At 38.2% G+C, this 57671-nt stretch carries 55 protein-coding genes and 1 pseudogene (2 of these 56 running past the window's edge); 49 read left to right on the forward strand and 7 right to left on the reverse strand.

Going from position 1 to position 57671, the window contains the following annotated elements; genetic code table 11:
• Nucleotides 1-130, reverse strand: partial view of a nuclease-related domain-containing protein gene (locus tag J7E67_RS08625; protein WP_214731384.1) — the 5' end (the start) only. Its footprint begins 782 nt before the window's first position; only the first 130 of its 912 coding nucleotides appear in the window; it begins with the start codon at nt 128-130; its stop codon lies off the left edge, out of view.
• 265 nt (nt 131-395) lie between these two features.
• Here J7E67_RS08625 and J7E67_RS08630 point away from each other — a divergent pair, with 265 nt between their 5' ends.
• Nucleotides 396-2915 (forward strand): GH39 family glycosyl hydrolase, encoded by a 2520-nt coding sequence (locus tag J7E67_RS08630; RefSeq protein ID WP_214731386.1) that lies wholly within the window; start codon nt 396-398, stop codon nt 2913-2915.
• 75 nt (nt 2916-2990) lie between these two features.
• Here J7E67_RS08630 and J7E67_RS08635 read toward each other — a convergent pair whose 3' ends face one another.
• Nucleotides 2991-3383, reverse strand: coding sequence for a C-glycoside deglycosidase beta subunit domain-containing protein (locus J7E67_RS08635; RefSeq protein ID WP_214731388.1), 393 nt, complete (start codon nt 3381-3383; stop codon nt 2991-2993).
• 1 nt (nt 3384) lies between these two features.
• Entirely contained in the window at nt 3385-4407 is a 1023-nt protein-coding gene (locus J7E67_RS08640) for a sugar phosphate isomerase/epimerase family protein (RefSeq protein ID WP_214731389.1), read from the reverse strand.
• Between the two features lie 364 nt (nt 4408-4771).
• Between J7E67_RS08640 and J7E67_RS08645 the strand changes: the two genes are divergently transcribed.
• The 33 genes and pseudogenes from J7E67_RS08645 (at nt 4772) to J7E67_RS08800 (ending at nt 37512) form a co-directional block, all read left to right on the forward strand.
• Nucleotides 4772-5560, forward strand: a complete 789-nt coding sequence (locus J7E67_RS08645) for a sugar phosphate isomerase/epimerase family protein (protein WP_214731390.1) — start codon at nt 4772-4774, stop codon at nt 5558-5560.
• Nucleotides 5561-5579: 19 nt separating this feature from the next.
• Nucleotides 5580-6674 (forward strand): Gfo/Idh/MocA family protein, encoded by a 1095-nt coding sequence (locus J7E67_RS08650; protein ID WP_214731391.1) that lies wholly within the window; start codon nt 5580-5582, stop codon nt 6672-6674.
• Nucleotides 6675-6686: 12 nt separating this feature from the next.
• Nucleotides 6687-6830: a sporulation histidine kinase inhibitor Sda gene (locus J7E67_RS08655; protein WP_214731392.1), complete on the forward strand. Its 144-nt coding sequence runs from the start codon at nt 6687-6689 to the stop codon at nt 6828-6830.
• A gap of 78 nt (nt 6831-6908) precedes the next feature.
• Nucleotides 6909-7133: a fibronectin type III-like domain-contianing protein gene (locus tag J7E67_RS32275; protein WP_214731480.1), complete on the forward strand. Its 225-nt coding sequence runs from the start codon at nt 6909-6911 to the stop codon at nt 7131-7133.
• Between the two features lie 436 nt (nt 7134-7569).
• On the forward strand, nt 7570-8967 hold the full coding sequence (locus J7E67_RS08665; RefSeq protein ID WP_214731393.1) for an MFS transporter: 1398 nt from the start codon (nt 7570-7572) through the stop codon (nt 8965-8967).
• A 69-nt stretch (nt 8968-9036) separates the two neighbouring features.
• Complete coding sequence (locus tag J7E67_RS08670; protein WP_214731394.1) at nt 9037-11718, forward strand: sugar-binding domain-containing protein; 2682 nt, start codon at nt 9037-9039, stop codon at nt 11716-11718.
• Nucleotides 11719-11980: 262 nt separating this feature from the next.
• The gene (locus tag J7E67_RS08675) at nt 11981-12886 is read left to right on the forward strand and encodes a sugar phosphate isomerase/epimerase family protein (RefSeq protein ID WP_214731396.1); all 906 of its coding nucleotides are present in this window, start codon (nt 11981-11983) and stop codon (nt 12884-12886) included.
• 65 nt (nt 12887-12951) lie between these two features.
• Nucleotides 12952-14079 (forward strand): Gfo/Idh/MocA family protein, encoded by a 1128-nt coding sequence (locus J7E67_RS08680; protein WP_214731398.1) that lies wholly within the window; start codon nt 12952-12954, stop codon nt 14077-14079.
• Nucleotides 14080-14090: 11 nt separating this feature from the next.
• Nucleotides 14091-14531 (forward strand): C-glycoside deglycosidase beta subunit domain-containing protein, encoded by a 441-nt coding sequence (locus J7E67_RS08685; protein WP_214731400.1) that lies wholly within the window; start codon nt 14091-14093, stop codon nt 14529-14531.
• A 20-nt stretch (nt 14532-14551) separates the two neighbouring features.
• The gene (locus J7E67_RS08690) at nt 14552-15523 is read left to right on the forward strand and encodes a sugar phosphate isomerase/epimerase family protein (RefSeq protein ID WP_214731402.1); all 972 of its coding nucleotides are present in this window, start codon (nt 14552-14554) and stop codon (nt 15521-15523) included.
• 54 nt (nt 15524-15577) lie between these two features.
• On the forward strand, nt 15578-16546 hold the full coding sequence (locus J7E67_RS08695; protein WP_214731404.1) for an ROK family glucokinase: 969 nt from the start codon (nt 15578-15580) through the stop codon (nt 16544-16546).
• A 45-nt stretch (nt 16547-16591) separates the two neighbouring features.
• Nucleotides 16592-17485 carry a sugar phosphate isomerase/epimerase family protein gene (locus tag J7E67_RS08700; RefSeq protein ID WP_214731406.1) on the forward strand — a complete coding sequence of 298 codons (894 nt, stop codon included), beginning with the start codon at nt 16592-16594 and terminating at the stop codon, nt 17483-17485.
• Between the two features lie 12 nt (nt 17486-17497).
• On the forward strand, nt 17498-17899 hold the full coding sequence (locus J7E67_RS08705; protein ID WP_214731408.1) for a C-glycoside deglycosidase beta subunit domain-containing protein: 402 nt from the start codon (nt 17498-17500) through the stop codon (nt 17897-17899).
• A 91-nt stretch (nt 17900-17990) separates the two neighbouring features.
• The gene (locus J7E67_RS08710; RefSeq protein ID WP_251026655.1) at nt 17991-19637 is read left to right on the forward strand and encodes a glycoside hydrolase family 43 protein; all 1647 of its coding nucleotides are present in this window, start codon (nt 17991-17993) and stop codon (nt 19635-19637) included.
• Nucleotides 19638-19723: 86 nt separating this feature from the next.
• Nucleotides 19724-21211, forward strand: a complete 1488-nt coding sequence (locus J7E67_RS08715) for a glycoside hydrolase family 140 protein (protein WP_214731410.1) — start codon at nt 19724-19726, stop codon at nt 21209-21211.
• 198 nt (nt 21212-21409) lie between these two features.
• Nucleotides 21410-22654 carry an MFS transporter gene (locus J7E67_RS08720; RefSeq protein ID WP_214731412.1) on the forward strand — a complete coding sequence of 415 codons (1245 nt, stop codon included), beginning with the start codon at nt 21410-21412 and terminating at the stop codon, nt 22652-22654.
• Nucleotides 22655-22797: 143 nt separating this feature from the next.
• Complete coding sequence (locus tag J7E67_RS08725) at nt 22798-23739, forward strand: AraC family transcriptional regulator (protein ID WP_214731414.1); 942 nt, start codon at nt 22798-22800, stop codon at nt 23737-23739.
• A gap of 115 nt (nt 23740-23854) precedes the next feature.
• A complete protein-coding gene (locus tag J7E67_RS08730; RefSeq protein ID WP_214731416.1) occupies nt 23855-24805 on the forward strand; it encodes a VOC family protein in 951 nt (316 codons plus the stop codon).
• A 26-nt stretch (nt 24806-24831) separates the two neighbouring features.
• Nucleotides 24832-25938: an alpha/beta hydrolase family protein gene (locus J7E67_RS08735; RefSeq protein ID WP_214731418.1), complete on the forward strand. Its 1107-nt coding sequence runs from the start codon at nt 24832-24834 to the stop codon at nt 25936-25938.
• 14 nt (nt 25939-25952) lie between these two features.
• Nucleotides 25953-26864, forward strand: coding sequence for a fumarylacetoacetate hydrolase family protein (locus J7E67_RS08740; protein WP_214731420.1), 912 nt, complete (start codon nt 25953-25955; stop codon nt 26862-26864).
• Nucleotides 26865-26887: 23 nt separating this feature from the next.
• Nucleotides 26888-27643, forward strand: a complete 756-nt coding sequence (locus J7E67_RS08745; protein ID WP_214731421.1) for a cyclase family protein — start codon at nt 26888-26890, stop codon at nt 27641-27643.
• A 21-nt stretch (nt 27644-27664) separates the two neighbouring features.
• Complete coding sequence (locus J7E67_RS08750; RefSeq protein ID WP_214731423.1) at nt 27665-28822, forward strand: FAD-dependent monooxygenase; 1158 nt, start codon at nt 27665-27667, stop codon at nt 28820-28822.
• A 69-nt stretch (nt 28823-28891) separates the two neighbouring features.
• Nucleotides 28892-29035, forward strand: coding sequence for a hypothetical protein (locus tag J7E67_RS08755; RefSeq protein WP_214731425.1), 144 nt, complete (start codon nt 28892-28894; stop codon nt 29033-29035).
• Between the two features lie 4 nt (nt 29036-29039).
• The gene (locus tag J7E67_RS32280; protein WP_374223922.1) at nt 29040-29090 is read left to right on the forward strand and encodes a hypothetical protein; all 51 of its coding nucleotides are present in this window, start codon (nt 29040-29042) and stop codon (nt 29088-29090) included.
• A 392-nt stretch (nt 29091-29482) separates the two neighbouring features.
• The gene (locus tag J7E67_RS08760) at nt 29483-30352 is read left to right on the forward strand and encodes an ABC transporter permease (protein ID WP_214731482.1); all 870 of its coding nucleotides are present in this window, start codon (nt 29483-29485) and stop codon (nt 30350-30352) included.
• A 17-nt stretch (nt 30353-30369) separates the two neighbouring features.
• A pseudogene (locus J7E67_RS08765) lies at nt 30370-31244 on the forward strand (carbohydrate ABC transporter permease).
• 175 nt (nt 31245-31419) lie between these two features.
• Nucleotides 31420-32418, forward strand: coding sequence for a LacI family DNA-binding transcriptional regulator (locus tag J7E67_RS08770; protein WP_214731428.1), 999 nt, complete (start codon nt 31420-31422; stop codon nt 32416-32418).
• A gap of 407 nt (nt 32419-32825) precedes the next feature.
• Entirely contained in the window at nt 32826-34349 is a 1524-nt protein-coding gene (locus tag J7E67_RS08775; RefSeq protein WP_214731430.1) for an ABC transporter substrate-binding protein, read from the forward strand.
• 137 nt (nt 34350-34486) lie between these two features.
• Nucleotides 34487-35620: a Gfo/Idh/MocA family protein gene (locus tag J7E67_RS08780; RefSeq protein WP_214731432.1), complete on the forward strand. Its 1134-nt coding sequence runs from the start codon at nt 34487-34489 to the stop codon at nt 35618-35620.
• 134 nt (nt 35621-35754) lie between these two features.
• Nucleotides 35755-36162 (forward strand): C-glycoside deglycosidase beta subunit domain-containing protein, encoded by a 408-nt coding sequence (locus J7E67_RS08785; protein WP_214731434.1) that lies wholly within the window; start codon nt 35755-35757, stop codon nt 36160-36162.
• A 17-nt stretch (nt 36163-36179) separates the two neighbouring features.
• Complete coding sequence (locus J7E67_RS08790; RefSeq protein ID WP_214731436.1) at nt 36180-37169, forward strand: sugar phosphate isomerase/epimerase family protein; 990 nt, start codon at nt 36180-36182, stop codon at nt 37167-37169.
• 42 nt (nt 37170-37211) lie between these two features.
• Nucleotides 37212-37373, forward strand: coding sequence for a hypothetical protein (locus J7E67_RS31210; RefSeq protein ID WP_251026656.1), 162 nt, complete (start codon nt 37212-37214; stop codon nt 37371-37373).
• Nucleotides 37339-37512 (forward strand): hypothetical protein, encoded by a 174-nt coding sequence (locus tag J7E67_RS08800; protein WP_214731438.1) that lies wholly within the window; start codon nt 37339-37341, stop codon nt 37510-37512. Before J7E67_RS31210 ends, J7E67_RS08800 begins: the two co-directional genes overlap by 35 nt.
• Nucleotides 37513-37679: 167 nt before the next feature.
• Here J7E67_RS08800 and J7E67_RS08805 read toward each other — a convergent pair whose 3' ends face one another.
• Entirely contained in the window at nt 37680-38018 is a 339-nt protein-coding gene (locus tag J7E67_RS08805; RefSeq protein ID WP_214716435.1) for a replicative helicase loader/inhibitor, read from the reverse strand.
• A gap of 394 nt (nt 38019-38412) precedes the next feature.
• Between J7E67_RS08805 and pdxR the strand changes: the two genes are divergently transcribed.
• Together pdxR and J7E67_RS08815 are read left to right on the forward strand one after the other, a co-directional pair.
• Complete coding sequence (gene pdxR, locus J7E67_RS08810) at nt 38413-39843, forward strand: MocR-like pyridoxine biosynthesis transcription factor PdxR (RefSeq protein WP_214731439.1); 1431 nt, start codon at nt 38413-38415, stop codon at nt 39841-39843.
• A gap of 254 nt (nt 39844-40097) precedes the next feature.
• The gene (locus tag J7E67_RS08815; RefSeq protein ID WP_098932227.1) at nt 40098-40367 is read left to right on the forward strand and encodes a hypothetical protein; all 270 of its coding nucleotides are present in this window, start codon (nt 40098-40100) and stop codon (nt 40365-40367) included.
• Between the two features lie 159 nt (nt 40368-40526).
• On the opposite strand, the gene J7E67_RS08820 is transcribed toward J7E67_RS08815, so the two are convergent.
• On the reverse strand, nt 40527-41462 hold the full coding sequence (locus J7E67_RS08820) for an amidohydrolase family protein (RefSeq protein ID WP_214731440.1): 936 nt from the start codon (nt 41460-41462) through the stop codon (nt 40527-40529).
• Nucleotides 41463-41501: 39 nt separating this feature from the next.
• Complete coding sequence (locus J7E67_RS08825) at nt 41502-42278, reverse strand: IclR family transcriptional regulator (RefSeq protein ID WP_214731441.1); 777 nt, start codon at nt 42276-42278, stop codon at nt 41502-41504.
• Nucleotides 42279-42512: 234 nt separating this feature from the next.
• Here J7E67_RS08825 and J7E67_RS08830 point away from each other — a divergent pair, with 234 nt between their 5' ends.
• The 6 genes from J7E67_RS08830 (at nt 42513) to pobA (ending at nt 47981) form a co-directional block, all read left to right on the forward strand.
• A complete protein-coding gene (locus J7E67_RS08830) occupies nt 42513-43976 on the forward strand; it encodes an aldehyde dehydrogenase (protein WP_214731442.1) in 1464 nt (487 codons plus the stop codon).
• A 17-nt stretch (nt 43977-43993) separates the two neighbouring features.
• A complete protein-coding gene (locus J7E67_RS08835) occupies nt 43994-44770 on the forward strand; it encodes a 2-keto-4-pentenoate hydratase (protein ID WP_214731443.1) in 777 nt (258 codons plus the stop codon).
• 23 nt (nt 44771-44793) lie between these two features.
• Nucleotides 44794-45576: a 2-keto-4-pentenoate hydratase gene (locus J7E67_RS08840; protein ID WP_214731444.1), complete on the forward strand. Its 783-nt coding sequence runs from the start codon at nt 44794-44796 to the stop codon at nt 45574-45576.
• Nucleotides 45577-45600: 24 nt separating this feature from the next.
• Nucleotides 45601-45783 (forward strand): 4-oxalocrotonate tautomerase, encoded by a 183-nt coding sequence (locus J7E67_RS08845; RefSeq protein WP_214716441.1) that lies wholly within the window; start codon nt 45601-45603, stop codon nt 45781-45783.
• 98 nt (nt 45784-45881) lie between these two features.
• Nucleotides 45882-46730, forward strand: a complete 849-nt coding sequence (locus tag J7E67_RS08850) for a DODA-type extradiol aromatic ring-opening family dioxygenase (RefSeq protein ID WP_214731446.1) — start codon at nt 45882-45884, stop codon at nt 46728-46730.
• Nucleotides 46731-46766: 36 nt separating this feature from the next.
• Nucleotides 46767-47981, forward strand: a complete 1215-nt coding sequence (gene pobA, locus J7E67_RS08855) for a 4-hydroxybenzoate 3-monooxygenase (protein ID WP_214731448.1) — start codon at nt 46767-46769, stop codon at nt 47979-47981.
• Nucleotides 47982-48107: 126 nt separating this feature from the next.
• Here pobA and J7E67_RS08860 read toward each other — a convergent pair whose 3' ends face one another.
• On the reverse strand, nt 48108-49928 hold the full coding sequence (locus J7E67_RS08860; RefSeq protein WP_214731450.1) for a helix-turn-helix domain-containing protein: 1821 nt from the start codon (nt 49926-49928) through the stop codon (nt 48108-48110).
• A 245-nt stretch (nt 49929-50173) separates the two neighbouring features.
• On the opposite strand from J7E67_RS08860, the gene J7E67_RS08865 reads away from it, so the two are divergent.
• The 7 genes from J7E67_RS08865 to J7E67_RS08895 form a co-directional block, all read left to right on the forward strand.
• Nucleotides 50174-51313, forward strand: a complete 1140-nt coding sequence (locus J7E67_RS08865; RefSeq protein WP_214731451.1) for an acyl-CoA dehydrogenase — start codon at nt 50174-50176, stop codon at nt 51311-51313.
• A gap of 142 nt (nt 51314-51455) precedes the next feature.
• A complete protein-coding gene (locus J7E67_RS08870; protein WP_214731452.1) occupies nt 51456-53423 on the forward strand; it encodes an acetate--CoA ligase in 1968 nt (655 codons plus the stop codon).
• Nucleotides 53424-53635: 212 nt separating this feature from the next.
• Entirely contained in the window at nt 53636-54997 is a 1362-nt protein-coding gene (locus J7E67_RS08875; protein ID WP_214731453.1) for an acetyl-CoA carboxylase biotin carboxylase subunit, read from the forward strand.
• 11 nt (nt 54998-55008) lie between these two features.
• Nucleotides 55009-55221 (forward strand): acetyl-CoA carboxylase biotin carboxyl carrier protein subunit, encoded by a 213-nt coding sequence (locus tag J7E67_RS08880; protein WP_088086689.1) that lies wholly within the window; start codon nt 55009-55011, stop codon nt 55219-55221.
• A 32-nt stretch (nt 55222-55253) separates the two neighbouring features.
• The gene (locus J7E67_RS08885; protein WP_214716453.1) at nt 55254-56180 is read left to right on the forward strand and encodes a hydroxymethylglutaryl-CoA lyase; all 927 of its coding nucleotides are present in this window, start codon (nt 55254-55256) and stop codon (nt 56178-56180) included.
• Between the two features lie 13 nt (nt 56181-56193).
• A complete protein-coding gene (locus tag J7E67_RS08890; protein ID WP_214716455.1) occupies nt 56194-56976 on the forward strand; it encodes an enoyl-CoA hydratase in 783 nt (260 codons plus the stop codon).
• 40 nt (nt 56977-57016) lie between these two features.
• Nucleotides 57017-57671 carry the start of an acyl-CoA carboxylase subunit beta gene (locus J7E67_RS08895; protein ID WP_214731483.1) on the forward strand. Its footprint extends 878 nt past the window's final position, so only the first 655 of its 1533 coding nucleotides appear in the window; it begins with the start codon at nt 57017-57019; its stop codon lies off the right edge, out of view.

Genomic DNA, 57671 nt, shown 5'->3' on the forward strand with positions numbered 1-57671 from the left:
TGACTTCTCCTTCATAACCCTTCTTAAGGGTGAAAAAGTGCTGCTTGTCCTTTTCTGATAACATCATCCGTGTATGTAACACTCTCAAAATCTTTAATTCCTTTGATTCAATACGAGGTTTAAAAGCCATTTGCAACAACCTTTCTTCCTATTCTATTCAAATCTTATTTTATAAAAAAATAAGGGCTAGGGAACTATTAAGACGTGTATATTTGGTTAACATTACCTACATTTTTTCCCTTCATTGATATAGGTTTCTTAAGCCCTTCGTCGGTATGGTTGAAATATTAAATTTTTAAAGAAGATTAGGATAAGTTGTCGAATTATAAATTATGAATATGTTATATTAAGAAATAGTAGTTTGAAAAGTACAGCTTTTTATGGAGGGGATGGAATTGGGTGGTACACATACTTTCCAATCATCAATAGATTCGAAATTAGTAACTATTTCAGTTATGAGCTACAAAAGTAACCTGGAACATGCCCATAGAGAAATTGAATTGATTTATATCATAAAGGGTAATTTACAGGTAAAAGTTAACAATAAGATCATTCAAATGAAAAGTGCTGATTTTGTATTGGTGAATTCTAATGAATTTCATTCTTTCCAGTCTGAAGAAGATAATTTATTTGTTGTTTTCCATTTTAATTACTTTGAGTTAAGTTCCCTGCTTGCTCAAAAAAATTTACTATTCACTTGTAATTCAATTGAACATGCTAGTTTATCGGATCAGGAGTTAAGAATAGTTATCGAAGATTTATTAACAGTTCATATGAAGGTAAACAATTTTTCGCAAGTCGAATTCTTAGAAAAAACATATAAATTCATTTCAACTCTTAGTATCAATTATTTGAAGAATGTAAATCAATTGCCACTAAATTCGTCTATCAAAGGTCAAAATGATAGATTGACTGAAATCATTGATTATATTCAAAGTAATTATCGAGAGCCTTTATCATTAGAGGAAGTTGCGAGCATACATTACCTCTCGATTCCCTATTTGTCCAAATTTTTTAAAAAACAAACAGGTAAAACGTTTTCTCAATACTTGAATGAAATTCGTCTAGCACATGCTGTTAACGAATTGGTAAACTCTAATAAACCAATTACACGCATTGCATTAGATAACGGATTTCCGAATTTATCGGCATTTAATAGAGTTTTTAATGAAAGTTATCAATTAAAACCAGTAGAATATAGAAAACAAATGTCAGATATAACAGAGAAAGAAGAGGCCCCTTCTGACGGTATCAGTAATCAAGAAATGAATGAAGCACTATCTGAGCTGCGCCATTATCTAAAGAGTAACCAAGACAAAAGTATTCAAGCACTCCCCACAAAAACTACGGAAACCGAAATTGTTGAAATTGGAAAAACCGATGCTTTTACAAAGTATTGGAATAAGTTACTTAATATAGGTTATGCAAGAGATTTATTGAATTCGGATATGCAAGAGCAAATTAACCTTCTGCAATCTGAAATCGGCTTTACCTATGCCCGATTTTGGGGGGTGTTTAGTGATGATATGTTGTTGGAAGACCGCTCTGGGGGAACCATCACTTACAATTTCTCGAATACCAACAAATTGTTGGATTTCCTGGTTAAAAATAAATTAAAACCCTTCATTGAAATTGGTCCTAAACCTAAAATCATTCAAAAAGCCATTGGAGAGACCCTTGTGGTCCAAACGGTAAGTGAAAGGAATCTAGAGGAATGGAAAAATCTGGTAACCGCATTTTTGCTACAATGCATTGAACGCTATGGCATTGAAGAAGTCGAGACCTGGTACTTCGAAATGTGGAGACCGCATACGGATGTATTTAGTAATAATCAGCAAGAAGGAGACTACTTCTTAGATAAATTTAAGAATAATCAATGTCAGGGTCCCAGTCAATTTGAAGAGTATTTTAATATATTCAGCGGATTTAAAAAGATTACGCAAGAACTTGTTCCTGGAGCAAAGGTTGGCGGATGTGGGTTAAGCATGGATTTAGAAGGAGACAAACTCGATTTGTTACTGCAACATTGGAGACGAGAAGAAATTCAGCCTGACTTTTTGTCCATTTATCTTTATCCAATAGAAATCGACCGGGATAAATACCGGGTTCCCATTAAAAATTTGCATTCGACCAATCCAGATTATGTACTAAACAAGCTAAATGAAGTAAGAAAATCTTTAAAGAAGGCGGGATTTGATCATTTAGAACTTAATGTGACTGAATGGAATATCAGCATCTCCAATCGTAACTTTCTTAATGATAGCTGCTTTAAAGCATCTTATATGTCAAAAAATATTATTGAGAATTTGAATCAAAATCAAGTGAACATGTTGGGATACTGGTTGTGCTCTGATATATTCAGTGATTTTAGAGATTCTAAAAATCTTTTGCATGGCGGTGCTGGTTTGGTGACGAAAAATGGCGTAAAAAAACCGAGTTACCATGCTTTGGTCCTGTTAAAACAATTAGGAGAACTGTTAGTAGCAAAGGGTGACAATTATATCGTCACAAAAAAATCAGGTGAGCGCTACCAAGTACTATGTTTTAACTATAAACATTTCAATTACTCTTATTACCTGCATCCTGAGGGAAGTACAGGTATTCACGAACAATACGATATTTTTGAGAACAATGAGCCTTTAAATCTTACATTGGAAATACAAGGTATTGCCAATGGGAAATTTCGTGTAAAAGAACTAAAACTGAATCGCGAGCATGGCAGTGTGCTAGATGAATGGTTGAAATTTGGTACTGTGGACGACATGAAATCGGATGAAGTGGATTACCTAAAGCAAATCTGTGTTCCTTATATGAAAGTTGAGCATAAACTTGTTGAGAATCATTCCATCATATTGAATGGAGAACTCCAACCTCATGAGGTTAGGTTATTTGAATTTAATTTGTTGTTTGGCTAAAGGTAATATTTTTACAATAGAAAGAGGGTAAAAATCGTTTATAGATTTTTACCCTCTATTTATTGTAGTTATTTATTAAGCTATCTCAACAGTCCTTACCTTTCTTCCGGCTAATGGAACAGGTATATAGGCAGTACGCACGATTACATCTAATGCAACCTCGTGACTTCCCTTGGTTAACCCGCCCTCTTTGAGTACTCGAACTGTTAGCGGTTCTCCATACTCCCATTTGTAGGATGTAACGGTTTCCATTTCATCTAAAGTAAACCAATCTACTTCATCCACTGAGCAGACAATATTCCCGCGTGCCACTTTTTCGCCGTCAACTTCAACACCAAATTCATTTACCATCGATAGCGGAATGCCCCTATAATAGGTAATATTGGTCTTCAATTCAAAGCCGGTAATGGTACCTGCGTCCTCTATATTTTTACAAGTATTTTCGAGGAAAACATTATTATCAAACATATCAGTAAACCTCCTGTCCTTCTAATTCTTTAATGGCGTTTCGAATAAGCGCTTGGTGTGCTAAAACCTGTTCTTTTTCCTCCATTGGGTTTCCAGGGAGCACCCAGCGGTTTCCTTCATATTCCGTGGACACATAACCATCGTATCCTTTCTCATGTAGATATTGCAGGATTCCCTTATAATCAATCGAATACTCTTCGCCATTTTCTGTCATTTCAAACAACTTAAAGTGGAAATGTTTAATATAAGGCATATATTCATCTAAAACACTGTATGGCTCATTTTCATATCCATCCGAGAAATGAGCGAAGAAGTGGTCAGCTTCTGATTTTAATAGTTGTTTCATTTCATCTGGGAATCCGCCATTTTCCAGGTATACTTTTCTAGGATCTTTCCCATGCTCAAAGATATCATTGACATAATCAATCACTCCCTGGTTTGTACCTAAATGCTGCTTGCAATAATTAGCCATTACTCTTGGTAACCTGCGGCAGAAGATTCCCGTATCAATCACTAGTCCTACATAAGGAGAATTCATTCTCTTCATTTCTTTGATAAAATCTTGCGTTTTCTTAACATCAAAACTCAAACCTGCATGTATTTCTAAAGCTAAGGTAACATTATATTTTTCAGCATATGGCAATAATGGTTCAATGATAAAAGCGGGTACCATAGAAACCAATCTAATTAACCTTATCCCTAACCGATTTGCTAGCTTAATTTCCTCAACTAGTAAATCAACACATTCTTTTTTAGTTAATTCTCGATTCTTGTATAGGTTTGTATTTAAGAAGACATCCGCAATGACTGGCTTCATTTTATAAGTAGATACTAGTCGATCCCATTCTGCTAAAGTTTCTTCCGAAGGATGGGGGGCGTTATGCATCATCTGATCCGGAATAATCTCAATTCCTTCCACTGAATTCTCTGCCAAAAATTTAAAGATATCCTCCAAGCTCATACGCTTATTTAAATATTCATCTTGTAAGCTATACAAACTTACGCATGTTTTTATTTTGCTCATTATAAAATCTCCCTCCGTTTATTATTTTCTTAATTTGATGTCGCTTACATATGTATCATAACCTGTGTTTCCCCGCATTCCTTTTCATTAATTATCTTTGTAGATATATATTTTGGTCTGATTTTTCGCTTCTCTCCATTAATCATAAAAGAGGTTAAAAATTGCAGGTGAATTTTTAACCTCATTATTCTTTTGAATTAAATGGAAATTAAAAAATGTATCAAAATCTATAATAATTTGGTTAACAGGTGAGAAGAAGTAAATAAACGTAATGATTAAAATAAAATGTGTAAGTGTAACTCAAATACGAAACAGATATATAGATTGGAAGTCCAAAAAATTAATAGGAGAAGAGGTTTTATAAATGATGCAACTTGGAATAATAGCAGCACCAACTGAGGAAAGTTTTCAACGTGCCAAGCAAAAAGGACTGGATTTTATAGAGGTCTGTGTGAATGAAGGGCAAGATGTGGATGCCTTTTATCGTAATCGAGGAAATTTACAAAGATGGAAAAATGAATACGGTGTCACGGTCGAGTCGCTTGGCAGATGGAAATCATTACGTATTGATGAAAAAGGAAGAGTCATAGAAGAAGAAATAGAGAGATGCTACAGATTAATTGATGTCGCTAGTGAATTAGGATGCACGAATTTTGTAAGTGGCTGTAATTATGTCGAGGAATTATCTTTATATGAAAACTGTTCCGCGGCTATAAACTTTTTCTCACTGCTAATTGATTACGCTAAACCAAAAGGGGTAAAAATCTCGACTTACAACTGTCGAAAGGTAAACTTTGTCCATAATCCTGAAGTTTGGAAAATTGTTCATGGCCATTTAAAAGACTTAGGGATTAAATTCGACCCATCTCACAGCAGATATTTTGGCGGGGATTACTTACAGGAAACCTTAGATTGGGGATACCGTTTTAACCATGTTCATTTAAAGGGGTCTATGATCATCAATGGTCAGAGAGTGGATGATCCACCTGCAGGGCTGGATCAAACTGATTGGAAAACCTTTATTTCGTTATTAAGAGTGAAAGGGTATTCCGGCGGTCTAAGTATTGAACCACATTCACCAGTTTGGACGGGAGATCTAGGCGAAAAAGGAATAGATTTTACAATCGAATACATGAAAAAACTTGTATTTTAAGTATAAAGGAGAGGGTAAAATGATTAATCGCAAATTAAGATATGGGTTAATTGGTGCTGGCAGTAATGCGGAGAGAAAACATTTAAATAATTATATCAATCTCCCTAATGTTGAATTAATCTCCATATGTGATGTAAATATAGAAAATGCTAACAGATTAGCCAAAAAATATCATATTAATAAAGTTTATAGCAATTATGAAGATATGCTAAATACAGAAAATTTGGATCTTGTAAGTGTCTGTACACCGAACTATCTGCACGCTGAAATTTCAATTTATTCCTTATTACAGGGAGTGAATGTTCATTGTGAGAAACCACTGGCAGTTAATGCATTCGAAGCCAAAAAAATAGTAGAGGCTAAAAATAAATCCGGAAAAATGTTAATGGTGGGTCTTAATAACCGATTTACAAATGAAGCTGTTTTCTTAAAGAAATATATCGATGAGGGATTCTTGGGAGAAATATATTCAGCAAAGGCCGGATGGACTAGACGAAGTGGAATACCGGGAAGAGGCACTTGGTTTACTAATAAAGATTTTGCTGGCGGGGGCGTGATGATTGATTTAGGTGTTCATTATCTGGATTTAGTATTGTACCTCATGGGTATGCCAGAACCGAGATATGTGACCGGGGCCACATACAATAATTTTGATCAAACGACAACACGTAATCGGAACGGTTATAAGGGAAATCCAAATGGAATCTTTAATGTTGAGGATTCCGCAGTGGGTTTTATTGGTCTTAAAAACGGAGCCACTGTTAATTTTGAATTTAGCTGGGCATCCAATATTGAAAAAGACAAACAATTTGTAGAATTACTAGGAACTAAAGGCGGAGTTTCTCTTATTAATGGTGAGTTAAAGATTCATTCTGAATTATTGGATACCTGTGTTGATATTTCTCCGATTCTGACTCCCAATATTAAATTAATGAATGAATTTGAACATTTTACAAATAGTATTCTATCAGGTGGTCTATTAATGGCTCCTGCAGAGCATGGTGTTTACATGATGGAAATTATTGATCATTTTTATCAAGCGGCTAAACGGAAAGAACCGGTTTTTTTCGAAAAAGACAAAAATAAAATTCTATTACTTTCTTCGTCATTTTGAGGTGTATATTAAATGGAAAAATTACCGGATTATATCTTGATTGAATCTTATTATAAAGCAAAAGAATTAAAGCTTCACCCAGATTTTATCAGAATTCTTAAAACTGAACTGTACCAACGTTCTTTACTTCAAATTGACAGAATTTATCAAAATTAAATGTTCGTATATTTTAAAGTATCCTATACTGTTGAAAAAATTAAAAATCTATCTAATTAGTAGAAGAAACTTTCAGATATTGTTGCAAGCAGCGTAAGACCAGTTAAGGAGTTAAAAGGATTCAAAAAAGTAGGGCTCCTGCCAGGGGAGTGTAAAACAATTAGTTTCGGGATTGAGATCAATCAACTTGGTTTCCATAATGAGGCCATGGAATATATTATTGAACCTGGTTTGTTTAAAGTATACGTTGGTCCAAATTCGAAAGAAGGGCTTGAGGGAGAATTTACAGTAGTAGAATATTAATGATTGGATTTGATGATTAAAATAGTTTCATCTAATCTTTAAACAATTAGTTATCATATAGACGCAACTATCTAACTTATGTTATATGGTTGTGTTTTTTATTGTAATCATAAAATACCATTTAACCATTTAATTAAATTATTATTCATCTTAGTAAGTTAATTATGTGATAAAATAGCTAGAAAACGATTCAAATTTGACTACTTCTGGGTAATAGTTTCTGAATTTTGGAATAATAGATTAAAAATTACAACTAAATTATTATCCTTAATAAAATGAAAGCCCTTTAAAACTTAAAGAGGTTAAAATATAAGGGTTATAGGTTTAATAATATGAAGGCGTTTGCATAGTGGGTAAGTTAATATAATTTTAACAGTAGCTACTGTAAAGAAGAGATACACAATTTGGGGTCAGTACTTTTAATAGGAGGAGAAATATGGCAAATGTCGTCGTTCAGAAAACCAATGAAATAGTAGCTTCGCAAAATACTGAAAAGCTTAGTTTTTTAACAAAATTAAGCTATGGTTTTGGAGAGTTTTCTGCTAGTGTTGTATGGAGCTTAGCTTCATCCTATTTACTATTTTTCTATACTGATGTTTTTGGTATTGCTGGCGGTGTAACTGCTATCATTTTACTTGTAGCACGGGTGTGGGATTGTTTTGTAGATCCAATACTTGGCTTAATAATGGAACGAACCAAAAGCAAACACGGACGTTTTAGACCATATATTCTTTATGGTGCATTAGCACTTGGTGCGCTAAATATCTTAACTTTTTACACTCCAGATCTTTCATCTACAGGCAAGGTTGTTTACGCTGCCATAACCTACTTATTACTAGGTACAGTTCATTCAGTGGTTAATGTTCCATATGGTGCACTGGCAACAGTTATGACAAGGGATACGAATGAAAGAACTAATTTGAACGTTTTTAGAGGAGTTTTTGGGCAATTAGCCGGTATTCTTACTGGTGCCGCTGTAATGCCTTTAATTACCCTATTAGGGAAGGGAAATCAACAAAATGGTTTTTTCTATGCAGCAATTGTGTTATCGCTAGTTTCTGCACCACTACTATACTTAACCTTTAGAAACTGTAAGGAAGTAATCACACCTGCAAAAGAAGAAAGACCTTCAATTAAGGAATCTTTAAAATCTGTTGGATCCAATAAACCAGTATTGTTAATTTTAATAAGTCTTTTCATCGTGTTGCTTGGCGTTTTTGGAAGAATTGGCACTATTGTTTATTACGCTATCTATGTATTAAATCGACCTGATTTAGTAGCGGTATTATTTACGATATTATCGGTTTGTGGCGCTATTGGGGCATTTGGTGTTTCTTTTATCGCAAAATTCTTTGAAAAGAAGACTATTTTGATTGCTGGATCAATCATTATGGGACTTGGCTGGTGCGGATTGTACTTAACACCTGTTACAAATTTAACCATGGTATTTATTTTGTCAGCGATTTCATGTGTTCCACTTGGTTTTAGTGGCCTTATGGTGTTCAGTATGGTTGGTGACGCTATTGATGAAAGTCAATTGAAGACAGGGGTGCGTGCAGATGGTGCGATCTATTCCTTTACAAGTCTAGTAACCAAAATTGCAAGCGCTTCAGTAGGAGCCTTGAGTGCAGCTATTCTAGGAGCAATTGGCTATGTTGCGAATACAAAGCAAACCCCGGAAGTAGTAGACGGAATAAACATGTTAGTGAATTTAGGACCTGGTATATTATTAATTATAGGAACCCTTCCTTTGTTTTTCTATCACATCACTAAGGCAAGAGCTATGGAGAATACACAAGAACTTCTAAAGAGACAAAATGGATTAACAATGTAAAAATTTTATGGAGCTTATAAGTTACGCAAATATGTGTAGCTTATAAGCTATTTTAATAGGAGGTACATCATGGAAGGGATCGTAGAAGATTTAATCAGTCAGAATAACGAAAATTATATTCTTCCTTTTCTTTGGATGAGAGGGGAAGAGGAACATGTTATTAGAGAAGAAATTGCTAGAATCTATGAATGTGGAATCAGAGGTATTTGTGTAGAAGCGAGGCCGCATCCTGATTTCGCAGGTCCTGGCTGGTGGCATGACTTGGACATTGTAATGGAAGAGGCAAAGCAGAAAGGAATGCGTATCTGGGTGTTAGATGATGCTCATTTTCCAACTGGATATGCCAATGGATTAATTGAGAAAAAATACCCGAACCGAAAGAAAACCTATATTAACTACAATACACTTGATATCTTAGGTGCCCAAAATGAGGTAACGGTACATATTACCCCTATGTTAAAACCAAAGAGTTCCTGGTTGGATATAGGTAAACCAATAGACAAGGAAGAACAAAAAAATAATAAGTTAATTAGTGTCGTAGCAGCCAAGTTAGTAACAGACGGGATTATTTATGAAGAGTTAATCGATCTAACTGACAGAGTTGAGGGTGATTTCTTAACATGCAGTTTGCCTGGTGGATCCTGGAGACTTTATGTTGTTTATGAAACAAAGACAGATGGCGGCAACCCGAAATATATTAACATGATCGATAAAGAGTCCGTCAGTTCGCAACTTGAAGCTGTTTATGAACCCCATTTTGAGCATTACAAAGACGAATTTGGGAAGACGTTTGCTGGGTTCTTTTCTGATGAACCGGCATTCGGAAATGTAAATGGGTTTGATTTCAATGAATCGATTGGAAGGAAAGACATGCCATTACCTTGGAGTGAAGAGGCAAAATATATGCTTTTGGAAGCTCTTGGTGAGAATTGGCGCTTGTTCCTGCCTTATTTATGGAATAGTTCTGAAGAAATGATTCAATGTGTCCATACCCGGTATACCTATATGGATATCGTTACTCGTCTATATGAAAAGAATTTTAGCAATCAATTAGGTAAATGGTGTGAGGAACACAATGTTGAATACATTGGTCACGTAATTGAGGACAATGATCAGCATAGCCGTTTAGGAAGCGGTTCTGGGCATTTCTTTAGAGCACTGTCAGGCCAGCATATGTCGGGAATTGATGTGATTGGCGGTCAAGTGATTTTTGGCGGCGCTGGTTTAGAGAGAAGGGGAGTTTTCAAAGGAGATGGAGAATTCTATCATTATACATTAGGAAAGCTAGGTTCTTCCTATGGTCATCTCGATCCGAAGAAAAAAGGGAGAACCATGTGTGAATTATTTGGAGCCTATGGGTGGAAGCTTGGGGTAAGGGATATGAAGTATATCTTGGATCACTTGATTGTCCGTGGAATCAATTACCTCGTTCCCCACGCCTTTTCGATGCGAGAATACCCTGATTTCGACTGTCCGCCGCATTTCTATGCACGAGGACATAATCCGCAGTTCAAACATTTTGCCCATCTCATGCGCTATGCCAACCGCTTATGTCATATTTTTAATGGCGGTGCCCATGTTGCCCCTGTAGCTGTGTTATATCATGGTGAGAGCGAATGGACCGGGGACTATATGAAAATGCAAAAACCGGCTAGAGTCTTAACCGAAAATCAGATTGACTTTGATTTTGTTTCGACTGATATGTTGAGTGACCTGAATTCCTATAATGGCAAAGTAGAGAATAATCGGTTAAAGATTAATGGTGAAGAATTTATATGTTTAATCATTCCATATAGTCAATATATTACCAAAGAGTTGGCTTCTTTTATTAAGAATTCAGACGGTTTGGAGATCATATTCATAGATGAGCGGCCAGAAGGAATCTCTAATGTGTTAGACCAACAGGAAGCTGCCGAACTTTTAGGGGAAATTGAAGAATGTAAGGTGGTACGATTAAGCGATTTGGCTAATGATTTCAGTGCCAGAGGAATTTACGATATTCAATTAAAGAAACCGTTTAAGGAATTAACTTATTATCATTATGTAAAAGAGAATAAAAACATTTTCATGTTTCAGAATGAATCCGCTCATGAGACCTTTAGCGGAGAAATTGAATTAGCCATTGGTGAGGCTGCCATCATTTATAACGGTCTTGAAAATACATTTGAAAATATACCAGTTAAAAATGAAAATGGAAAAGATATTATTTATCTAGAGCTAAAGCCATATGAATCGTGTGTAGTAGTTGCTAGTTCTGAGGAACAGGCTGGCAAGTTCGAAAAGTATATTCCATATTCAATTAAACTTGCTAATTGTAAGAATAGCATCGATTTATCATCAGACTGGAATTATTCTCTGGTCAAGAACATAGACTATCCGAACTTTGGCGAAGTAAAGAAAATGGAGGAACTCTTACCTATATCAAAAGAAGATCCGACTTTTACTGGTATCATAAGGTACGATAAAACATTCGAAGTAGCGGAAACACCAAAACAAGGGATATTAGCTTTTGGATATATTTATGAAGCAGTCGAATTGTGGATCAACGATGAATATGTAGGGATGAAAGTTTGTCCGCCGTATATATTTGAGATTGGAAAGTATTTAAGGAAAGGTACCAATACCATTCGTGTGGAAGTGGCAACAACCTTGGATAGATATCGGCTTAATCACCCTGAACCACCCTTTATTGTGTGGCATGATCCAATCGATCCAACAGGAATGTTTGGGAAGATAACTTTATCGGTGTAATAACCATTTGAATGAAAAGGTGTGATACACAGCGTATCGCACCTTTTTTATGCATTTAATTATTTTTTAAAAGAGGTTAAAAATAACACTATAATTTTTAATCTATTATTTAAATTAGATAAGGAGACATAGAAAAAAGACGAAAATCTATACCTGATTAGGATAATAAAAGAAAGGGAATAAGTTCTTCGACAGGTTAAGATATATATGTAAGCGGAATCAATAAATAAAACGTAATAGAAACATAGGAGGATCGGACACAATGAAACTTGGCTTCAACAGCGCCATTTTAAATGAATGTACCTTTGAAGAAGTAATTGACTATGCAGCTGAAAACGGATTTTCATGTGTGGAGATATGTGCATGGCCGAAAGGGAAAGCGGCTCGGAAATATGCCGGTGTTACCCATATTGATGTCGATAACTTAGATGTGGATTACATCAAAAATTATACCGAAGCAAAGGGAATCAAAATTTCCGCTATTGCTTATTATCCCAATGCTCTAGATGAGGATTCAGAAAAAAGTGATTACTATGTAGCCCACATTAAAAAATGTATTGAGGCAGCTAACAAACTTGAGATTAACATGGTAACTACTTTTATTGGTAGAAACCAAAAGAAAACAGTCGAAGAAAATTTGGAGATTATGACTACGGTTTGGAAGCCTATCGTAGAATACGCAGAAGAGCTTGGAGTGAAAATTGCCATTGAAAACTGCCCGATGTTATTCACAACGGATGAGTGGCCAGGCGGACAAAACCTAATGACAACACCAGCCATCTTTCGACGTGCATTTGAATTAATCCCAAATAAAAATTTTGGGTTAAATTTCGATCCATCCCATTTTGTTTGGCAACAAATGGATTATATCAAGCCGCTATATGAGTTCCAAGAGCGGATTCTCCACATTCACTTCAAAGATATCAAGGTGTATAAAGACCGACTAAATGATGTTGGAATCATGGCAACACCGCTCGAATACATCTCGCCTAAATTACCAGGTCTGGGGGATGTCAATTGGGGCCAATATGTATCTGCCTTAACAGATATCGGTTATCGAGGATATGCAGTCATTGAAGTAGAAGACAAGGCATTCGAAGATTCACTAAAATCGAAAAAAGATTCTATTAAAATTAGTAAAAACTATTTAAGTCAGTTTTTTGCTTAAATAGCTTATCAATTTATAAATCTAATAAATCATTTATTAAAGAGGAAAAAGGAGAAAGATAAATTATGGGTAAATTAAAGATTGGTATTATTGGCTGTGGTGGTATTGCAAATCAAAAGCATTTTCCTGCATTATCCCAATTTAAGGATATTAGTGAAATGGTTGCATTTTGCGATATTAAAATTGACCGTGCTGAAAAAGCAGCGAAAGAATATGGAACACCAGATGCGAAAGTCTACGAAGACTATCGTGAACTATTGAAGGATGAATCGATAGACATCATTCAGGTTTTAACTCCGAATGTAAGCCATAGCCCAATTACCGTTGCCTCCTTTGAAGCAGGTAAACATGTTATGTGTGAAAAACCAATGGCACACACTACAGAAGCTGCTCAAAAAATGATCGATGCTTGGAAAAAATCCGGCAAGAAATTCACAATTGGTTATCAGAACCGCTTCCGTCCAGAAGTACAATCTCTTTATAAATCATGTGAAAAAGACGAGCTTGGAGATATTTATTTTGCCAAAGCCCATGCCCTTCGCCGCCGTGCCGTTCCAACTTGGGGAGTGTTTCCTGATAAATCCCAACAAGGCGGCGGCCCACTAATTGATATTGGTACACATGCTCTCGACATCACCCTATGGATGATGGATAATTACAAACCAGTTTCTGTAACAGGTTCTGTCTTTAATAAATTAGGTCATTTACCGGAAGCTGTTGAAGGAAATATGTTTGGTCCATGGGATCCAGAAACATATGAAGTGGAAGATTCTGCGTTTGGTTACATCAAAATGGAGAACGGAGCAACCATTTTCCTTGAATCGTCATGGGCACTTAACGTTTTAGATGCCAAAGAGGCGGCTACTACCCTTTGCGGAACAAAGGCAGGAGCACAAATCAATTCCGGGATGGGCTATCATACCAATGAGTTAGTTTATAATACAGCACGCAATGGTATGTTAACAGAAGAGAAAAACTCCGCAGGTGGTGCGATTGCTTTCTTTGAAGGCGGATCAAATAAACCAGAAGTACTAGAAGCAAAACAATGGTTAGAGGCTGTTAAATATGATAAAGAACCTCTTGTAAAACCAGAACAAGCATTTGTCGTAACGAAAGTTTTAGATGCAATTTATAAATCTGCAGAAACAGGTAAGGAAATTGTTTTTGAAGAAGAGACCGTTTTAAACAAATAGGAGGTGCAAACATGGCATTTAGTATGAAGCTGCCATTCGTCGATGTTGTTTGTGAAGATAGTTTACAAAACACATTTGTGAATGGGAAAAAGCTGGGATATGAATTTCAAATCCGTTTAAGTAACTATCGTGGACACTATTTATCGTGTATTGAAGAGTTTGCCGTTACCGTTGATGGTAATGAAGTTAATTCAGATGATTTAAGTTTTTGTCTTAATGGCAAGGAGTTTACTTTAGGACAATTGCCAAGTCTAATTTCAGAGTTTTGGAGTTTAATAGAACCAGCTACCATTAAAGTATTTGCGCCAGGAGGTTTAACTGAGGGAACGCATGAGATCGATGTGAAATTAATGTTACGGATCCCATATATGGCGGTCCCTGGCAGTAAGAAGGCACATGACTACGCTAAGTTAGATTCTTGTGGTAGCAAAACATTAGTTGTGAGAGATTAAGAGAGAGGGGGGAACGGCAAATGAGTAATATTAAATTAGGTGTTTCTTTATATAGCTTTACAGATGAATATGTCAAAGGCAAATTTACGTTAGAAGATTGCATTCGTACAGCAGCTGAATATGGAGCAGAAGGATTTGAATTGGTAGGCACCCAAATGCTGCCATCTTATCCATTCGTAAATGACAAAGTATTAGCTGAATTTAAAGCGATGACGAATCATTATGGGATTGAATTTGTATCCTACGGAGCAAATGCAGACCGCGGGGTGAGATCCGATCGCGATTTGACGGAAGACGAATTGCTGCAATCCGCAATTATTGATTTGAAAACGGCCAATAAATTGGGCTGTAAGATCATGCGCGCCCAATACCTTTTATCGCCGGCAGCATTCGGCAAATTAGCACCTTATGCTGAAGCTTATGGCATTAAGGTTGGGGTTGAAGTTCATAATCCTGAGACGCCAACCTCGCCAAATATTCAAAAATATGTGGAAGTAATTGAGAAAACAGGATCCAAATATCTTGGCTTTGTAACTGATTTTGGAACTTTTGCAACTCGTCCTAATAAACCACATTGGGATGAGGCTCTTGCTAATGGAGCACCTCTTGAATTGCTGGAAATGGCTGCACAATTACGTTATGATGGTGTGCCAAGAGATGAAGTAAGACAAAGGTTGCTTGAGGCTGGCGCCAAGGGTCCTGTAATGGGGGCTTTTCAGGGAATGTATGGTTTCGTTACTTTCTATAACGAACCAGATTTGGAAGGATTAAAGAAAATCATGCCATACAATATCCATTTCCATGGAAAATTCCATTATATAGATGAGAATTTGGAGGAAGCTAGTATCCCATATCAGGACATTTTACTGATTATCCAAAACTCTGATTTTGATGGATATATTGTCTCAGAATATGAAGATCATTTATCTGGTAGAGCGTTAGAAATGACGAAACGTCATTTACAAATGGAAAGAAAAATACTAGGAAAATAATTTGTGAGAATACAGGTGAATTTCACCTGTATTCTTTACTAAGGCGGGAGAAAAGTGAAAAAATTAATTGGTATTGATTTAGGAGGTACAACCGTAAAATTTGCGATTTTGACTGAAGAGGGAGAGATTCAACAAAAGTGGAGCATTGAGACAGATATCCAAAATGAGGGAAAGAATATCGTCCCAAATATAATTGAATCTATTAATCATCGTCTAAATTTATATGGACTTTCAGCAGATGAATTCCTGGGAATTGGAATGGGTTCTCCTGGAACCGTTGATCGCGAAAGAGGGACTGTTATCGGCGCATATAATTTAAATTGGAGCACCTTGCAGCCGGTCAGAAACCAGATTGAAGAAGGAACGGGCATTTCATTTTACATTAATAATGATGCCAATGTTGCTGCATTAGGTGAGCGCTGGAAGGGTGCTGGAGAAGATGGTGCCGATGTTGTTTTTGTTACACTTGGGACAGGTGTTGGCGGCGGGATTATTGCAGATGGTAATTTAATTCATGGGAAAGTAGGCGCCGCAGGAGAAATTGGCCATATTATCGTTGAGCCAAACGGCTATCAATGCACGTGTGGAAATGAAGGCTGTCTAGAAACTGTCGCTAGTGCAACAGGTGTTGTTCGTCTAGCTAGGGATATGTCTGAGAGATTTTCTGGTGAATCAGAATTGAAATGGTTAATCGATGATGGACAAGAAGTGACTGCCAAGACAGTTTTTGACCAGGCAAAACGCGGAGATAAATTGGCTGCTATTGTTGTAGATAAGTTTTATTACTATTTGGGACTGGCCTGCGGCAATATTGCAAACATATTGAACCCTGAAACCATTGTTATTGGCGGGGGAGTTTCAGCTGCGGGAGATATGCTCTTAAAAGGGGTGGAAGAATATTTCCATAAGTTTGCCTTTCCAACTGTAAGAACAAGTACCAAATTAAAACTTGCCCAATTAGGGAATGATGCAGGCGTAATCGGGGCAGCATCATTAGTTAAAAAATCTATCAATCTATTATAGATTAATTTTTTATTTCTAAAAAAATGAAAAGGAGAGAAAGCGAAAATGAGTAATCATGCGGGGAATAATGAGAAACCAAAACGAGGAGTTTCTCTATACAGTTATGCTGGTGAATATGGAGTTACGATGAGTTTGGAAGACATGTTTGCAGAAATGCATAATATGGGTGCAAGAGGATTAGAAATCTTAGCAAACTCACATATAGAAGGCTATCCGAATCCCAGCCAAGAATGGCTAGAGAATTGGGACAGGTTGATTGAAAAATATGACATCTTTCCTGTTGAATACGGACATTGGATAGATTCCCGCCTCTATCAGGGAAGGCATCTTACCTCTGAGGAATCGTATGAGATGTTAGTCCGCGATTTCAAACTTGCCAACAGACTCGGATTTACCGTTCTTCGAACAAAATTAGGTGTAATCGATGATGATCTTACTCCAGTAGAAAACTGGAGAGAGTTTATTAAAATGGCCCTGCCGATGGCAGAAAAATATAATGTGCGCATGTGTCCAGAGATTCATGCCCCTACTCTTTTGAAATCCAAGATGGTGGATGACTATGTGGAGTTTATTGAACAGACTGGAACAAAGCATTTTGGACTGAACATCGATTTTGGTGTATTTACGACACAATCTTTACCAGCCAGTGAATGGGGAGAAAATGAATTTATCATGCCTGAGAGCGAGCACAGCCTGGTAGACGATATTATCCCACTATTACCATATGTATATTGCTGTCATGCAAAGTTTGTCAGGATGTCAGATGATTTCCAAGAGATGACGATTCCATACGAAAAGATTATTAATACTCTGATAGAGCACAATTGGGATGGCTATATGGTAAGTGAGTATGAAGGACCAAAGAAAGATGTGACCGGCTATGCTGTTGAACAGGTTCGGAAACACCACGTCATGATGAAAAGAATTTTGGGAGAATAGGAGAGAATCGATATGTTAGAAAAACCTTGTATTCAATCGAGAGGATTTAAAAATGTAGAAAGTAATGGAAAGATCATAGGCTTTCAGGTTAACATCAGATCCCTATATTATAGAGGACTTTGGCTTTCACAATTGCGCCCTGCAACGGTTACAGTAAATGAGGAAACTTTTTCAGGAGATCAGATTACCTGGACTATCAATGGTGCTGCTTATACACAAGCTGATATGGCTGAACTCGGAGATGTTCACTGGGGCCTTTTAGAACCTGCCACTCTTACTGTTGCAAAGGAAGGCGGTCTGGAATCAGGGAGCCATGAAATTGAAGTTAACTATACGTATAGCTGCTCTTATTTTCCCCCAGTCGTGGATACTATTCTTGGCGGAACACATAAGAGAACTCTGATTTTAGTTTGATTTTATAAGGGTAATATAAATAGGTTTTCACTTTATTATTTAAATTTTGAATACGCTCACTATTTAGAAGGAATGTTGAGGTGATTTTTTTTTGAAGAAAAAACGGTTAAAAAATCCAATTTTACCAGGCTTTTATCCCGATCCTTCCATCTGCCGGGTAGGTGATGATTTTTACATGATTACGTCAAGTTTTTCCCTATTCCCGGGAGTTCCGATTTTTCATAGCACGGACCTTGCTCATTGGGAGCAGATTGGGCACATACTCGACCGAAAGTCACAACTGCATACGACAGCAGATCATATGACTGCCGGAATCATGGCTCCAACGCTTCGATATCACAACGGTATTTATTACATGATTACCACAAATGTCAGTGATAAATGGAATTTTATTGTGACTGCTACGGATCCCCGTGGGCCTTGGTCAGATCCGTATTGGCTAGAGAACTGTCCTGGTATTGATTCATCTTTATTTTTCGACGACGATGGGAAGGCATACATCACTGGTACCAGAGAAGATATCAATGATGATGAGACACATAAAAGTCAAGCGATCTGGATCAGTGAATTCGATTTGGTCAATATGAGCATTGTCGGCGAGAAGCGGACGATATGGGGGGGAGCCTTGAGAAATTGCGCTTCTCCTGAAGCTCCTCATCTTTACAAGAAGGATGGCTATTATTACTTGATGATTGCAGAGGGTGGTACGGAACAATTCCATGCAGTTACGATAGCACGCAGCAGAAATATTTTTGATTATTATGAGGGTTATGCGGGAAATCCGATTTTGACGCATCGCCATCTGGGGAAACAATATCCAATCAGTAATGTAGGTCACGCTGATTTCGTGGAATTGAAAAACGGAGAATGGTATGCAGTTATGCTTGGCTCCCGCCTAATTGAGGGCTATCATAAGAACCTTGGCAGGGAAACCTTTATCGCCCCAGTCGTTTGGGAGGAAGGATGGCCGGTCATAAGCCCTGGTACGGGGAAAGTGGAATGGAGCTATCCTGCACCTGAATTGCCGGCCTATACACCAAACCCAATTCCAATCAGGGACGATTTTGATGGAGAAAAGCTTGGCGTGGATTGGGCATTCTTCGGGACACCTTATGATGTTTTCTATTTGCTTTCAGACAGCAAGTTGACTTTGAGATTGCTGCCGCGTTCCATGAGCCCTGAGCTGCGCAAAATTGACTTGTCTGCAGCCAATACGGACAAGGATGTTCCGAGTCTAAGCTTTATCGGACGCAGACAACTGCATGCTAGCTTTCGGGTCTCTGTTAGAATGTGCATTGATGCATTATCGGAGAATGAGACGGCAGGGATTGTCGTAATGCAGGCGTCTAATCATCAATTCCGGTTCGAGCGGTCGATGGAGAAAGGGAAGCAAATCCTGAGGTTAATCCAGTGTACCAGCGAATTAACCGGATACCCGCACCAACCGCACTTTAAAGGTGTTACGACTGAAACCGAGCTTGCAAATACTGAGGTGGTTGGAGGAGACATTATTCTTAGTATTATCGCAGAAGGACAGGCCTATAGCTTTTATTACGGCAAAGTGGATGGGAGCCTCGCCTTACTTTATGAGAACGCCGACGCGAGAAAAATAAATCCCGAGATTGTTGGTGGCATGGTGGGGACTATACTGGGCATGTTTGCCAGTTCTAATGGCCAGGAGAGCAAAAATAGTGCTGATTTTGATTGGTTTGAATATAACGGAATCGAACGTAATTAAGGTTCATTGATTTTTATAATAAATTTAAACTCTTTACACTTAAATTCCTACTTAATATTAGAATTCTTTTATGAAGAGGAGAAAAAATGGATAGATTAAAAATTTCGGAGAATGGTAGATATTTTACACATGACGATGGCAGACCCTTTATCTGGTTGGCAGATACGGTTTGGACGTTAGCCCAAAGATTAAAATGGGACGATGTGGAATACTTGATGCAGAAACGGAAATCCCAAGGATTTACAGTACTTCAGATTGTGGCACTAGACCCGGAGCAGGATAAGGAAATGAGAAATCCTGCTGGTGATAAGGCTCTATTAAATGATAATCTGAGCACGCCAAATGAAAAATATTTTCAGTATTTAGACTGGATCTTGGACAAGGCGGAGGAATACGGATTTTATGTACTGTTTCTTCCTGTATGGGGAGAGCTTGTTGTCGGCCATAACTGGATGGGAGAATTTTCTGAAAAAATCGTCAATGAAGATAACGCATATGACTTTGGGAAATGGATCGGAAAGCGCTATAAGGATAGAGCAAATATCATTTGGTGCTTGGGTGGTGATCGGCAGCCTATTCATCTCGGAGTGGATTACAAGGATGTTTGGCGGAAGATGGCTGAAGGTATTGCAATAGGGATTCTTAATAAGGACTTAAAACATAACGTCAAAGACCCCGATTGGCAAAAGCTCCTGATGACGTATCATACATGCCACGAAGCGGAGACTGGGGAATGTTCGACCATGTCATATTGGACGGATGATGATGCGTGGATATCATTTATTATGATTCAATCAGGTCATGGGTTAAAACTTAAAAATTATGAATTAGTGAAAACAGATTATGATAGAGAAAATACCATGCCGGTATTTGATGGAGAACCCGCCTATGAACAAATGCCAACCACTTGGCCAACTCCTTCAGATTTCCATGGTGAGTGGATGGTAAGGAAACGTGCCTATTGGAGTTTGTTTGCCGGTTCTTTTGGTCATACATATGGCCATTCGTCTGTTTGGTGTATGATCTCAGAAAAAGAAAGGGACAGTTTTAGGAAATATTCCTGGTTCGAAGCATTGGACAGACCTGGCGCATGGCAGATAAAGATCCTGCATGATTTTCTGGAATCAAGAGATTTAAGTAAGTGTATACCATGCGAGGAAATCCTGATAGAACAGAGTGAAAAATCGGAAGATATCCTAGATGAACATATTCATGCATGTGTAGAAAAGGATGGAAAATTTGCTTGCATCTATTTTTCATCAGGTGGAGAAGAAACAATAGATTTAAGTGGGTTAAAAAGAGATTCCTTACAAATGTGGTGGTTTAATCCTAGAGATGGACAATGCTATTCACAAGAGAATGTGACCTCGGAAGAAGCAATTAGTTTAGCAGAACAATTAAAAAGGGATAAACGGGGTGATTTTTTTAAAATAATAACCCCAACCCGCGGAAGAGAGCAGGATTGGGTATGTGTCATTGAGAACAAAGAGAATGATGCAACAAAGCCCGGTAAAGCGCGGAGTTATGGAGAAATGCCTGTACCACCGGAGGTTAAGAAAGTTTTTACATGGTAACATACGAAAAATCAGGAATCTTCATAAGAGATTAAAAATCATAGTTAGATTTTGAATCTCTTTATTTTTTTGAAAATGTTTAAAAAATAAGGATAAGAATTGCACTACTAAGACAATAAAAAAGTGAAATCAAATAGTGATATGATGATGTAAGATTAAATAGTTACCTTTTTTAGTTTTTAGAATAGGAGAAAGTGAATGCGTAGGTTTAATTTATTAAAAGTAAAAAAGAATATGCCATTTCTTATACTTATGGTAAACACATTTATTGCTTTGGTTGGGGTTGGGTTAGCGATCCCTGTTCTTCCTAAATTTATTTTAGAATTTGGTGCCAGTGGTAAAGACCAAGGTTACCTCATAGCTGCAACCGGGCTGACTCAGTTTCTATTCTCTCCTTTAGGTGGGAAGCTATCGGATCAATATGGGCGGAAAAAGATTACAATTATTGGGTTAGCGATTATTATGGTGTCTCAATTTATGTTTAGTGTAGGTACCGATCTATGGCTTCTCTATCTATCACGTTTCATTGGGGGAATCGGTGTTGGATTGCTTATCCCTGCGACTATGGCTTATGTGGCAGACGTTACGACAATCGAAAATCGCGGGAAAGGGATGGGATACCTCGGCGCTGCCATTTCACTAGGTTTTGTTATTGGCCCAGGGATTGGTGGATTTCTTGCAGAGTTTGGATTACGTGTTCCGTTTTTTGCTTCTGCCCTTGTTGCAGGTATGGCATTGGTCGTTTCTCTCTTGTTTTTACCGGAGCCTTTATCAAAAGAACAACAACATTCCGCAAGAAACTCCTCGGTGAAGGGAGATGGACTGCTTTATGACATTCAACGGTCTTTTAAGGTGTCCTACTTTATTCTTTTACTGCTTGTTTTTACCATGACATTTGGATTGGCAAACTTCGAAACGATCTTTGGATTATATGTTAGCGAAAAGCACGATTATACTCCTAAAGATATTTCCATTATCATGACTGTGAGCGCACTTGTTGGAGTTTTGATTCAGGCTGTATTGGTAGATCGGCTCCTTCGTCGTTTTAATGAGATTAAGGTAATCAATACTTGTTTCTTCCTTTCTGCAGTATCCATGGCACTGGTATTAGTGTCTGGCCATTTTGTGTTCATGCTCATCATTAATATCTTTTTCATCTTATTTACTTCGATTCTTCGCCCAGCGATTAATACATTGTTATCAAAAATGGCAGGCAGCGAACAAGGTTTCGCTGCGGGCATGAACAATGCCTATAGCAGTTTAGGAAATATTATCGGGCCTTCTTTAGCCGGAATTTTATTTGATGTTTCCTTTAATATTCCTTTTTTATTTGGGGCATTTATTTTACTAGGCAGCATCGTTATGTGTGTCGCTTGGAATCAAAAAGCACGAAGGAAATCAGACTTTGTTTCGATTTTAAGTGGGCAGAAAGAAACTTCATAGAATTTTTACTATCATAACTATACACATGAGTTTAGGAAGGTTCGGCATAGGAATATTAACCGCAAAGTTTTGTCTAAAACTGGCGGTTTTTTTAAAATTATCTTTTAAATCTTTTTGTTAAAAGTAGGGAGGCGGAGATAGGTATGAAATATCCTTACGAGAGTGTAGTAATTAATAAAGAAATACCAATGTTTTTGTTGATGAATAGTGTGAAATATGTAGCGATGCATTGGCACGACCGGATCGAAATTTTATTTGTCTTGAGAGGACAAATTCATGTATATGTCGGTAGAGAGGAATATTTTTTGCACGAAAGTGACTTATTGCTTATTAATAGTAATGAGGTTCACGGAGTGGAATCAAGTGAGGATAATAAGCTATTAGTGCTTCAAATCCCTATTTCCTTTATTAATAAATGGTACAAAGACATTGAAAAGGAAACATTCATTTGTCAATCCTTTCAACATGAGGAACAAGCTAGTTTTAATATTATTCGATCGTTAATGGCTCAATTAATGATAATCCTAAGAACGCAAGGTAAAGGATTTGAAATAAAAATTCAATCTTTGCTTTTAGACATCATATACAATCTTATTACCAAATTTAGAGTGAAAAATAATGAGCAAATAAACAGAAACAGCAGAAAAGATATCGAACGTCTGACTAGAATCACGAGCTATATTCAACAGAATTTTATGCATCCACTAACATTGAACGAGATTGCAGAAAATGAACAATTAACGGTCCCTTATTTATCCAGGTATTTTCAGGAGCATATGGGACAAACCTTCGTAAAGTATTTAAACGGTATTCGTTTGGAACATGCAGTTAGATCTATGCTAGATACGGAATTGTCGATTATTCAAATTGCAATGGAATCCGGTTTTTCTAATTTAAATACGTTTCACAAACTGTTTAAAGAAACCTTTCACACTACACCCAATCAGTATCGAAAAAAACATTCCTATCACTCTAGCCACATTCGTCATAAGCAAAGTGGCATTAAAGGTTATGAATATAGTGAACAAGATAGCTTGAACGAATTATACAAGTATTTAATATTTTCTGAAAAAGATAAAAATTGATATTGTTTATCATAAAAAAATGAACGTTTTCAAAACGATTCCTCTCTATAATTGTCTTTAAATAAACCGTTTACATGAAGATGTGTTTATAAAATCACTATATTTGGAGGAATCAATGATGTATAAAAATCCACACTTTTTTTCCCATCTTGCTCATGTTGAATTAATCAGTCCTAAATTAGAAGAATCAGCTAATTTCTTTAAAGATATCATCGGTTTAGAAGAGGCAGGCAGAAAAGGAAATTCGGTTTATTTTCGTGCATGGGGTGAGCACTACCATCACAGCTTGAAAATAACAGAAGGAAAAGAACCAGGTCTTGGCCATATTGGCTGGCGTGCTGATAGTCCAGCTGCGCTGGAAGAAGCAGCTGCCCAAATTGAAAAAATGGGACGAGGAATAGGCTGGATCGAGGGAGATCTCGGTCATGGACGGGCCTATCAATTTACATCACCAGATGGCCATTTAGAGGAGATCTTCTGGGATGTTGACCTATATCATGCACCTGATGAGCTTCGCAGCAAATGGAAAAACCGACCGCAAAAAAATCCAGGGCGCGGTATTTCTCCCCGCCGGATTGATCATATCACTCTCTTTAGTAATGATGTGACAAAAGACCGCGAATTTTACCAAAATATCGGTTTCCGTTATAACGAAGGAATCTTTTTGGATGCCAATGATCCAGGAAGTCCGGAAATTGGTGCCTGGTTATCGGTTACCAATCTCTCTCATGATATCGCCTTTTTAAAGGGGCATAGTGGTAAACCAGGCGGATTCAATCATGTTTGTTATGCCGTAGAGAGCAGAGAAGAGGTTTTATTGGCAGCAGACCATATTCTTGAGAGTGGATATGAATTGGCAATGGGTGGTCCGACACGTCATGCTCTTGCAGAAGGCTTTTTCTTTTACGTCGATGAGCCAGGTGGCAATCGCTTTGAATTATATGCGGGAGCTCATCTAGTTTTTGCACCTGATTTTGGACCGTACAGATGGAGTCTTTCTGAGAATCCAAATGATGCATGGGGCAGAGAAATGCCTTGGGATGCAACAGGAAAGGTTATTAAATAAGCATACAATGAGGAGTTGTTTTTAAAATGTGGCATTTCTTTCCAGAAAATTATATGTGGTCTTATCAGATTGTCAGAATGATAAGCCAGTCCTATTTTGGCGGTGGTGAAGTAAACGAAATCCTCGATGCAGCCAGCCGTATGAAGCTAGGAGATTACGAGAGTTTTCATCAGGAATGGATCAGACTTGGGAATAAATCATTAACTATCGCAAATGATGCTATGGACAAAAGCTATAAAGAAACGGCAAAATCAGGTTATTTACGGGCAGCAAACTATTATCGTACGGCAGAGTTTTTTCTTCAGCCTGATGATGAGAGAAAACTTCCGACTTATTTAAAAGGAGTAGAAGCTTTTAGAAAGGGAGGCGAGCTGCTAGCCTCTCCTCCAAAGGCTGTCAATATTCCATTTGAACATGCTTACTTGCCTGGTTATTACTTTGAGGCACCAGGTCAAAACAAGGGGCCTTTAATGGTGATGTTTGGTGGTTTAGACTCGACAGCAGAAGAATTGTACTATGGACCAGCCCAACTGTTAAATCAACGAGGGATTTCCCTTCTAGCACTGGACGGTCCTGGCCAAGGGGGGGCTTTACGGCTTCACCGCATTCATTCACGCCATGATTATAACACTGCAGGAACAGCGGCGTACGAGTGGGCGGTTGAAAATCTGAATGTAGATCCTGAACGCATTGGGGTTATGGCAGTATCAATGGGGGGCTACATGGCTGCAAGATGTGCCGCCTTCGAACCAAGGTTTAAAGCATGTGCGATTTGGGGAGCCGTTTATGATTACAATGATGTCTGGTCGAAGCGGCCGGACAACCACCCCCTTGCAAAAATTTTGCAGCATATCTTTGGGGTAGAAGATATGCCAGCTGCAAGAGCAAAACTTCAACATTATAACTTGCGTGGAGTTGCGGAAAAAATTCAAATGCCAACTTATATTGTCCATGGAGAAGATGACCGCCAAAATACCGTTGACAATGCCTATAACGTCTATAACGATCTAACTTGCCCGCGATGGCTTAAAATCATTCCGACAAGCAGTCCTGGTTCTTCCCATTGTCAAGTGGATAATATCACGGAGACTTATGAGATGTATGACTGGTTAAAAGAACAGTTAATGAGGTAGAAACAGGAGGAGTGATGATGAAGTTCGTAACTTTTTATAATCCGGACGGCCATATGCGTGCCGGTTTGCTGGATCGGGATAGAGTGATAGATATGAATCTCACTTCCAAAGGTGTTTTACCTGATAATATGGAAGATTTTATAAAAAACAATGAAAAATATATGTCAACTATAAAAAAACTAATGGATATAACGGATCTTCCTTCATTTTCACTCGAGGAAATCCGATTGACTGCACCACTGCCGAAACCTGCAAGTTTCCGAGATTTTGTTGCCTTTGAAACACATGTCAAAAATGCCACAAAACGCTCGGGGGATACCGTCGCTCGAGAATGGTATGAAATGCCGATCTTTTATTTTTCGAATCCTAATGCGATGAAGGGGCCCGGGGAAGATGTGAAACGCCCTTCAAAATGTATGCGGCTGGATTATGAGCTCGAGCTCGCATGTGTTATTGGAAAGGAAGGTAAAAATATAAAGTCTCACGAGGCCGAGGACTATATTTTTGGCTATACCATCTTAAATGACTGGTCTGCCCGGGATATCCAAATGAAAGAAATGAAAGTTCTCTTGGGTCCTGCAAAAGGAAAAGACTTTGCTACCTCGATTGGACCCTATCTAGTAACAAAAGATGAACTAGAGTCTTATAGAGTTGGCGACCTATTCGACTTGGAGATGACTGCTGCGGTAAATAGTGAAATTCTTTCTCGCGGAAACTTCAAAGATATTTATTACAGTTTCGGTGAGATGATTGAGCGGGCCTCGGAGGAAGTTATCTTATATCCGGGAGATATCATCGGCTCGGGAACTGTTGGTTTTGGCTGCATTATGGAGATCGGCCCCGAGGTTCATCGCTGGCTAGAGCCGGGGGATGAAGTAGAACTAGAGATAACGGGGCTCGGTTCACTTAAAAATAGAATTGTTTAAGAAGCATGAACGGAGAGGAATCTATGTCTAGAATTATTGACCTGAGTGTTTCAATTGAAGAGGATATAAAAGATCCTCTTCCATTTTCGATTCGTTATGAATCACATGAAGAAGGTGCTGAATTCGGAGCAAAGCTGGTGGGTGTTACTCCAGAAGATTTTCCTGAGAGAAAGGGGCTTGCCGGAGAGTTTCTTACGTTAACTAGTCATGCCGGAACTCACGTTGACGCACCGTGGCATTACTGGCCAACTTCTGAAGGAAAACCAGCCCGGACCATTGATGAAATGCCGCTTGAGTGGTTCTTTAATGATGGTGTTGTCCTTGATTTTACTGACAAGCCTGCTGGTTATGCGGTAACCATATCAGATCTACAGGAAAAACTAAAAGCAATGGAATACCAGTTAAAGCCATTTGATATCGTGATGGTCCGCTGTGATGCAGATAAAAAGCGATACGAGCCTAACTATAGTGAAATTCATGTTGGTGTTTCAGCAGAAGCTACCCTATGGCTGATCGATCAAGGTATTAAAGTGATGGGGACGGACGGCTGGGGCTGGGATACGCCATTGTCCTTTCAGGCAGCCGATTATAAGCAAAATCCACGTTCAGGTGTCCTCTGGGCAGCCCATTTTGCCGGAAAAGAAAAAGAGTACTGCCAAATTGAAAAATTGGCCAATCTCGGTCAACTTCCACCCTATGGGTTTAAAGTGTCTGTTTTTCCAGTGAAAATTAAAGGCGGGAGTGCAGGATGGACCCGTGCTGTTGCCATTATTGATTAAAGGAAATGAGGGGGTTTTTAAATGACCAATCAGTATGTTAAAAAAGTACTCATTGTTGGTGGAGGTATTAGTGGATTAACAGCAGCCGTTGCCCTTCATAAAATCGGGATTGAAGCGGAGATTGTTGAGAAGGAACTGGAGTGGAATGTTTACGGCGTCGGTATTATTCAACCTCCTAATGCACTTAGAGCACTCAATGAAATTGGATTAGCGGATGAATGTGTGAAGCAGGGGTTTGGTCATCCGGGTTTCGATTATTATACAGGGCAAGGCGATTTCATGTTTCATGGAGACTCTCCCACCATTAAAGGATACCCAGGGGTAAATGGAATCTCGAGACGGAAATTGCATGATATCCTATACACTGCAGTTGAAACGATTGGAACAAAGATTTATATGGGTTCAACTGTCAATAAGATAGAAAATGTTAAAAATGGGGTGTATGTAGAACTTAGCAATGGAATTTCTGCTTTCTATGATATGGTAATCGGAGCAGATGGAAGCCATTCAAAGGTACGAAAATTAATGTTTGGAGATATCGTCCAAAACTATAGTGGGCAAGGGGTCTGGCGCTATACTCTTCCAAAGCCTAAAGAGATGGACAGAGGACTTTTTTATTATGGGCAAACGGCAAAAGCAGGATTGGTTCCTATGTCTGATGAAAGCATGTATCTGCTTGTAACGACGCAAGAACCAGGTAATCCTCGTTTTCCTAATGATCAATTAGCGGTATTGCTACAGGAAAGGCTTACTGAATTTGGAGGAGCTATTGCAGAAGCGGCAAGTCTTGTGACTGACTCTTCTAAGGTTGTCTATCGCCCGATATTTACTCATTTCTTATCAAACCCTTGGTACAAAGGAAATGTCTTACTTGTCGGGGATGCTGCCCATGGTACAGCACCACATCTTGGTCAGGGTGCTTCGATCGCGATCGAAGATGTCATTGTATTAGCAGATCTTTTGAAGCTTAATTTTGAAGCCCAAGAAACTTTAAGACTATTTATGGAGAAACGGTATGAACGATGTAAACTCATATGTGAAAATTCCGATCAGTTAGTGGAATGGGAGTTACTTACATGGAATGGCCAAATGAAAAGCAACGTAAATGTCGGCAAGTATGTTTACGAAACACTCGAAAAAATGAATGAACCATTTTTATCCGAGATAAACACTATTTAATTATGTATGCGGTTACAATTGAAAGTTAAAAGATTCATAGAATTTATCCGAAGAAATAGTAAGGGAGCTATGCTAAAAACAATTAAGGAAAACGAGAAAGGTATTACACCACTTGTTCCTTTTCAATCTGGAGCACAGCCAACTGTTGTATATAATTGGTACGACCCGTTAGGCGACACTTTGGGAGTTCTTCCTAGCTGCCGGCATCGATAAGATTATTGCAGAAAAACAAAAACAATTGGATGAATGGGCCAAAACACAAAAATAACATCGGGGGCTATTCATTTATCTACTTTCTTTATATATATAATGAGATTAAAAATCCCAGTTTGATTTTTAATCTCTTTTTTTAATAAAGCATATTTTTGAAAAAAATATTTTCAATATATTTTCAGTAACTAAATATATTAAAACCATTACCAGCATTAAATAGATTTATGAAAATAAAATGAAAAACACTGAAAATTAATATTGAGTTTCTGAAAATAATTAGGTATATTTAGATTAAATTACAGAAAGCGTTTACATATAATCGGATAAGGGGGAAATAAGGTGTCAGAAGTTACTGTAAAGAATGTGGAAGCAGGCGTTCAAACGATACCTGCAAAAAAGGTAAACACCAGGCTCATCAAATTTAAAAGGGCTTTACCGCTTTTAATCATGATGCTGCCGGGGTTAATTTACTTGCTGATCAACAATTATTTGCCAATGTTTGGACTTATCATTGCTTTTAAGGATATTAACTATGCAAAAGGGATACTAGCCAGTGATTGGATTGGATTTAAAAACTTTGAATACTTGTTTAGTACTAGAGATGCATTTATCATTACCCGAAATACGATCCTCTATAATGGAGGATTTATTATCATAAATACAATACTGGCAATTGGTGTAGCCATTATGCTTAATGAAATTAAAAATAAGCTGGCCAAAAGCTTTTACCAAAGTGTCATCTTATTGCCATTCCTAATCTCGATGGTTATTGTCAGTTATTTGGGATTTGCTTTTCTAAGTGAAGATGTAGGCTATCTCAACAAAACCTTATTACCGATGCTTGGGCTTGATGATGTTTCTTGGTATTCAGAAGCTAAATACTGGCCTTATATTTTAACCTTCATTAATTTGTGGAAGGGTGTCGGGTTCTTGTGTGTCATTTACTTGGCCGCTATTATCGGGATTGATCAAGAGTACTATGAAGCAGCCACTTTAGATGGAGCAAATAAATGGCAGCAAATCATTCATATAACAATTCCTTCCATTATGCCAGTTATTATCATGATGACATTATTGGCAATTGGACGTATTTTCTACTCCGATTTCGGTTTGTTCTATCAAGTGCCAATGAATTCAGGAGCCATCTATGACACAACAAATGTTATTGATACCTATGTTTACCGTGGTTTAATGCAGCTTGGGGATATTGGAATGTCAGCAGCAGCCGGTTTATATCAATCCGTTGTCGGTTTTGTTCTTGTATTAGTATCAAATTATCTCGTGCGCAGAAAAAGTAAAGATAATGCATTATTCTAAGATGGAGGTAGCGCAGAATGTATAAAGCTGATCGAATTACACAATGGATATCCCATATCGTTTTAATCATATTGGCGGCGTGCAGCATTATTCCGTTCATTATTCTTTTATCTTCTTCATTTTCAAGTGAAGCATCCATATTGAAGGAAGGATATTCATTTATTCCCAGGGAGATAAGCTTTGATGCTTATAAGTACCTGCTAATAAACTCAGCTAGTATTCTACGTGCTTATGGAATCACCGTTTTTGTTACAGTATTTGGCACCTTTGTAAGCCTGGTGATGACTGCTCTTTTGGCATATGGACTTTCACGTCGCGATTTACCTTACAGAAATGTGTTTTCTTTACGTTATTGTTCAACGGAGGTCTTGTTCCAACTTATCTCGTGTATACGCAGGTATTTGATATAAAAAATACCATTTGGGCATTAATCGTCCCCGGTTTACTTATGAATGGATTTAATGTTTTATTAATGAGAACATTCTTTATGACTTCGATACCAGAACCAGTCATTGAATCAGCACGGATGGATGGTGCAGGTGAATTTAGAACCTTCTTTTCTATCATTTTGCCACTTTCACTGCCTATCCTGGCTACAATTGGGCTGCTTCAAACGATTTTTTATTGGAATGATTGGTTTAATGGTCTTATCTATATCACAGATCCTTCATTATTTAGTATTCAAAACATATTAAACAGGATGCTTTCGGACATTCAATTTTTAGCAAGCAGCAATTTAGGTACTAATACCAGTGCGGCGGCTGCGCAAATCCCTACCACAGCAGTAAGGATGGCCATTGCGGTGATTGGTTTTCTGCCAATACTTATTGCCTATCCATTTTTCCAAAAATACTTGGTAAAAGGAATTGCACTAGGCTCTGTTAAAGGTTGATTTATTACATTTTTCACCATTTAGGGCCATTCAAAAATGGCCCTATTTTTATTTTTATTACATGGTGTCGATTTATATAAAATATTGAAATTGAAGACTTCAAAGTGTTATGGTACTATTATTTAATATAATAACTGAAAATAGTTCGGGTATTTACAGAAAAACAGGTGATAAAATGGTAACAGTTGTAGATGTTGCAAAAAAAGCAGGAGTATCTGTTGCAACGGTGTCTCGTGTTTTAAACAGTAATTACATGGTGACAAAAGAGAAAAGAGATAAAGTTTTAAAAGCTATTGCAGAGCTTGGTTATGTACCTAAAACGACAGTTCGAAATGAAAAAGGCACTGAAAAAAAAGTAATTGTTGTGGTTGCCGCGGCAATTATTCATGAAATTATTGCAGGAATTCAAGATTTTGGTGAACAACATGACTATGAAATTATCATCAGCTATCACGCTAGTCAAACTAAAAGTTCCCAACCTTGGAGTTTCTTAACGAAAGAGCAATTAGGCGGGCTAATTATTTTAAATATGTTATTCGATGACCAAGAACTTCTAGAAATAAGTGAGAAGGTTCCGGTTGTTCAATGCAGTCAGTATTCTTCCATACCCAATGCATTCACAGTGACAGTAGATGATGAAAATGCTACTTATCATGCTGTTACTCATTTAATTGAGACAGGAAAAAGAAATATTGCATTTGTTGGTCTTGGAAGCGAGGACGGAGACGTCTATATATCCCCAAATTTTTCGAAAAATCGATATATAGGTTATCGTAGAGCATTGGAAGACAATGGTATCGAATTTAATCCGGACTTAGTTAAGTATGGTGACTATAGTTATGAAAGCGGTGCCCAAACTGCAAAAGAACTATTAGAACAACAAATTCCACTAGATGGGGTTTTTTGTGTAACAGATAATATGGCTGTAGCCTGTTTAAATACTTTTAAAGAAGCCGGTTATCGTATTCCTGAGGATATTGCAGTATGTGGATTTGATAATCAGGAAATTTCTGAAATGACTAATCCCAAGCTCACTACAGTGGACCAACCTTTTTATGAAATTGGGTATGAATCGATGAGAATGCTTGAAAGTATTATAAAAGGGGAAATTTCTACAGGTAGAAGAGTGTTAATTGAACATAAGCTTATTAAACGCGGATCAACAGTATCATAATCAATCAAACAATTAATTAAATATTTTAAAACCTGGGTAATGGTCATCTTATCCGGGTTTTTTTTATGTGTTAAAAGAAAAAATGGTTAGATATTTTCCTGTAAATAAAAGAAAACTACTGTGAAATTAAATGAAAATATTATAATTTTTTATGAAAATAATGAAAATGATGTATTGTTTTTCTGAAAATTAAGTGCTATATTTTATATGTAAAGTTTCATAAAGCGCTTTCAGAAAGTGTTTGCGTGAAAAATTATCCTTCAAACCTGTCAGTAGTGATTAATCCTGTAATTTTTAAAACTACTAGTTTTAAAGGAAGGTATTTTAGGAGGTGAGGTGATAAATTGGGAGTTGACTGTAGTTTTGAGATGTTCAAAAGAAAAAAATAATCATTTATGGGGGAAAAAATGAAAAAGAATTACGCCTTCTTATCTTTAGTTATTTCTATCTTTATCCTTCTAACTGCCTGTAGTAACACTACCACGAGCTCAGATGAAAACAAAAAAGATCAAACAGATAACAAAAATAGTGAAACTACCGAATTAACCATGGCCTTTTTGGCATTTGGTCCTCCGCCAAAAGATCTGGAATTAGTTCAAAACGAAATTAATAAATTGACGAAAGAAAAAATTAACGCAACAGTTAAATTATTACCTATTAATGCCAGCCAGTATACACAACAAACGAATCTAATGCTATCAAGTAAGGAAAAGTTAGATTTACTCATTACAGGTAACATTCCTGGTTTTCTCGATTATTCTGGACAATCTGTAAGGGGACAGCTTCATCCCTTAGATGAATTAATTGAAAAACATGGAGAAGGTATTGCTAATGCTCTTGGCTCACAATTTATCGGCGTTAGCAAAATCGGCGGAAAAACTTACGGTATTCCAACAGTGCGTGATTTGGCTGGCGATCGCAGTCTAATCATGAGAAAAGATTTAGTAGATAAATATAACATCGATATTAGTAAAATAAAATCTCTGGATGACGTAGAAGCGGTTTTAAAGACAATTAAGGAGAATGAACCAAACGTTTCCCCATTAATGCCGGGACAAGTAGGGACTGCAACAGTTGTTGATGGAGTAAATCTTCCAGATGGGGATTTATTAGGCGATGGTGTAGGAGTCCTACTAGATTCATCCAAGTTAGAGGTTAGTAATTATTATAAATCCGATGAATATTCAGAATTATTAAAGATTGCAAGAAAGTGGTACAAAGCTGGGTATATACTACCAGGTGCAGCGACAAATAAAGAATCCGCTGAATCGCTTATGAAGGCGAAGAAAATATTCTCATTCATCCAGAGCTCTAAGCCAGGAATTGAAGGCCAAGTATCAAAGGGTGTTGGAGCGGAAGTAGTAAGTGTACCTTTAACTCCAGTAACAACCAACACTCAAAAAGTAACTGGGTTTATGTGGGCTGTCCCTCAACATGCTGAAAATCCTGAAAAATCTGTTGAGTTTCTTAATTTATTGTACTCCGATAAGGATTTAGTTAATTTGATTGACTGGGGAATTGAAGGAAAACATTATGTCAAAGCTGATGATGGACTGATTGATTATCCAGCCGATTTCGATGCTAATTCTACTGGATATGCGTTAAATTCAGGCTTTCAATTCGGTAATCAATTTTTATCCTATGTTTGGAAAGGAGATTCTCCAGATATTTGGAAAGAAATGGATTCATTTAATAAAACCGCAAAAGCATCCCAAGCGCTTGGGTTCTTATTTGACTCATCACCAGTTAAAACAGAAGTGGCTGCCGTATCAAACGTTACAAACCAGTTTAAGGGTGCCTTAGAAAATGGTATGGTTGATCCCAAAACGGAATTGCCGAAATTCGAAGAAAAACTAAAAGCTGCCGGAATTGATAAGATTATTCAAGAAAAGCAAAAGCAACTTGATAAATGGGCAAAAGAAAATAAATAACATATTTTCGGACCCCAATCAATTCATGCCAAGATTTTTGAGGAAATAAAAAGGTAAATACAACTGATGAAATATTAAGATTCTAGTAATTTACTAGCTTGATATATTGACCCAATTATTAGTAGGAGGAAGTAAAAATGGCAAAGAAATTAAAGATCGGAATTATTGGTTGTGGAGGAATTGCAAATCAAAAACATTTTCCAGCATTGTCTCTATATAAGGATACATGTGAAATGGTTGCCTTTTGTGACATTGTGATTGAACGTGCAGAAAAAGCTGCGAAAGAATACGGAACAACAGATGCTAAAGTATACGTAGATTATCGTGAGCTACTGAAAGATGAATCCATCGATATCGTTCATGTTCTTACTCCGAATGTAAGCCATAGTCCTATTACCGTTGCATCTTTTCAAGCTGGTAAACATGTTATGTGTGAAAAGCCAATGGCCCACAATACGGAAGCTGCTGAAAAAATGATGGAAGCTTGGAAAAAGTCAGGTAAGAAATTTACCATCGCTTATCAAAATCGTTTCCGTGAAGAAGTGCAATCACTTCATAAAGCATGTGAAAAAGAAGAGCTAGGCGATGTTTACTTTGCCAAAGCACATGCAGTTCGCCGTCGTGCGGTCCCTACTTGGGGAGTATTTCCTGATAAATCTCAACAAGGCGGGGGTCCATTAATTGATATCGGAACTCATGCACTTGATCTGACATTATGGATGATGAATAACTATAAGCCAGTTTCTGTAACTGGTTCAGTCTATCATAAATTAGGTCATTTACCAGAAGCTACAGAAGGGAATATGTTTGGCCCTTGGGAGCCAGAAACATTTGAAGTCGAAGATTCAGCATTTGGTTATATCAAAATGGAGAACGGAGCAACAATTTTCCTAGAATCATCTTGGGCACTAAATGTTTTAGAATCGAAAGAAGCGGCAATGACCCTTTGTGGTACAAAAGCAGGAGCTCAAATCAATGCGGGTATGAGCTATAGAAACAATGAATTAATTTATAACTCGGCTCACAATGATATGTTAGTCGAAGAGAGAAATTCATCATCAGGAAACATTGCTTTCTTTGAAGGAAGCACTAAATCACCAGCAGCGTTAGAGGCAAAGCAGTGGTTAGATGCAGTAAGGAACGATAAAGAACCATTGGTTAAACCGGAAGAAGCATTTGTTGTGACCAAAATTTTAGATGCGATTTATCAATCAGCAGAAACAGGGGAAACGGTAAAAATAAAGTCAGATGAATTCGTTACAATTGGATAAATACGCTGGAAAAATCCCTATAGTATAGAACTCGCCATCCTATAGGGATTCCTTTAACATTCAAAAACACTGTATATTTCGCATTTACTGGAGCAATTAGTCTACATAAATCAATTATTTAAGGAGTGATATCCGTGTTTGAACAATATTTAGTTTGTGAGGATGGATTTAGAAATGTAGTGAAAGAAGGAGAGATAGTAGGATTTGAAGTAAAATTACGAATCCCATATTACCGAGGTCTTGCACTTTCGATGATTAATAGTATTGATATAGAAGTGAATGGGATTCCTTTTGCTCACGAAGATATGGTGTTTTCTGTAGAAACTGGCAGCTTTCCATATAGTGAATTGTCCACAGTGATTAATAACCGGTGGGAAATGGGCGAAAAGGCTGCATTGTTCGTAAAAAAAACAGGTGGATTAACAGAAGGAATACATGAAGTACATGCTGTCGTAAATCTAAGAATCTCTTATCTTCCTTGGCCAAATATCGGGGATGATACCAAACATATTACCCTTGAGGAAAATAAAATTTTAGCATAAAAAAGGAGGCAAGAAAGATGATTCGTCAACATAACATCAAACGTGGAGTATCACTCTATAGTTATCAGGAAGAATTTTATACAAGAAAATTAACTCTAGAGCAATGTATAGCTGAAGCTTCAAAAACAGGGGCAACTGGTATCGAATTAATACCTGAACAAATGCTAAAAGGATTCCCTAAACTTACCGATGAATTCGTAGATCAATGGTTTGGGTGGATGGATAAGTACGGAACAGAACCAGTTGCTTACGATGCCTTTTTAGATACAAAATTATTTCCTAATCGTTTATTAACTTTAGATGAATCGGTCGATATGATGGTTCGGGATTTAAAGATTGCCAATAAACTAGGATTTAAAGTTTTACGCACATTAGTTTCAACACCATTAGAGGTAGTGAAACAGAGTCTTCCTTACGCTGAAGAGTACGGTGTGAAAATTGCGTTGGAAGTTCACGCTCCATTTACATTTGGCACTCCTTGGTTCGAGGAACGAATGGAATATATTATTAGTAGTGGTACAAAATGGTTTGGAATCATGCCTGATCTAGGAATTTTTGTTAAAAGGATGGCACCGGTAATGGAGCAGCGATATGTTCGTGATGGAGGAACACCGGAAATTCTCAAACTTGTAAGTGATAACTACGCAAACCGTGTAGACAAACATGAGACTCTAGAAGCTGTGAAGAAAATGAAGGATGCAAATGAAATTGATATTAATTATGCAGAGTTGGCCACTCATTTTGTTTATACTGATCCTAATATCTTAAAAGATTATATACCGTATATCATGCATGTTCATGGTAAATACTATGAAATAACGGAAAACTATCAAGAACCAAGTATTCCTTATAAAGATATCATTAATGTATTAATTGAGGGCGGCTATGAAGGGTATATTGATAGTGAATACGAAGGTAATCGACACATTCAAGATTTCATGGAAGTTGATAGTGTAGAGCAAGTGAGACGTCACCAGGTATTACTTAAAAACTTTCTTGGACAATAAGGTTAATCCTAAATCCATAGGAATTTAGAAGATTCCTTCCTTATGAAGAAATTTCAAGAGGACGCCGAAGAAGTAGGAATAGACCAACCAGATGAGGATATTCCAGTTATTTATTTATCAGTCAAGCTGGAAGCTAGTTTAGAAGAGACGTATAAATGGGGTCAGGAAAGTGCTAAGGTATTTTTGTATGTATCAACTACGTAATCGATATCCTGAGCTGCTTGTCTATAATATGCGGACGGATAATGCCTTTATGTACGGGAAACCGCAAAGAGAGCATTATTCAACGTGGCAGACCATTAATCAAGGTTCAAGGACGAAATCCGATGGTAGTGGAGGATAAAAGCTTTTGATAGACGGTTAGGTTAGATGGACATAGTATTTCCCGTCTTCTCGTAAGATTCGAACACTATAGGCTCTTCCACTTGACAGCTTGGTAAGAATCGTCATGATGTGTTTTTCGGGGAATTGAACAACGAAAGATAAACGCCTAATAGGATGCCTTCTGCTTCAAACAGATTTTCTTGCTGAATATTCGGCAAGCCATTCAGGTAATGTATTTCGTTGGTGAGGTTTGCGTTCGTGTTCAATTCTCTCCCGTCCTATCCTCATCCATTTTTGTAATGTTTCTGGAAAATCATTTTCTTCAAAAGGGAATACAGCAATATCAGCAATCGCAGGTGGAAAAGGACTTTTTCGAATGTGGTTTTTCACCTTCGCCATTACCTTTTCATAATCCATTTCAGAACAAAATTGGAACCATTGCTGGACCGTCTCGTCCTTAAAAATGCAGTTGGGATAAACCGATTCAATAAGTATTAAAAGTTTGACTACCTCTTCCTTGGTCAATGCGATTCCTCCTCTAACATAATTTTCCCTTCATGAATCAGCCGTCCAACCGGTCAGACATGGATTCCTTTTTTGACTTTTTAGGCTGTTTGCCGTTTTTCTCTGCTTCTAGTATTGACTTGATGGCCTTTTCGCAATACAACGCACTGTTAATATTCCCATTCTGATTCTTCATGCGGTATTTACAAGAAATTCTCAGTTTCTTTCAATGGCTTGTTCATCTTTTGCACTCGTAGAAGTTATAATAAAAGTGGATGGTTAAATTTATGATAATTTGGATGGTAATTAATTATTATGAACATTAGGTTTTTTTAAAAGTTCATAACAAACGATTAATAATATTAATAAAGAAACATAATAGTTAGACTAAATTACCTAATAAGGACTGAAATATATGGATTGGAAACCAGATCGCCAAGCCAAAAAAGCTATATATAAACAACTTGCTGATTATATCGAAAATGGAATTGCAGATGGTACTTTTCCTCCAGATAAACCATTACCTTCTGAAAGAAATTTAGCTAAGGACCTTAACATAAATAGAAGTACAGTTGTTGCGGCATATGATGAATTGGAGTCAAATGGACTAATACAAAGGAATAGAGGAAGCGGGACGACCATAAGTAAAGATATCTGGGGAATTACCAAGAAACGTATACCGAACTGGAACAGGTATATTGAAGCAGGATCGTTTTTACCTAACTTGCCTATAACACAGAGGATAAGAAAGGAAGCAGTAGAACAGAAGTTAATCAATCTAGCTAGCGGCGAACTGTCAGAGGATCTTTTTCCGCTGAAATACTTAAGTGAGATTACTTCTTCTAGATCGTTTATAGGAAGCTTAGGTTATGATCATCCGCAAGGAAACGCAATATTAAGAGAAACGATTGCAAAGCATGTTAAGCAATATAGAAAAATTGAAACAAATCCTTCATCCATATTAATTACATCTGGGGCACAACAAGCATTACATTTAGTGGTTCAATGCCTATTAAAACAGGGAGATGCAGTTGCATTGGAAGATCCCTCTTATAACTATAATCTTCCGATTTTTAAATCAGCAGGACTAAGACCTTATTTCATACCTGTAAACCAAGATGGAATCAACCCGGATGACTTACTTTCATTACATAAAAAGCATCGAATCCGAATGATATTTTTGAATCCTGCTTTTCAAAATCCAACAGGAGCTTTACTTCAGGAAAAGCAACGGAAAGCAATCTTAGAAATTTCTTCAGAACATGGTATACCCGTGGTTGAGGATGATCCTTATAGTTTAACCTCGTTTACAGGGGAAAAGATTTCTACTCTAAAATCAATGGATATTAACGGAAATGTCTTATATATTAGCTCTTTAACAAAGATCGTTGCTTCTGGATTAAGAATTGGTTGGATTATAGGCCCCACACCTGTTATTGAGAGATTATCCGATGCGAAGCAGCAAATTGATTTTGGTCATGCAAGTTTTACTCAGTGGATCGCAAATGATTTTTTAGAATCGGAAAATTTCCATTCTCATATCGAAAATTTAAACAAACAATTAGAAAAGAGAAGAGATCAAATTATTACTAGTCTTATATTTTATTTAAAGGATAAAGTTGATTTCTCCATCCCTCAGGGAGGAATTCATATTTGGTGCAGGATAAAAAAAGAGATTAATGAAATGCAATTACTGGAGGAATCAATCAGCAGAGGAGTTATTTATGTCCCAGGTTACACGATGGGGTCCAAAAAAGGTTTTGTTCGTTTTACATTTGCTAGGGAAAATGAAGAATTAATACATGAAGGAATTAAAAGGTTTGCGGAGGCACTAGGGTCTATTTAATACTTAAAGTTTGAAAGGATCATGTTCATAGTATTACCATAACATTCATTTCGGCAAATCCATTTCAGTTATGTTATAATACTATCAAATCAATGATAAGCGCTCGAATTTTAATTTTTTTCTTAATATATTTCTAGCAAAGATATTTTGAAATTCACTTTTCAATTAATACCCAAGCAGCTAATAGTCATTTCCTCACAAGAAACAACGGTATAAGAGCGGTAATCAAATAATTTTATCAAGGAGTGAATTAAATGGTTATTCGAAGTAAAGCCGATGTTGAGTTCTTTTGTGAGAGGTTTGGTGATTTGGCCATCTGGGATGGTTCGAAGCACTACATTGCCCTACAAGATGATCAAAACAACGGCACTGTTACATTTATGCGATATCCTGATGGCACGCTTACTGCTCATAGGAAGTATCAAACTTTTTGGGATATAAATGAGCTTCCGGTTGATAATAAAGATATATGGCGGTATAGAAAAGTGCTAAACAGTTACTTGAAAAATTTCAATAATTATTAAAGGCGACTTCATTTTGTGGAGTCGCTTTCTTCGGTTTCGAGTTACGAGAGGTACAAAGAATTAACCAAAATTAAAAAGTCATAAATAAAAAAAGAGAGTTCGGGAGAAAAAAATTTCCGAACTCTTTTTTTCTATGAAATACGTTTATTATCTATATTATTATTCTAGTAAAGTTTTTACGCCTTCGTGATATTTTTCATCAGGCGGCCATACTGAAAGATCAAAAGGATAATCTGACCCTGGAACAACTCGATCCACGCCTACAGTGTTAGAAAGGAATTCCAGACTTTCTTTGTTCCACAATACGGTATCATACCAAAAGCGTTTTAAGTATTCAGATGGCGGCGCTTGGAGGTTAGTGGAAACTAGTTTCCATTGTTCATATCCTTTATCAAGTCTGCCAATCTGGTATGGTAGGAAGCCGCCGCCATGGGCAAACAGGATCTTTACATTCGGATAGCGATCAATCAGCCCGCTTAATAAAAGGTCCGTTGCACAAACGGTCGTTTCCCACGGAACCCCTATCAAATTTGGCATCATTCTTCTATTTAATCGAAGATCTTCACACAATAATGGATGAATAAAGACGATTGCTTTTTGCCGATTTGCTTCTTCAAAAAAAGGGATGAAAAATTCATCAGATAACATTTGACCTGGCAGGCCTGGTCCGATAATAACTCCTTTTAATCCTAGATTCATTGCCGTACATAAGACCTGGGCTGCTTTATCTGGGTTAGTGAGGGGAATAGTGCCTAATGCTGAGATTTTCTCGGGTGCTGATTTTGACCAAGTGGCTAAAGCGCAATTATAAACATTCGAAATATCTGTTGACACTTCATCAGGAAAATCATACAGGAATAACTGCGGGATAGGGGAAATAACCGAATGTGTTACACCGGCATTTTCCTGTTCGTTTAAATAGTGCTGGCCATCAGTGAACGCCTTTTTAAGTTCAAATCCCCATTTTTCATTAACGACTAAAAATTCATCTTTAATTTCTTCTTTCCTAAGCCATTTTGCATTAACTTTTTCTTTGTGATCCTTAAGCCAAGCAATGACATCAGGCGGGATAAAATGAGTATGAAAGTCAAACATATTTAAAACTCCTTTTACTTAATATTTTAGAATAATAGATTAGCCTCTATATCCCATCCGAACTGAGACTTCCATGGCAGCAGATATTATTTTTTTGGCAAAGCCTGGGACTTTATGAGATTGGATTCTTTGCTTTGGACCAACGACAGATAACGCTGCCACAACCTTGCCTCTGTAATCATAGATGGGTGCAGCAAGGGAATTTACCCCTTCATGGAATTCTTCAAAACTAGTAGTATATCCATTTTTTCTAATTTCTTTTAATTGAGTGCGGATTTTATTTGGATCCGTAATTGTATTTTTTGTATATTTTTTTAATTCTCGTTCAAGGACCGCATCCACCATTTCCTCCTCTGCATACGCAAGCAGCACTTTACCTGAGCTTGTGCAGTGAGGGGGATTGCGTCTGCCAACATGGGTTAAGAACCTTACGGGATGATTACATTCTACTTTTTGCAAATAAATAACCTCTAATTTATCTATAACAGAAATGTGAGCGGTTTCACCGAGGTTTTCAACAAGCCGGCTTAAGACAGGGAAAGATTCATGGTAAACATCCATATTGCTATTAACGATACTGCTTAATGAAAGAAGTGAGAGACCTAGACGATATTTTTTTGTTTCAGGGTCTTTGTAAACAAAGCCTTCGCTTGCCAGAGTTGCCATGGTACGGCTCACCGTGCTTTTGTTAAGTCCAAGTGAGGAAGAAATATCGCTTACCTTTTTTTCGGGCTCATCCATTGAAAAGCTTTTTAAAATTCTAAGCGCATTCTTAACGGAGGATAGATAAATATCCTCTTGGTTTTTAGATTCCAAGTGATCACTCCTCTGTTTCAATATAGAAAACCATGTTGTTCTATAGTACGCAATATAGCAGAAAGTCTTTAAAAATAAAAGTAAAATCAGGAATATTTAGATTATTTAAATTTATTTTAAAATTCTTTCCTGTTGTTGCATATAGAGAAACGCAAGCGTTGTATGTGAAATTCGCAAGCGTTACCATAAAGTTAAGAAAATAAATAAATTTTTCCATTTAGGAGGAATACTGACATGCAAGTAGAAACAAAAGTAAAAGCTATAAATTGCTTACACTATATTAATGGGCAATTCGTTGAGTCTCAAAGCAAAAAAACATTTGAAAATATTAACCCAGCCACAGAAGAAGTGTTAGGAACTGTTGCAGAAGGCGGAAAAGAAGAAGTGGATTATGCAGTCGCTGCTGCTCGCAGAGCATTAAATGGAAAGTGGAAAAAGATTACAGTTGGAGAACGTTCGAAAATTCTTCGCCGAATCGGTGATCTGATTTTGGAAAGACAAGAGGAATTAGCCCGTTTAGAATCGTTGGATACCGGTAAACCATTTTGGCTGGCAAATAGCATTGATATCCCGCGGGCAGCGTACAACTTTCACTTTTTTGCTGATTATATGATTTCTGTAAACACCGATGCAAATCAGCAGGATGACCAAGCCCTTCATTATTCGTATCGCCGTCCAGTTGGGGTTGTTGGCATTATCAAACCTTGGAACTTACCGTTACTCTTATTAACTTGGAAATTAGCACCTTGTCTTGCAATGGGGAATACCGCCGTGATTAAACCGGCTGAATGGACACCAATGACGGCAACCGTGTTAATGGAGATTTGTAAAGAAGCTGGCGTACCAGATGGGGTTGTTAATCTAGTTCATGGTTTCGGTCCAAATTCCGCTGGCGGTGCCATTTCAGAACATCCAGACATTGATGCGATTTCTTTTATTGGTGAACCAGGAACAGGTTCTGCGATTATGAAAGCAGCATCTAGTTCCTTGAAAAAACTATCGTTTGAACTAGGCGGTAAAAATCCAAATATTATTTTTGCAGACTCAGATCTTGATGAAGTAGTTGAAACGACGATTAAATCAAGTTTCATTAACCAAGGGGAAGTTTGCTTGTGCGGTTCACGAATTTATGTGGAACGTCCGGCCTATGAAGAGTTCTTGAAGAAATTTGTTGAAAAAGTAAAAACGTTAAAAGTAGGCAAGCCGGAAAACGAAGATACTAAGGTAGGAGCCTTAATTAGCAAGGAACACTATGACCGAGTTAACAGTTATATTGAGATCGCAAGAAAGGATGGGGCGACGATTCTAACTGGTGGGAAACGCCCTGAAGGACTTGAAAAAGGTTTTTATTTAGAGCCAACCATTATTACTGGTTTGGACCGGAATTCCCGTTGTGTCCGTGAAGAAATATTTGGACCTGTCGTGACTGTTATGCCATTTGATATGGAAGAAGAAGTGATTATGCAGGCGAACGATTCCCATTTTGGTTTAAGTGCAACCATTTGGACCAATGATTTAAGACGTGCCCATCGTGTCGCCCATCAAATTGAAGCAGGAATTATCTGGGTCAATACCTGGTTCTTAAGGGATTTACGCACACCATTCGGCGGTATGAAAAACAGCGGAATCGGGAGAACCGGCGGCATGCACAGCATCGATTTCTACTCGGAATTATCGAATATTACTATTAAACTCTAAGAAAGGAAGGAAGACTCGTGACGAATAAAGTAAAAGAATATGCTGACATCTTGGCCGAAGCAGAGTCTACTCGAGTTGGTATCACTCCATTAACGTTCACCGATTCTGAATTGACCATTAAGGAAGCCTATTATATTCAGCTTGAAAATATCAACAACAAAGTACAGCAGGGTCAGAAAATCGTTGGGAAAAAGATCGGTTTAACCTCCTTAGCTATGCAGAAGCTGTTAGGCGTAGATGAACCCGATTATGGACACCTGCTGGAAACGATGGTTGTTGAAAACGGAGGACGTATTCCAGTCGAACAGGTCCTCCAGCCAAAGGTAGAGGCTGAAATTGCCTTTATTTTAAAAAAGGAATTACGGGGACCTAATGTAACAGCGCTTGATGTTCTTCAGGCAACAGAATATGTTGTTCCTGCACTCGAGATTGTCGATAGCCGAATTAAAGATTGGAAGATTAAACTGGCGGATACAATTGCTGATAATGCTTCATCAGGGTTTTATGTTCTTGGCGGCAAACCAACAAAGGTAAACGACATTGATCTAGAACTGATCGGGATGGCTTTTTCAAAAAATGGCGAACTGGTTAATACCGGTGTAGGGGCTGCGACCTTGGGAAACCCTGCTAATTGTGTCGCATGGTTAGCTAATAAGCTGTCTGAATTTGATATACCGCTGCTTGCTGGCGAAGTGATTCTCTCTGGGGCCTTATCGGCAGCAGTCGAAGCTCGGGCAGGGGATTCATTTACGGCAAGATTCGCACACATTGGGCAGGTAAGCGTCCATTTTTAAAAGGGAGAAAAGGAGATACCAAAATGAGTCAATACCAGGATATTGCTAATTACCTTGTTTCAGCGGAGGAAGATCGGCGTGAAGTTCCAAAGGTAACATTGAACATGAAGCCAGATTTATCGGTAGAGGAAGCGTATTTTGTTCAACAAGAAATCGTAAACCGCAAATTAAATGAAGGAAGAAGAATTGTTGGTCCTAAGATGGGCTTAACAAGCTTTGCCAAAATGAAGCAAATGGGCATTGAAGAGCCTATTTATGGATATGTGTTTGATTATATGTTGATAGAAAATGGCGGTAAAGCCCGTTTAAGTGATTTGATCCATCCGAAAGTGGAAGCAGAGATTGCATTTGTGATAGGAGAAGATATTGAAGGCCCAGGCATAACAGGCGCGCAGGTTCTCGCAAAAACGGAATACGTTCTTCCAGCGTTGGAAATTATCGACAGCCGTTATGAAAACTTCCAGTTTACTTTACCGGATGTGATTGCTGATAATGCCTCAACGTCACGTGTTGTGTTGGGCACCACCTTAAAAAAACCGGAACAATTTGAACTGGACCTTGTCGGAGCTACGCTTACTATTAATGGTGAAATCAAGGAATTGGGCGCAGGGGCTGCTGTCCTTGGCCACCCAGCCCACTCTGTGGCAATGCTTGCCAATATGCTGGCAAGAAAGGGTGAAAAGGTTCGTAAGGGTGACGTGATTATAACTGGCGGCATTACTGCTGCCGTTAAGTTGAACTTTGGCGATGTTGTAAGCGGGAAATTTGATGGTTTTGGCGAAGTGTCTTTTACCGTGACAGATTAATAATTGTAGAGAGCAGGGATTTTCATGCCTATTATTCATGTGCAAATGATGGAAGGTAGACCGAAAGAAAAAGTGGCTGAATTAATTCGCAATGTCACGGCCACCGTATCCGAAACATTGGATTCACCGAAGGAGAATATAAGAGTCCTCGTAACCGAGATTCCTAAAACACATTGGGGGAAAGCTGGGGAGCCGGTTGAAAAATAGAAAATGACTGAGCATGGTGGTAACACCGCCATGCTCAAGTTTAATACTATTCTGAAAGCGGTTCCTGGGGGATGAAAAATTTTTTAAGGGGGATTATTATGACGATTGAATGTAGTATGTTGGTTCCGCACATGCCAAGTATGTGCCATGAGGACCTGGTACCGGAGTTTCAAAAGGATATGGCTGTCGCTTTGAAGGAAATCGGAAAGCAGCTGAAGGAGATCAAACCCGATGTCATTGTCTTAGTATCTTGTCATTGGCCTTCTACTTTCTTCCATTATGTAGACTGTACCCCAGTACACAAAGGAATCCTTACTGCCTTTGAAGCGCCCGATTTAATCAAGGACGTCCCTTACCATTATCCTGGTGACGAGTATTTGGCAAATGAATTGGTAAAAGCAGCGGAGAATGAGGGGCTTGAGGTTCAAGGTGTCAATGACCCTTTTTACATTTGGGACTACGGGACTGTCGTTCCATTACGCTACTTGGTTCCTGATGAAGATATTCCCGTCATTAATTTATCTGTCACGCTTGCTGCGAGTTTAGAAGAAACGTATAAATGGGGGCAAACTATTGCCAAGGTGTTACGAGAAAGTGAGAAAAAGGTTGTATTTATTTCAAGCGGTGCTTTGTCTCATAATTTAGTTCGCGGCAGACATAATAAGCCGACTATTACCGAACATGCGATGGATAAACAATTTATTGAATTCGTTATGAATAATAATTATCAAGCAGCTTATGAAATGCTTCCTGAATATACGAGGTTTGCTAGGGTAGAATCCGGCGGCCGTCATCTTGCCATGCTGTTCAGTATGATAGAGGAAGGCTGGAAGCCGGCCTATCTAGCGGATGGCCAATCTTCCGGCAGCTGGAATGCCGTTATTACATTTGGGAAAAATGAAGTGGCACTCTCTGAAACTACTGAAGAAACCGAATATGCAAAATAAATACTCCAAAATTAATTAATGGATAGGAGTGAGGGTATGCGTACGAAAGTAGGAATAATCGGAGCGGGTCCAGCTGGACTTTTTTTGTCGCATTTATTGCATCTAAAGGGGATTGATTCTATCATTCTAGAATCCCGCTCGCGTGAAGAAATTGAAGGAACCATCCGTGCAGGCGTTTTAGAACAAGGAACGGTCGATTTAATGAATGCCACTGGTGTCGGTACTCGAATGATGAAGGAAGGGCATGTCCACCATGGAATTGAATTGCAATTTAGTGGAAAAAGACATCGAATCAATATGCATGACCTAACCGGGGGAAAAAAGATTACCGTTTATGCCCAGCATGAGGTGATTAAAGATTTAGTCGCAGCCCGTATAGAAGCTGGCGCAAAAATTTATTTTAATGTAAAAGATGTCAGCCTTCATCAAATTGAAACATCCTCTCCTAAAATCCGGTTCCTGCCAGAAAATGCAGTCGATTTTGAAGAAGTTAACTGTGATTTTATTGCAGGCTGTGATGGGTTTCATGGGCCGAGCCGTCAGGCGATTCCAGCTAATGTCCGGGTTGAAAAACAAAAAATATATCCTTTTGGATGGTTAGGAATTCTTGCAAAAACTCCTCCAGTCAATCCAGAATTAATTTATTCCAACCATGAAAAAGGATTCGCATTAATAAGCACAAGGTCACCTGAAATTCAGCGGCACTATATCCAGGTTGATCCAAAGGATGACATGGCTAAATGGTCAGATGACCGCATTTGGTCGGAACTACATGCAAGAGTTGACATGGATGGCTGGTCCATCCTGGATGGGCCGATCATGCAAAAGAATATTGTTTCCATGCGCAGCTTCGTATGCGAAACGATGCGCTATGGAAACCTATTCCTTACAGGAGATGCAGCCCATATTGTTCCCCCAACGGGTGCAAAGGGATTAAATTTAGCAGCAGCAGACGTTCAAGTCTTAGCACGTGGCTTGAGTGAATATTATCATTCGGGAGAGGAAGATATCCTTAACCACTATGCGCAAATTTGTCTCCGCCGCATTTGGAAAGCCCAAAGATTCTCCTATTGGATGACTACCATGCTGCACCGAAACTATGAACATAGCTCATTTGAATATAACATTCAACTGGCAGAATTAGATTATGTGACTTCCTCACAAACAGCGGCGGCCAGTCTTTCAGAAAATTATGTTGGCTTACCGATGGAAATTCAAACTAATTATTCTATCAGGGATTTAATAATATAGAGCAATAGTGCCCAAATGAAATTGTGGAAAATACCAAGCTAGAACTAATAATTAATTATGTAGAGTGGGTTTAAAAAGACTTACTCTATTTTTATTGATATGCAGTAAGTAACCTTTAGTTTGAAATTAAATTAAGGCAACACTAGTGTTATCTTTTATATATTGATATATATTGATTGCTAAATGAATATTAAATAATGGTTGACTTTCATTCAAGTCCGTTAATAGAATTTCCTCAATTCGTTTTAAACGATAGCTTAAGGTATTTGTGTGAATATGTAAAGAATCAGCCGTTTTCTTTATGTTTTGATTTTGGTCTAAATAAACAATCAGAGTGCTTAACAGTTCGCCTTTTCTAGATTGTTCATATTCAATGAGGGGACCTAATACTTCATGGATAAAATCAATCAATTCTTCCTTTGAATTTTGTAAAATAAACCTCTGAACGCCAAGGTCTGTATAACTAAGAACTCTATGATCAAAACGATAGTTTTTGAGAAACTTTATGCACTTTGTCGCTTCTACAAATGACTCGTGGACAAAAATAAGCCCTTGCTTAATTCTTCCAATCCCAATTGATACGTCTATCTCTCTATATTTATTTTTAATCTCATGCTGTAAAATTTTTGCATGTTCTTTTAATTCAGCAATAATATTGGACGAAGAAACTCTTGAATGCAAGGATAGAAGGGCAACGATTTGATTTTCATCCCTTACTGCCATTACTTGTGAGTTCATCCCAAGTAATGTATTGGCCATATGGAGTAAATTCCTTATGAAGTGGTCGCCGATTACCTTTTGCTCGTTTAACTTATCCTCAAAATTAATAAGTATGGCAACATAGTTTCGGTTAGGGTCAAAATTTAAATTTTTTGCTTTCTGAATAAGTGCTTCATCGATTTGTCCTGAAAAAAGCTTGGTCACGAATTCCCCTCTTAAACGCTGCTGTGTTTCAAAAACGGCTTGCTCTTTTCCCAGTTCAAGTGAAATGACTGTACAAGCATGTTCAAGAGCAGCGATATCCACCTCATTCATTTTTTGTTTTGAAAGGATGATTAGCCCGCCTAGAGACTTTAATTTGGACCCAAGTGGCAATACAACTAATTGATACGTTTCATCATTTAATGTTATTTCGGAAACGGTATGTGAGTTTTCAAGTGTTAGGATAATTTGTTTTGCATACGCTTTCATATACTCGGTCATTTCAATTGAAAAGGAAGAATAGCAGGCAGAAGCCCTAAGTTCACCTATTTCATCAAAGAGAAACATATGTTGTCCTATTGTTTTATGTATAAAATTCATAATCGACTGAATTCCTTCTCCATTTACAACGAGATTGGCCAGGTTCCTATGTATTTCGATTGAATGGGAAAGCTTCTGAACCATTTTTTCCTTCTCATAATAAAGACTGGATTTTTCCAAGGCAACTGCTGCTTGGTGGCCAATCGCTTCCAATAGATTAATATCCTCTTGCTTAAACTGCAAAGATTGTTCAAAAGAGTCCAATGTAATCACGCCAATACATTTTCCGTTTTGTAAAATAGGTGAAGAAATGACAGATGTAAAATGAAAATTACTCGGAATTGACTGATCCAATAAATCTCTGTTATATGGCGTTAATGTTGACAGCGCCTGTTTAATTTCTACCTCATCCCAAAAAATGAGACATTTTTTTGCAGCAAAAGACATCCCAGTCATGGATTCACCGCTAACTAGTTTAATTTGCCTAAATATATGTGGATAAAATAATCCTTGAGCTGATTTTGCGATGAGTCGATTCTGGCTTTTGTCAAAAATCCATATAGAGCCTCCTCCTGCCGCTTCAACGACAGATATCGTTTCATTCATGATTGAATCAAAGATCGTATCAATATCTAATTTGGAATTGATAACGTTGGACACATGGATTAAGGACTTTAGTTGCCGATGAGTTAAGGTATCTTGCATCTGTCATCATCCTTTCTCTAAGATTTTTTACATTTCATCCATTTTCGTGTTTTTGTGTAAAAGACACAAATTTTTCATAATAATATTCATGAAAATGTACATAGCATAATATTCATAATGATTATATTCTTATTATAAGAAAGTTTTGAAAATAATGAAAGGAGTTCAGCGTAAAGATATGTAGTGGTGGCTTAATTTTTTTTCGCTTAAAACAATCAGAATATTTAGAAAGGAGTTGTAGATAAATGAATTTTGATTTAACGAAAGAACAAGAGATGATACGCAAGTTAATTCGAGATTTTGCTGATGCAGAAGTTGCACCTGGTGCAGATGAACGTGATCGAACGGGGGAATTCCCTAAGGAAATTTTCGCGAAATTAGCAGAGTTAGGGATCATGGGTCTGCCTTTTCCTGAACAATACGGTGGAGGTGAGGCTGACACGATCAGCTTTGCAATTGTCGTTGAAGAACTTAGTCGTGTTTGTGCATCAACAGGAATTACATATTCAGCACATATTTCATTGGGAGGAGCTCCTCTTAATTTATTTGGTACAAATGAGCAAAAAGAGAAATACTTAACACCAATTTGTACGGGAGAGTCTTTTGGAGCATTTGGATTGACTGAGCCGAATGCAGGCTCCGATGCAGGGGGAACCCAAACATCAGCAGTTCTTGATGGAGATGAGTGGGTTATTAACGGCTCAAAATGTTTTATTACAAATGCAAGCTATGCTAATCACCTTGCAGTGACAGCGGTAACAGACCGCTCAAAAGGAATCAACGGAATCAGCGCATTTATTGTTCCTACAAATGCTCCAGGATTCACTGTAATCGACAACTACGAAAAAATGGGTCTGCATGCCTCAAATACCACAGAACTTATCTTAGAGAATGTAAGGGTTCCAAAAGAAAATCTGCTGGGAACAGATGGAAACGGTTACAAGCAATTTTTAGCTACGCTTGATGGCGGAAGAATTGGAATCGGTGCCATGGCTGTAGGTATTGCTCAAGGAGCCTATGAAAAAGCTCTTCAATATGCAAAAGAAAGAAAACAGTTTGGAAAGAGTTTAGCCAACTTCCAGGCAATCCAATTTAAATTAGCTGACATGGCAATGAATATTGAATTAGCCCGGAATATGGTTTTTAAAGCAGCTTGGTTAAAGGATCAAGGAAGAGCCTTTAAAAAGGAAGCGGCATTTGCGAAATTATTTGCTTCGGAAATATGCATGCGAGCATGTGATCAAGCCGTTCAAATTCATGGTGGATATGGATATATGAAGGAATATCAAGTGGAGCGATTCTTCCGTGATGCGAAACTCTTGGAAATTGGTGAAGGAACATCTGAAGTTCAACGAATGGTTATTGCCAAACAAATTGGATGTTAATGAATTTTTTATAGGATTGGCTGTGTTAAAGGTGATGGTTGATCTTAAAGACTACGTTGATTGGAGCGAAGCGCCTGGAGCGGAAATCAACAGCCTAGTAGAGACATAGTGATTAAATAAAAATTGTTAAAGGAGCCATTACATGGATATCAGTGGAATTTTACAAGTAGTTTCAAATAGCAAACTCATTTATCCAGAAGAAGAAAAAGTCCGTTCAACCTCCATTGGGAGCAGCGAAGCATTTCAAGAACTGCTTAAACAATCCCAAGAAGATCCTGCTAGATTTTGGGATCGTGCAGCCCGTGAACTTGTTTGGTATGAACCATGGGATGAAACCATTAGTGGACAGCTCCCCGATTTTCGCTTTTTTGCCGGCGGCATTAGTAACCCAAGTGTAAATTTACTTGATCGGCATATAGAAAATGGGGCAGGAAACCGGACCGCTCTCATTTGGGAGGGTGAAAACGGGGACACCAAATTTTACACCTATAATATGCTTCTTGCTGAAGTAAATCGTTTTGCGAATGTTCTTAAATCATTTGGTGTAAAAAAAGGTGATTGTGTTGCTATTTTTCTTCCCAATCTGGCAGAAGCCTTTATTTCCGTTTTAGCTTGTTTTCGAATTGGTGCTATTTACAATACAATTTTCTCAGGATATTCGGAACAATCATTGACAGACCGTCTCATCAATTTTGAGCCAAAAGTATTAATCACTGCGGATGCAACTGAACGTCGGGGTAAATTCATTCCTTTAAAAGAAAAAGTTGATCATGTTGTACCATTCATTCCATCGATCGAAGCAGTCATTGTTGTTGACCGATTAGGTTCAGAGGTTCAAATGAAAGATGGCCGGGATTACTGGTGGCATGAGCAGACAAAAGCGGCAAGTATCGTTTGTGAACCAGAGAGAATTGAAGCTAATGAGAGCGGTATTGTGTTTTATACAAGTGGTACGACAGGTAAACCAAAAGGCGTCGTGCATTCCGGCATGGCTTTTGTCACACAGAATTACACATATGCCAAGTATCATATGGATCACCATCAAGACGATGTTTTCTGGTGTACCGCGGATATCGGCTGGTTAACCATGCATATTTGGGGAATTACAGGTGCCTTAGCGAATGGTGTAACAACCGTTGTCTTTGAAGGGGCTGTTGATTATCCAACAAAAGATCGTTTTTATCAAATCATTGAAAAATACAGGGTGAATAAACTGTTTACTGCCCCAACAGCATTAAGAATGTTAAAAAGTATGGGAGAAAAGGCATTAGAGAAATTTGATTTATCGTGCCTCGATGTCATTTCCCTTGTTGGAGAACCTTTCGATCCGGAAACCTGGCATTGGACATATGAAGTTTTAGGAAAGAAGAAGGTATATATCAATAATACTTGGGGTCAAACAGAAACCGCGGGATCGCCTATAGCTGGAGCAGCTTGGCTGACGCCGATGAAACCGGGTTCCTCAGGTACTGCCTTTTTAGGTGCGGTTATGGATATCGTTGATGTAGAAGGCAATCCAGTTAAACATGGTGTCTTAGGAAATCTGGTTATTAGAAAACCATTTCCTATGCTATGCCGGACACTTTGGAAAGAACCGGAACGATATTACGCATCCTATTATAGCCAAGTGGATGGCTGCTATTATGCCAGCGACCTGGCATTAATAGATGATGATGGATATTTATGGGTAGTTGGCCGTTCAGATGACGCGTTTAATGTAGCTGGACACCGCTTAAGTACAATGGAGATGGAGAGTGCTGTACTTGAATGTGAGGGTGTTTCTGAAAGCGCAATCATTGGGATCCCAGATGAAATTAAAGGAGAAGTTCCGCTCGCATTTGTCCGTTTGGCCGATGGCTATGAAGGAACAGAGGAATTAAAACAACAAATAAATAATCGCATCATTCAACAAATTGGTAAGATTGCAACCCCAAAATCAATTATTTTTACAGATATGTTGCCGAAAACAGTCAGTGGAAAAATCATGCGCCGCTTATTAAAGGAAATTGTTGTATCAGGAAAGGTTTCCGGCGACATTACAGGACTAGAAGACCCGACGACGGTTGCACAAATCCAAAAAATAGTTGCTGAAAAGTCATCAGTTAAATAGTTATTAATTAGAGACAGTCATTTGTCAGGAAAATCACCGGCAAATGACTGGTTCCATATTACTAGATTAAGAGTTAAAGATAAACGTAAAGAATGTTGCAAAATGAATAATTAGACTTTTACATAGCTCCTTAATCATCAAAGTTTAAGCTTTGTAATGATGATGACGAGTTTTGAACCTTCTTAGATAGAAGATAGAAAGGGTGGAAAGGCATGTTCAAAAAAGTTTTAATTGCTAATCGTGGCGAAATTGCTGTCCGTGTAATCCGTACATGCAAAGCATTAGGGATTACCACAATTGGAGTTTACTCAGAGGCTGATGCGGATGCTCCCCATGTAAAAATGGCAGATGAGGCCTATTTAATCGGAGGTTCCCGTGTAGCAGAAAGCTATTTAAATATCAATAAAATTCTAGAGGTCGCTCAGGTTTCAGGAGCGGAGGCTATTCACCCGGGATATGGCTTGCTGTCTGAAAATACGGACTTTGCCCGCCGCTGTGAGGAAGCAGGACTTGTATTCATCGGGCCTTCTCCAGAGGTTATTTCTAAAATGGGAAGTAAGATTGAATCACGCAAAGCGATGGAGGGAGCGGGTGTTCCTGTCGTTCCAGGGATTACCTACCCACTGGCAGATGAAGAGGAAGCGGTAGAAGCGGCGGGCCGCATCGGTTATCCCGTTATGCTAAAAGCCTCCGCAGGGGGTGGTGGAATTGGAATGCAGGTGGTCCATAACGGGGATGAAATCCGAAAAGCATTTGCGGGGAACCAAAAGCGGGCTACTGATTTCTTTGGCGATGGAGCAATGTATATTGAAAAATTTGTTGAAAATCCAAGACATATTGAGATTCAAATCTTGGCAGACGGTTTTGGAAATACCGTTTACCTTTGGGAACGTGAATGTTCGATCCAACGCCGTCATCAAAAAGTCGTAGAGGAAGCCCCATCATCGTTTATTACTGAAAAAACTCGTACCAAGATGGGGGAGGCTGCAGTAAAAGCGGCCCAATCGATTGGGTATAAAAATGCAGGAACAATCGAGTTCTTAGTTGATGAAGAGCAAAATTTCTACTTTCTTGAAATGAATACCCGTTTGCAAGTGGAGCATCCTGTTACGGAAGAAATTACAGGATTGGACTTAGTTGAAAAACAATTGCAAATCGCTGCAGGTGAAGCTCTGAAATTTTCTCAAGAAGACGTAAAACGTGAGGGTCATGCCATTGAGGTTAGAATCTATGCGGAAGATCCCAAAACATTTTTCCCTTCACCTGGAAAAATAACAAAATTAGAGTTGCCGAACGGACCTGGAGTTCGACATGAATTAGCTATTCACGGTCAATCTGTAGTCACTCCTTTTTATGATCCAATGATTGCTAAGCTTGTCGTCAAAGGCAGCAATCGTGAAGAGGCAATAAATCGTCTGCAAGCTGCATTAGCTGATTATCATATTGAAGGTATTAAAACAAATATCCCAATGCTGCAAGAGGTTATTGCCCACTCGGCATTCCATTCAGGTGATACGACAACAGACTTTGTTAACAAGTATTTAAAAACTAAAAAAGAAAATAACGTAAAATAGGAGGAATTATCATGAGTGAAGTAATTGCAGTCATGGCAGGAAATGTATGGAAGGTATTAGTTAAAGCTGGAGATCAGGTAGAAGAGGGTCAAGATGTAGTGATTTTAGAATCGATGAAAATGGAAATTCCAATTGCAGCTGAATTCGATGGAACGGTGAAAGAAGTGAAAGTGAACGAAGGCGACTTTGTTAATGAAGGCGACGTCATTGTAGTAGTTGAATAAAGCCTGGATAAAGGTGGAAAGGAGATGAAACAATGAAGTGGCCGGAAGGTGTAACGATTAAAGAGGTTGGTCCTCGTGATGGATTGCAAAACGAAAAGGCATTTATATCAACAGAAGATAAAATCGCTTGGATTAATCAATTGTCAGATAGTGGACTAAAACATCTTGAGATTACCTCTTTTGTTAATCCCAAATGGATTCCTGCACTTTCAGATGCAGTTGCCGTTGCTACTGGCATTACCAAAGTGCCTGGTGTCACCTATACAGCACTCGTTCCTAACCTTCAAGGTTTGGAACGGGCATTTAAAGCGAACATTGATGAAGTAGCAGTGTTTATGTCAGCAAGCGAAGCACATAACCTAAAAAATATAAATAAAACGATTGGCGAGACTTTCCCTGTGTTACGGGATTTGGTCATAGAAACCATTTCAGCAGGAAAATTAAGCAGAGGTTATGTTTCTACTGTTTTTGGCTGTCCGTATGAAGGTGATGTTGATATCGATGCGGTCATAAGAGTTTCCGAAACTTTATTTGACATGGGTATTGCAGAATTGTCTCTCGGTGACACAATCGGTGTGGCAAATCCAAAGCAAGTTCAAGAAGTGTTGGAAGTTTTATTAAAAAGATTTCCAGCAGATAAATTAGCCATGCATTTTCATGATACACGAGGAACGGCTTTGGCCAACATCTTAGTATCGTTAGAAATGGGAATTACCATTTTTGATTCTTCCCTTGGCGGCTTAGGAGGATGTCCTTATGCGCCTGGAGCATCTGGAAACGTAGCAACAGACGATTTACTTTATATGCTTCACGGGATGGGAATTCACACTGGTGCTGATCAGCAAAAGCTGCTTCATGCATCCCAATTCATTCAGGAGAAGCTTGGCAGACCTTTACCAAGTAAAAGTTTTCAAGCCGCGAGTTCCAAGTTGGGTGGAAAGCTTGGAAATGCTTTGTGAGAAAGGTGAGATCATGAGTAAAACCATATTAGTTAACAAGATGGAAAACGGAATCGTGATGATTACTTTAAATAGGCCGGAAGCTGCTAATGCTTTATCCTTACAGATGTTAGAGGGGCTCAAGAGCGCCATTCTTACCTGTAAATATGATCGATTAGTTCGCTGTATCGTCATTACAGGGGCTGGGGAGAAAGCTTTTTGTGCGGGAGCTGATTTAAAGGAACGAGCTGGAATGGATCCGGTTGAGGTGAGGAAGACGGTTTCTTTGATCCGTGAAACTATCAACTCTTTAGAATCATTACCCCAACCGGTCATAGCGGCTGTGAACGGAGTTGCTTTTGGCGGAGGAACTGAACTAGCGCTCGCTTGTGATATCCGTATTGCCTCTGAAACTGCGAAGCTTGGACTGACGGAAACATCACTGGGAATTATTCCTGGTGCAGGCGGAACACAGCGTTTACCAAGATTAGTAGGAAAGGGACGTGCAAAAGAGCTGATTTTCACTGCAAGACGAATTGATGCAAAAGAAGCCCTTGAGATTGGATTAGTAGAGTATACGGTCTCTGTTGAAAGCTTAATTGATAAAGCATTAGAAATTGCAGGACAAATTGTTCGGAATGGCCCGATTGCCGTTGCACAAGCAAAGTTCGCAATCGATAAAGGCTTTGATGTAGAAATAAACACCGGTCTGGCCATTGAGCAAAATGCCTATGAAGTGACGATGTCAACAAAAGATCGTTTAGAAGGATTACAGGCTTTTAAGGAGAAACGCGCCCCAATCTACAATGGTGAATAAGAAAACTAGATTAATAGGAGGAAAAATAATGACAGTGGATATGAAACCTTTACAACAAACACTGAATGATCGAGTCGAACAAATCAAAAAGGGCGGAGCTCCCAAATATCACGAAAAAAACCAAGAGCAGGGAAAACTGTTCGTTCGCGAGCGTTTATCATTATTATTCGATCCTGGCTTTGAACTGGAGGACGCGCTATTTGCAAACTGCATGGCGGGGGATCTTCCTGCAGATGGTGTTGTGACAGGGATGGGCAAGATTAATGGCCAGCTTGTCTGTGTGATGGCTAACGATTCAACGATCAAAGCCGGTTCTTGGGGAGCTCGGACGGTTGAGAAAATCATTCGAATCCAAGAAACAGCTGAAAAACTTCGAGTGCCATTATTATACCTAGTAGATTCTGCTGGAGCTCGGATAACGGATCAGGTGGAAATGTTCCCGGGGCGTCGTGGGGCAGGAAGAATCTTTTACAATCAAGTAAAACTTTCAGGTAAAATTCCTCAGATCTGTATTCTGTTTGGCCCATCTGCTGCTGGTGGAGCCTATATTCCAGCTTTTTGTGACATTGTTATTATGGTTGATAAAAATGCATCGATGTACCTGGGATCACCGAGAATGGCCGAAATGGTTATTGGTGAAAAAGTAACCTTGGAGGAAATGGGCGGCGCGCGCATGCACTGTTCTGTTTCAGGCT

Source organism: Bacillus sp. ISL-46 (assembly GCF_018613205.1).

Excerpts from the sequence above, each read along its gene's own strand:
- J7E67_RS08635 (WP_214731388.1), bottom strand. The coding sequence starts at position 3,383 with ATGTTTGATAATAATGTTTTCCTCGAAAATACTTGTAAAAATATAGAG.
- J7E67_RS08640 (WP_214731389.1), bottom strand. The coding sequence starts at position 4,407 with ATGAGCAAAATAAAAACATGCGTAAGTTTGTATAGCTTACAAGATGAA.
- J7E67_RS08645 (WP_214731390.1), top strand. The coding sequence starts at position 4,772 with ATGATGCAACTTGGAATAATAGCAGCACCAACTGAGGAAAGTTTTCAA.
- J7E67_RS08650 (WP_214731391.1), top strand. The coding sequence starts at position 5,580 with ATGATTAATCGCAAATTAAGATATGGGTTAATTGGTGCTGGCAGTAAT.
- J7E67_RS08655 (WP_214731392.1), top strand. The coding sequence starts at position 6,687 with ATGGAAAAATTACCGGATTATATCTTGATTGAATCTTATTATAAAGCA.
- J7E67_RS08665 (WP_214731393.1), top strand. The coding sequence starts at position 7,570 with ATGGCAAATGTCGTCGTTCAGAAAACCAATGAAATAGTAGCTTCGCAA.
- J7E67_RS08670 (WP_214731394.1), top strand. The coding sequence starts at position 9,037 with ATGGAAGGGATCGTAGAAGATTTAATCAGTCAGAATAACGAAAATTAT.
- J7E67_RS08675 (WP_214731396.1), top strand. The coding sequence starts at position 11,981 with ATGAAACTTGGCTTCAACAGCGCCATTTTAAATGAATGTACCTTTGAA.
- J7E67_RS08680 (WP_214731398.1), top strand. The coding sequence starts at position 12,952 with ATGGGTAAATTAAAGATTGGTATTATTGGCTGTGGTGGTATTGCAAAT.
- J7E67_RS08685 (WP_214731400.1), top strand. The coding sequence starts at position 14,091 with ATGGCATTTAGTATGAAGCTGCCATTCGTCGATGTTGTTTGTGAAGAT.
- J7E67_RS08690 (WP_214731402.1), top strand. The coding sequence starts at position 14,552 with ATGAGTAATATTAAATTAGGTGTTTCTTTATATAGCTTTACAGATGAA.
- J7E67_RS08700 (WP_214731406.1), top strand. The coding sequence starts at position 16,592 with ATGAGTAATCATGCGGGGAATAATGAGAAACCAAAACGAGGAGTTTCT.
- J7E67_RS08705 (WP_214731408.1), top strand. The coding sequence starts at position 17,498 with ATGTTAGAAAAACCTTGTATTCAATCGAGAGGATTTAAAAATGTAGAA.
- J7E67_RS08715 (WP_214731410.1), top strand. The coding sequence starts at position 19,724 with ATGGATAGATTAAAAATTTCGGAGAATGGTAGATATTTTACACATGAC.
- J7E67_RS08720 (WP_214731412.1), top strand. The coding sequence starts at position 21,410 with ATGCGTAGGTTTAATTTATTAAAAGTAAAAAAGAATATGCCATTTCTT.
- J7E67_RS08725 (WP_214731414.1), top strand. The coding sequence starts at position 22,798 with ATGAAATATCCTTACGAGAGTGTAGTAATTAATAAAGAAATACCAATG.
- J7E67_RS08730 (WP_214731416.1), top strand. The coding sequence starts at position 23,855 with ATGATGTATAAAAATCCACACTTTTTTTCCCATCTTGCTCATGTTGAA.
- J7E67_RS08735 (WP_214731418.1), top strand. The coding sequence starts at position 24,832 with ATGTGGCATTTCTTTCCAGAAAATTATATGTGGTCTTATCAGATTGTC.
- J7E67_RS08740 (WP_214731420.1), top strand. The coding sequence starts at position 25,953 with ATGATGAAGTTCGTAACTTTTTATAATCCGGACGGCCATATGCGTGCC.
- J7E67_RS08745 (WP_214731421.1), top strand. The coding sequence starts at position 26,888 with ATGTCTAGAATTATTGACCTGAGTGTTTCAATTGAAGAGGATATAAAA.
- J7E67_RS08750 (WP_214731423.1), top strand. The coding sequence starts at position 27,665 with ATGACCAATCAGTATGTTAAAAAAGTACTCATTGTTGGTGGAGGTATT.
- J7E67_RS08755 (WP_214731425.1), top strand. The coding sequence starts at position 28,892 with ATGCTAAAAACAATTAAGGAAAACGAGAAAGGTATTACACCACTTGTT.
- J7E67_RS08760 (WP_214731482.1), top strand. The coding sequence starts at position 29,483 with ATGATGCTGCCGGGGTTAATTTACTTGCTGATCAACAATTATTTGCCA.
- J7E67_RS08770 (WP_214731428.1), top strand. The coding sequence starts at position 31,420 with ATGGTAACAGTTGTAGATGTTGCAAAAAAAGCAGGAGTATCTGTTGCA.
- J7E67_RS08775 (WP_214731430.1), top strand. The coding sequence starts at position 32,826 with ATGAAAAAGAATTACGCCTTCTTATCTTTAGTTATTTCTATCTTTATC.
- J7E67_RS08780 (WP_214731432.1), top strand. The coding sequence starts at position 34,487 with ATGGCAAAGAAATTAAAGATCGGAATTATTGGTTGTGGAGGAATTGCA.
- J7E67_RS08790 (WP_214731436.1), top strand. The coding sequence starts at position 36,180 with ATGATTCGTCAACATAACATCAAACGTGGAGTATCACTCTATAGTTAT.
- J7E67_RS31210 (WP_251026656.1), top strand. The coding sequence starts at position 37,212 with ATGAAGAAATTTCAAGAGGACGCCGAAGAAGTAGGAATAGACCAACCA.
- pdxR (WP_214731439.1), top strand. The coding sequence starts at position 38,413 with ATGGATTGGAAACCAGATCGCCAAGCCAAAAAAGCTATATATAAACAA.
- J7E67_RS08815 (WP_098932227.1), top strand. The coding sequence starts at position 40,098 with ATGGTTATTCGAAGTAAAGCCGATGTTGAGTTCTTTTGTGAGAGGTTT.
- J7E67_RS08820 (WP_214731440.1), bottom strand. The coding sequence starts at position 41,462 with ATGTTTGACTTTCATACTCATTTTATCCCGCCTGATGTCATTGCTTGG.
- J7E67_RS08830 (WP_214731442.1), top strand. The coding sequence starts at position 42,513 with ATGCAAGTAGAAACAAAAGTAAAAGCTATAAATTGCTTACACTATATT.
- J7E67_RS08840 (WP_214731444.1), top strand. The coding sequence starts at position 44,794 with ATGAGTCAATACCAGGATATTGCTAATTACCTTGTTTCAGCGGAGGAA.
- J7E67_RS08845 (WP_214716441.1), top strand. The coding sequence starts at position 45,601 with ATGCCTATTATTCATGTGCAAATGATGGAAGGTAGACCGAAAGAAAAA.
- J7E67_RS08850 (WP_214731446.1), top strand. The coding sequence starts at position 45,882 with ATGACGATTGAATGTAGTATGTTGGTTCCGCACATGCCAAGTATGTGC.
- pobA (WP_214731448.1), top strand. The coding sequence starts at position 46,767 with ATGCGTACGAAAGTAGGAATAATCGGAGCGGGTCCAGCTGGACTTTTT.
- J7E67_RS08860 (WP_214731450.1), bottom strand. The coding sequence starts at position 49,928 with ATGCAAGATACCTTAACTCATCGGCAACTAAAGTCCTTAATCCATGTG.
- J7E67_RS08865 (WP_214731451.1), top strand. The coding sequence starts at position 50,174 with ATGAATTTTGATTTAACGAAAGAACAAGAGATGATACGCAAGTTAATT.
- J7E67_RS08870 (WP_214731452.1), top strand. The coding sequence starts at position 51,456 with ATGGATATCAGTGGAATTTTACAAGTAGTTTCAAATAGCAAACTCATT.
- J7E67_RS08875 (WP_214731453.1), top strand. The coding sequence starts at position 53,636 with ATGTTCAAAAAAGTTTTAATTGCTAATCGTGGCGAAATTGCTGTCCGT.
- J7E67_RS08880 (WP_088086689.1), top strand. The coding sequence starts at position 55,009 with ATGAGTGAAGTAATTGCAGTCATGGCAGGAAATGTATGGAAGGTATTA.
- J7E67_RS08885 (WP_214716453.1), top strand. The coding sequence starts at position 55,254 with ATGAAGTGGCCGGAAGGTGTAACGATTAAAGAGGTTGGTCCTCGTGAT.
- J7E67_RS08890 (WP_214716455.1), top strand. The coding sequence starts at position 56,194 with ATGAGTAAAACCATATTAGTTAACAAGATGGAAAACGGAATCGTGATG.